The organism is Nocardia sp. NPDC056564 (genome assembly GCF_042793755.1).
Classification (GTDB): domain Bacteria; phylum Actinomycetota; class Actinomycetes; order Mycobacteriales; family Mycobacteriaceae; genus Nocardia.
In genome coordinates this window covers 113735-171405 of the sequence record NZ_JBHTUR010000017.1, presented here as the reverse complement: position 1 = coordinate 171405, position 57671 = coordinate 113735, and the positions used below count along the sequence as shown (strand labels likewise).

General features: G+C 69.3%; 29 protein-coding genes (1 of these 29 cut by a window edge). 16 read left to right on the top strand and 13 right to left on the bottom strand.

The window, feature by feature from the left end:
• From ACFQ9K_RS33375 to ACFQ9K_RS33360, 4 genes are all read left to right on the top strand, one after another.
• Positions 1 to 4512, top strand: partial view of a non-ribosomal peptide synthase/polyketide synthase gene (locus ACFQ9K_RS33375; RefSeq protein ID WP_378713679.1) — the 3' portion only. 13194 nt of this gene lie to the left of the window's left edge; 4512 of the gene's 17706 nt are visible here — the last part of the coding sequence; its start codon lies beyond the left edge, outside the window; its stop codon occupies positions 4510 to 4512.
• The gene (locus tag ACFQ9K_RS33370; RefSeq protein ID WP_378713678.1) at positions 4512 to 29765 is read left to right on the top strand and encodes a non-ribosomal peptide synthase/polyketide synthase; all 25254 of its coding nucleotides are present in this window, start codon (positions 4512 to 4514) and stop codon (positions 29763 to 29765) included. Before ACFQ9K_RS33375 ends, ACFQ9K_RS33370 begins: the two co-directional genes overlap by 1 nt.
• A gap of 41 nt (positions 29766 to 29806) precedes the next feature.
• Complete coding sequence (locus ACFQ9K_RS33365) at positions 29807 to 30025, top strand: MbtH family protein (RefSeq protein WP_150408068.1); 219 nt, start codon at positions 29807 to 29809, stop codon at positions 30023 to 30025.
• Between the two features lie 123 nt (positions 30026 to 30148).
• Positions 30149 to 30310: a hypothetical protein gene (locus ACFQ9K_RS33360; protein ID WP_378713676.1), complete on the top strand. Its 162-nt coding sequence runs from the start codon at positions 30149 to 30151 to the stop codon at positions 30308 to 30310.
• 16 nt (positions 30311 to 30326) lie between these two features.
• Here the strand turns inward: ACFQ9K_RS33360 and ACFQ9K_RS33355 are convergent, their stop codons facing one another.
• The 4 genes from ACFQ9K_RS33355 to ACFQ9K_RS33340 all read right to left on the bottom strand — a co-directional run bounded on the left by ACFQ9K_RS33355 (position 30327) and on the right by ACFQ9K_RS33340 (position 34664).
• Positions 30327 to 31673, bottom strand: a complete 1347-nt coding sequence (locus ACFQ9K_RS33355; protein WP_378713674.1) for a helix-turn-helix domain-containing protein — start codon at positions 31671 to 31673, stop codon at positions 30327 to 30329.
• Between the two features lie 494 nt (positions 31674 to 32167).
• Entirely contained in the window at positions 32168 to 33040 is an 873-nt protein-coding gene (locus ACFQ9K_RS33350) for an aldo/keto reductase (RefSeq protein WP_378713672.1), read from the bottom strand.
• A gap of 55 nt (positions 33041 to 33095) precedes the next feature.
• Positions 33096 to 33791 carry a type 1 glutamine amidotransferase domain-containing protein gene (locus ACFQ9K_RS33345; RefSeq protein ID WP_378713670.1) on the bottom strand — a complete coding sequence of 232 codons (696 nt, stop codon included), beginning with the start codon at positions 33789 to 33791 and terminating at the stop codon, positions 33096 to 33098.
• A gap of 51 nt (positions 33792 to 33842) precedes the next feature.
• Entirely contained in the window at positions 33843 to 34664 is an 822-nt protein-coding gene (locus tag ACFQ9K_RS33340; RefSeq protein ID WP_378713669.1) for a carboxymuconolactone decarboxylase family protein, read from the bottom strand.
• 138 nt (positions 34665 to 34802) lie between these two features.
• Between ACFQ9K_RS33340 and ACFQ9K_RS33335 the strand changes: the two genes are divergently transcribed.
• Entirely contained in the window at positions 34803 to 35930 is a 1128-nt protein-coding gene (locus ACFQ9K_RS33335) for a serine hydrolase domain-containing protein (protein ID WP_378713668.1), read from the top strand.
• Positions 35931 to 35993: 63 nt separating this feature from the next.
• Here the strand turns inward: ACFQ9K_RS33335 and ACFQ9K_RS33330 are convergent, their stop codons facing one another.
• Complete coding sequence (locus tag ACFQ9K_RS33330; protein ID WP_378713667.1) at positions 35994 to 36896, bottom strand: oxygenase MpaB family protein; 903 nt, start codon at positions 36894 to 36896, stop codon at positions 35994 to 35996.
• Positions 36897 to 37188: 292 nt separating this feature from the next.
• Between ACFQ9K_RS33330 and ACFQ9K_RS33325 the strand changes: the two genes are divergently transcribed.
• The 11 genes from ACFQ9K_RS33325 to ACFQ9K_RS33275 are packed head-to-tail and all read left to right on the top strand — an operon-like array spanning position 37189 to position 46765.
• Complete coding sequence (locus ACFQ9K_RS33325; RefSeq protein ID WP_378713665.1) at positions 37189 to 37413, top strand: hypothetical protein; 225 nt, start codon at positions 37189 to 37191, stop codon at positions 37411 to 37413.
• Positions 37413 to 37601, top strand: a complete 189-nt coding sequence (locus tag ACFQ9K_RS33320; RefSeq protein ID WP_378713664.1) for a hypothetical protein — start codon at positions 37413 to 37415, stop codon at positions 37599 to 37601. Before ACFQ9K_RS33325 ends, ACFQ9K_RS33320 begins: the two co-directional genes overlap by 1 nt.
• A gap of 20 nt (positions 37602 to 37621) precedes the next feature.
• Positions 37622 to 38476, top strand: a complete 855-nt coding sequence (locus tag ACFQ9K_RS33315) for an MlaE family ABC transporter permease (protein ID WP_378713662.1) — start codon at positions 37622 to 37624, stop codon at positions 38474 to 38476.
• 1 nt (position 38477) lies between these two features.
• Positions 38478 to 39341: an ABC transporter permease gene (locus tag ACFQ9K_RS33310; protein WP_378713660.1), complete on the top strand. Its 864-nt coding sequence runs from the start codon at positions 38478 to 38480 to the stop codon at positions 39339 to 39341.
• Between the two features lie 7 nt (positions 39342 to 39348).
• Positions 39349 to 40713: an MCE family protein gene (locus ACFQ9K_RS33305; RefSeq protein WP_378713658.1), complete on the top strand. Its 1365-nt coding sequence runs from the start codon at positions 39349 to 39351 to the stop codon at positions 40711 to 40713.
• Positions 40714 to 41736, top strand: coding sequence for an MlaD family protein (locus tag ACFQ9K_RS33300; protein ID WP_378713656.1), 1023 nt, complete (start codon positions 40714 to 40716; stop codon positions 41734 to 41736).
• A complete protein-coding gene (locus tag ACFQ9K_RS33295) occupies positions 41736 to 42758 on the top strand; it encodes an MCE family protein (protein ID WP_378713654.1) in 1023 nt (340 codons plus the stop codon). Before ACFQ9K_RS33300 ends, ACFQ9K_RS33295 begins: the two co-directional genes overlap by 1 nt.
• Positions 42758 to 43858: an MCE family protein gene (locus ACFQ9K_RS33290; RefSeq protein WP_378713653.1), complete on the top strand. Its 1101-nt coding sequence runs from the start codon at positions 42758 to 42760 to the stop codon at positions 43856 to 43858. Before ACFQ9K_RS33295 ends, ACFQ9K_RS33290 begins: the two co-directional genes overlap by 1 nt.
• 5 nt (positions 43859 to 43863) lie before the next feature.
• Positions 43864 to 44934 carry an MCE family protein gene (locus ACFQ9K_RS33285; protein WP_378713651.1) on the top strand — a complete coding sequence of 357 codons (1071 nt, stop codon included), beginning with the start codon at positions 43864 to 43866 and terminating at the stop codon, positions 44932 to 44934.
• A complete protein-coding gene (locus tag ACFQ9K_RS33280) occupies positions 44931 to 46109 on the top strand; it encodes an MCE family protein (RefSeq protein ID WP_378713649.1) in 1179 nt (392 codons plus the stop codon). The genes ACFQ9K_RS33285 and ACFQ9K_RS33280 overlap by 4 nt, the downstream gene beginning before the upstream one ends.
• An 11-nt stretch (positions 46110 to 46120) precedes the next feature.
• Entirely contained in the window at positions 46121 to 46765 is a 645-nt protein-coding gene (locus ACFQ9K_RS33275; protein WP_378713647.1) for a hypothetical protein, read from the top strand.
• Here the strand turns inward: ACFQ9K_RS33275 and ACFQ9K_RS33270 are convergent, their stop codons facing one another.
• The 8 genes from ACFQ9K_RS33270 to ACFQ9K_RS33235 form a co-directional block, all read right to left on the bottom strand.
• Positions 46766 to 48010, bottom strand: a complete 1245-nt coding sequence (locus tag ACFQ9K_RS33270) for a TetR/AcrR family transcriptional regulator (RefSeq protein WP_378713645.1) — start codon at positions 48008 to 48010, stop codon at positions 46766 to 46768. It abuts the gene before it with no gap.
• A 189-nt stretch (positions 48011 to 48199) separates the two neighbouring features.
• Positions 48200 to 49444 carry a TetR/AcrR family transcriptional regulator gene (locus tag ACFQ9K_RS33265; RefSeq protein WP_378713643.1) on the bottom strand — a complete coding sequence of 415 codons (1245 nt, stop codon included), beginning with the start codon at positions 49442 to 49444 and terminating at the stop codon, positions 48200 to 48202.
• Between the two features lie 205 nt (positions 49445 to 49649).
• Positions 49650 to 50990: a cytochrome P450 gene (locus ACFQ9K_RS33260; RefSeq protein ID WP_378713641.1), complete on the bottom strand. Its 1341-nt coding sequence runs from the start codon at positions 50988 to 50990 to the stop codon at positions 49650 to 49652.
• 150 nt (positions 50991 to 51140) lie between these two features.
• A complete protein-coding gene (locus tag ACFQ9K_RS33255) occupies positions 51141 to 53093 on the bottom strand; it encodes an acetoacetate--CoA ligase (protein ID WP_378713639.1) in 1953 nt (650 codons plus the stop codon).
• Positions 53094 to 53123: 30 nt separating this feature from the next.
• Complete coding sequence (locus tag ACFQ9K_RS33250; protein WP_378713637.1) at positions 53124 to 53936, bottom strand: HpcH/HpaI aldolase/citrate lyase family protein; 813 nt, start codon at positions 53934 to 53936, stop codon at positions 53124 to 53126.
• On the bottom strand, positions 53933 to 54433 hold the full coding sequence (locus tag ACFQ9K_RS33245) for a MaoC family dehydratase (RefSeq protein ID WP_378713635.1): 501 nt from the start codon (positions 54431 to 54433) through the stop codon (positions 53933 to 53935). Before ACFQ9K_RS33245 ends, ACFQ9K_RS33250 begins: the two co-directional genes overlap by 4 nt.
• Positions 54430 to 55590, bottom strand: a complete 1161-nt coding sequence (locus ACFQ9K_RS33240; protein WP_378713633.1) for an acyl-CoA dehydrogenase family protein — start codon at positions 55588 to 55590, stop codon at positions 54430 to 54432. Before ACFQ9K_RS33240 ends, ACFQ9K_RS33245 begins: the two co-directional genes overlap by 4 nt.
• Complete coding sequence (locus ACFQ9K_RS33235; protein WP_378713632.1) at positions 55587 to 57620, bottom strand: acetyl/propionyl/methylcrotonyl-CoA carboxylase subunit alpha; 2034 nt, start codon at positions 57618 to 57620, stop codon at positions 55587 to 55589. The genes ACFQ9K_RS33240 and ACFQ9K_RS33235 overlap by 4 nt, the downstream gene beginning before the upstream one ends.
• Positions 57621 to 57671 lie beyond the last annotated feature (51 nt).

The following is a 57671-nucleotide window of genomic DNA, read 5'->3' as shown; positions in this document are numbered from 1 at the left end:
AACGGGACGAGCAGCGGCGAGTTCGTCCTGGCCGCTGTCCTGCACCACATCGCCGCGGACGGATCATCGGTCGTGCCATTGGTGCGCGATCTGCTGGTCGCGTACACCGCACGATTGGACGGGCGTGCGCCCGGCTGGCCACCGATCGCCGTGCAGTACGCGGACTACGCGCTCTGGCAGCACGCCCTGCTCGGTGCCGAGGACGAGGTCGAATCGGTGGGTGCGCAGCAGCTCCGGTACTGGTCGGACACCCTGTCCGGCCTGCCCGACCAGCTGACGCTGCCGACGGACCATCCGCGCCCGGCCCGGCAGAGCCTGCGCGGCAGGCAGATCCGGTTCGCGGTGGACGCGCGGCTGCACACCGATCTCGTCGCACTCGGCCGCAAGCAGGGCGCCACGCTGTTCATGGTGGTGCACGCGGCCTTCGCGGCCCTGCTCGCGCGGTTGTCCGGCACCGAGGATATCGCCGTCGGCACACCGATCGCGGGGCGCGGCGTGGCCGAACTCGACGACGTCATCGGAATGTTCGTCAACACGCTGGTCTTGCGCGCCCGGGTCGCGACCAGTGCGCCGTTCGATGCGTTGCTGCGGCACGTGCGCGCCGTGGACGTCGCGGCGTTCGCGCACGCGGACGTGCCGTTCGAGCGACTGGTCGAGGTACTCAACCCCACCCGATCGACGGCGCGGCATCCGCTGTTCCAGGTCGGCCTTTCGTTCCAGAATCATGCGCGCGGCACCGTCGAGCTGCCGGGCCTGGAGGTGCGGGAGCTCGAATTCGACAGCGAGGTAGCGCAATTCGACCTGCACCTGTTCGCCGTCGATCACTACGGCGCGGCCGGGACGCCCGCGGGTATCGATCTGGCCCTCGGCTACGCGACCGACCTGTTCGACGCCGAGACTGCCGAGCGGATCGTCGCGCAGCTGCGTCGCCTGCTCGAATCCGTGGTGGCGCACCCCGAAGTCGTCGTCGGCGATATCGATGTGCTCGGCGTCGAGCGGAATCGGGTGCTGCACCACTGGAACGACACCGCGTATCCGGTCGAGGCGGTGACGTTGGCGGACCTGATCGATGCGCAGGTCGGGCGATCACCACAGGCACCGGCTTTGATCGATGCGGTGACCGGAGCCGAACTCACCTACGCGGAGTTCGACGCGCGGGTGAATCGTCTGGCGCGCCGCTTGATCGCGATCGGCGTCGGTCCGGAGACGACGACGGTGCTCGCGATGCGGCGTTCGGTCGATCTGGTCGTCGCCATGTATGCCGTGATCCGGGCGGGCGGCGCGTACGTTCCGATCGACCCCGACCACCCGGCGGAGCGCATTGTCTACAGCGTAGATACCGCGGCCCCGGTGGCGATCCTGACCACCGCGCGCGACGGCCTGCCGATCGAAACCTCCATCCCCACTTGGGCGGTGGACCGTCTCGATCTCAGCGGCACGGCAGCTACCGCGATCGTTGACGCGGACCGCATCCGCCCGCTGCGTCCCGGCCATCCGGCCTACGTGATCTTCACCTCCGGCTCGACCGGTCGGCCGAAGGGCGTGGCAATCCCGCACGCGGCGATCGTGAACCAACTGGGCTGGCTGAGCGCCACCTTCGCGCAGGGTCCGGCGGACCGGGTGCTGCTGAAGACCCCCGCCACCTTCGACCTGTCGGTCTGGGAGTTCTGGTCCCCCTTGGTGACCGGCGGCCGCCTGATCATCACCGAGCCGGGCACGGAACGAGATCCGGATCGACTACGCGACCTCATCGAACGGCACGGCGTCACGATCCTGCACGCGGTTCCCTCGCTGATCGGGATGCTGCTGGCGGCCGCTCCCGCACTGCCTGCCGCCCTGCGGCAGGTGCTCGCCATCGGCGAGGCCTTGCCGCAGGCGACCGCGATCGAGTTCCGGCAGCGCACGTCGGCGCGGCTGGTCAATCTCTACGGTCCCACCGAGGCCGCGGTGTCGATCACGGCCTATGCGGTGGATACCGACCCGGTGCACACGGTGCCGATCGGTTCTCCCGCCTGGAACAGCCGGACCTACGTGCTCGACGCGCGACTGCGGCCGGTCCCGGTGGGCGTCGCGGGTGAGCTGTATTTGGCCGGAACGCAATTGGCCCGGGGTTACCAGCACCGTCCCGGCCTGACCGCGGACCGGTTCGTGGCCGATCCCTACGCCGCTGGGCGGATGTACCGGACCGGCGACATCGTGCGCTGGCGTGCCGACGGGACGCTCGAATACCTGGAGCGCGCGGACTTCCAGGTGCAGATCGGCGGATTCCGGATCGAGCTCGGCGAGGTGGAGACCGTGCTGCGCAGGCAGCCAGGGGTGCGGGCCGCCGTCGCGGTGGCCACGGAGGACGAGCGCGCGGGTACTCGGCTCATCGGGTATGTCGCCGTGGCAGAGCATGATTCGGTCCGTCGTGCGAATCTGGCGTCCGGCCTGCGCGCCGCGCTCGCGGGTGAGCTGCCTGCCTACATGGTTCCCGCCGCGGTCGTGGTGCTGGCGGCGCTGCCGCTCAACGCGAATGGGAAGGTCGACCGGAACCGGCTGCCGGAACCGGTGTTCGCCGAGGCGGTTTTCCGTGCTCCGGCCACCGCGCTGGAAAAGCTGGTCGCGGCCACCTTCGGGGAGGTGATCGGCACCGGCACCGTGGGACTCGACGACCACTTCTTCGGCATGGGCGGCAACTCGCTGATGGCCACGCGCCTGGCCGCTCGACTGAGCGCCGCGCTGAGCGTGCACGTGCCGGTCGCCGCGGTATTCGAGGAACCGATGGTCGGTGGGCTCGCCGCGCACCTCACGACGCTGGATGGCGCCGACGCACGACCGGCGCTGGTGCGCCGGACCGATCCGGCCCCCGCGGCATTGTCGCCCGCACAGCAACGGATGTGGGCGGTCAACCGGCTGGCCCCGGATTCCGCGGCCTACAACATCCCGTTGGCACTGCGCCTCACCGGCGCGTTGAACCTGGCCGCGCTGAGCGCGGCGATCGAGGACGTCCGCAACCGGCACGACGCCCTGCGCACCCGGTATCCGGACACGGCTGCCGGACCGGTGCAGGAGGTACTACCGGTCAGCGCCCTGTCCTTCGACCTCGCTCCGATATCGGTGGCGCAGGCGGACCTGGCGGGACGCATCGCCGAATTCGTCGCTGTCGCTTTCGACATCACGGCGACGCCCCCGGTTCGTGCGGCACTGTTCGCGGTGGCCCCCGCGGAACACGTGCTCGTCGTGGTGCTGCACCACATCAGCGCCGACGGATACTCCGTGGCACCGATGACCCGAGATCTGGTGCGCGCCTATGTCGCCCGATCGGCCGGTCGAGCACCCGACTTGACACCCCTGGAGATCCAGTACGCGGACTACAGCAGCTGGCAGCACGAGCTCCTCGGCTCCGAGCGGGATCCGGACAGCCTCGCCGCGCGCCAACTCGCTTACTGGAAGCGCGAATTGGGCGGCGCACCCGAGCTGCTGGCCCTGCCGACCGACCGGCCGCGATCCGCCCGCCGCGATCCGCACGGCGGGACCGTCGAATTCGACATCGCCACCGACCTCACCCGCCGCCTGGACGAACTCGCCCGTGACCACGACACGACGCTGTTCACCGTGCTGCACGCGGCCTTCGCGGTACTGCTCGCCAAACTCGCCGGAGCGAGCGACATCACCATCGGCGCCCCGGTCGCCGGGCGCGGCGCCCGCGAACTGGACGACCTGATCGGGATGTTCGTCAACACCGTGGTGCTGCGCACCGAGGTCGACCCGCGCACCGGCTTCCGCGACCTGCTACGCCGGGCACACGAGCGCGACCGGGCGGCCCTGTCCCATGCGGACGTCCCGTTCGAGCAGGTGGTCGAGGCGATCGGCCGCCCGCGGTCCGGCGCCTACCCGCCGCTGTTCCAGGTCCTGTTCACCTTCCAGAACCTGCCTGCCGGCCCCGTTGCCCTCCCGGGCCTGGAGGTCGAGGCCCTCGACCTCGGCCTCGGCGAGGCGAAGTTCGACCTTCAGCTCACCGTGGTCGAGGCGTTCGCCGCCGATGGCGCCCGTACCGGCCTGAACATGCGGTTCGGTTACGCGACAGACATTTTCGAGGCCGCGACCGTTCGCTCCTTCGCCGCGCGGTTGACCCGGGTATTGACCGCGGTCGCCGCCGACCCCGCGATCGCGATCCGCGCGATCGACATCCGCTCCGCGGCGGAACGACAACCCCGGCCGGCCCCGGCGGATCTGCCCGCGCTCATCTCCGCCGCCGCGCACGTGGCCCCGGACGCCATCGCCGTCACCCACGGTGATCGGGCGATCTCCTATCGCGAACTCGACGCGAAGCTGGCGGCCGTCGCGCGGGCCATGGGCGCCGCGGCCGAACCCGAAGTCCTGCTCAATATCTCCCTCGCCGGGTTGGTCCCCGGCATGCTCGCCGCGCTCGGCGGCGGTCTCGCGACCTTGCTGCGGACCCTGCCTGCCGCGGCGCGTGCGGTGCTCGCCGGCTCGGCGTCGGTAGTCGATTCGGAAGGAAACAGCTGATGTCCCACACAGATTCGGTGACACCCGATGGACTCGGCACCAGATCGGCGCTCGGTGGCGATACCGCGCTGCGCCGTGCTTACGGAGTCGACGATCTGCCGATGCTGATCGAGACCGTCGCCGGACTCGACCCGGAGCGCATCGCGGTGCGCCACGACGGAACGACCGTCACCTACGAGGTGCTCGCCAACGAGTTGGCGTTGCTGGCCGAAGCCACGGGCGGCGGACTGGGCGCCGAGGCACTGGTGCCGGTGGTGGTGTCGAATCAGCTGCCCGCGCTGCTCGACTCGGCCGACGGGGCGCTGGGCACGGCGTTGACGGAGTTGCTGGACGACGCGCTGGCCGCGGCCAGGAGCGTGCTGTCCGTCGAGCAGCCGCCGGTCGAGACGCTGGTCAGCGAATTCGAGCGGCAGGTGCGCGGCACTCCGGACGCAATCGCCCTCGAATACGCAGGCGCGACCATGACCTATGCCGAGTTCGACGGCAGGGTGAATGCGCTGGCCCGCCACCTGATCTCGCTGGGCGTCGGCCCGGAAGCACTGGTGGGATTGGCCGTTCGCCGCTCGTTCGACCTGCTGATCGGCATGTACGCGATCCTGAAGGCGGGCGGTGCCTATGTGCCGATCGATCCCGGTCACCCCGCCGAGCGGATCGCCTATGTGCTCGAGGTCGCGCGCCCGGTGCTGGTGCTCACCACGACCCGCGACCTACCGGAGTCAGGTGCGGTCGCAACCCTGCACATCGACGAATTCACCGGTACCTCCGGCGAATCACCGGCCGCGTCCGCCGCGCGGCTGAGCGCGGACAACACCGCGTACGTCATCTTCACCTCCGGATCGACCGGCCGTCCGAAGGGCGTCGCCGTCTCGCATCGGTCGATCCTGGCGAACCTGCGCTGGCGGCAGCGCCGGTACCGGCTGCGGGCCGACGATGTCGTCCTGCAGAAGACGCCGTTCACCTTCGATGTGTCGGTGTGGGAGTTCTTCTGGCCGTTGCACATCGGCGCCCGGCTGGTCATCGCCGCACCGGACGCGCACCGCAGCGCCGCGGACCTCGCTCGGCTCATCGCCGAAAGCCGGGTCACCGTAGCGCATTTCGTGCCCTCGATGCTGGCGGTGTTCGCCGGTGAGCCTGCGGTGGACGCGGCGGTGGATTCACTGCGTTTGGTCTTCGCCTCCGGTGAGACCCTTCCGGCGGCGACCGCGGCCGCGTTCCGCGCGGTCAGCGGCGCGACGCTGCACAACCTGTACGGCCCCACCGAGGCCGCGGTCGACGTGACCGCCCACGAGGTCACCGGTGCCGACGTGACCAGCGTGCCGATCGGGACACCCGCGGACGACACCGATCTGCTCGTGCTCGACGACAATCTGCGCCCGGTGCCCACCGGCGTGGTGGGCGAGCTCTACCTCGCCGGTGTGCAGCTGGCCCGCGGCTACCTCGCGCGGCCGGGTCTGACGGCCGAGCGATTCGTCGCGAGTCCGGACGGACCCGTGGGGGAGCGGATCTACCGGACCGGCGACCTGGTGCGCTGGGTGGCCGGTCGCGACGGTGGACCGGATGAACTGGAATATCTGGGCCGCAGCGACTTCCAGGTGAAGCTGCGTGGCCTGCGGATCGAACTGGGCGAGGTCGAGGCGGCGCTGCTGCGGCACCCGGCGGTGACGCAGGCGGCGGTCGTCCTGCACCGGCATCGGGGCGGCGAGCAGCTGGTCGGTTACGTGGTGGGCAGCGGTGCCATCGATGCGGTGGCCGTGCTCACCACGGTGCGGCGGGAGCTGCCGGAATACATGGTGCCGTCACTGATCACGGTGCTGGACGCGATGCCGTTGAACGCCAACGGCAAACTGGATCGTCGTGCGCTGCCGGAACCTGAATTCGGCGCTGCCGCAGCCGTCTATCGTGCCCCGGAGACAACCGCCGAGGTGGCGGTGGCCGAGATCTTCGCCGGCCTGCTCGGCCTCGACCGGGTCGGCGTCGATGACGATTTCTTTGCCCTGGGCGGCAATTCGCTCATCGCCGCTCGCGCCATCGCTCGCATCTCGACCGCGCTCGGCGTGAGCATCGATGTCCGAGACTTCTTCGATCGGCCGACGGCGGGCGCGATCGCCGCGTCGGCGCCGCATGGCACCGATCGCCCGCCGCTGGTGGCAGGGCCACGGCCGGAGCATATTCCGCTGTCGCCGCCGCAACGGCGCATGTGGTTCCTGAACCGATTCGGCACCGACGCGGAATCGGCCCGCGCGTTCGACACCACCGCGGTGGACAACATTCCGGTGGCTCTGCGGCTGCGCGGTGAGCTGGACGTGGCCGCACTCTCCGCGGCGATCACCGATCTCGTTGCGCGACACGAAGTCCTGCGCACCGTCTATCCGCACACGGTGGCCGGTCCCGCACAGTTGATCCGCCGGGTGCACGCGGTGTTCGATCTGACACCGTCCGACCTTCCGGAGCCTGAGCTGGCGGCCGCGGTTCGGCTGGCCGCGGTGCAGGGGTTCGATGTCGCCGAGGAGATCCCGGTCCGCGTGCGCCTCTTGCGCTGCGGGCCGGCGGATCACACGCTGGTGCTGGTCGTGCATCACATCGCCGCCGACGGCGTCTCGCTGGGCCCGCTGGTGCGTGACCTCGGCACCGCGTATGCCGCGCGCCGCGCCGGACGCGCGCCTGGCTGGACCCCGCTGGCGGTGCAGTACGCCGACTACGCGCTCTGGCAGCGGCACGTGCTCGGCGACGAGGCCGATCCGGATTCGGCGGCGGCCCGCCAGCTGGCGTTCTGGCGTACCGAATTGGCCGATCTCCCCGCACAGTTGGATCTGCCCGCCGACCGGCCGCGTCCCGCGCGGGCGTCCTATCGGGGTGCGACCCATGAGTTCCGGCTCGACGCCGAGCTGCGCGCGGCGATCGACGAGGTCGCGGCCCGCGGTCACGCGACCCCGTTCATGGTTCTGCACGCCGCGCTGGCCGCACTGCTGGCCCGGCTCTCGGGGACGACCGACATCGCGATCGGCACGCCGGTGGCCGGCCGCGGCGACGCCGCGCTGGACGACCTGGTCGGCATGTTCGTCAACACCCTGGTGCTGCGCACCGAGATCGACGGCGCGGCCACGTTCGCCGAGCTGGTCGCGCAGGCCCGCGAACGCGACCTGCGCGCGTTCGCGCACGCCGACCTGCCGTTCGAGCGCCTGGTCGAGGTGCTGAATCCGGCCCGGTCCCAGGCCAGGCACCCGCTGTTCCAGGTGGCGTTGTTCATGCAGAACCTGGGCCGGGTCACACCGGATCTGCCCGACCTGACCGCCGATCCGGTCGACTTCGATCCGGGCTTCGCCAAATTCGATCTGCAACTGACGATCTCGGCGGACGACCTCGCTTACCGCGCCGAATTCACCTACGCGACGGACCTGTTCGACGCGTCGACGGTACGGGAGTTCGCGGCCAAACTGGTGCGGTTGTTACGCGCGGCGGTGGCGCGACCGCAGCAGCCCATCGGCGACATCGCCCTGCTCGACGCGGGCGAACTCGACTATGTCACCGCGAGCTGGAATGCGAGCGGTCACAAGGTCCCCGACCGCTTCCTGCACGAGGGATTCGACAATCAGGTCCGGCGGACACCGAATGCCGTAGCCGTGCAGACGGATTCGACGCAGCTGACCTATGCCGAGCTGTCCGATCGAGCCAACCGGCTGGCCAGGCTGCTCATCGATGCCGGCGTGGGCCCGGAATCGCTGGTGCTGCTGGCCATGCCGCGCTCGATCGAGCTGGTCGTCGCCATGTACGCGGTCGCGCGGGCCGGCGGCGCATATGTCCCGGTGGATCCCGCGCATCCGGCCGAGCGGATCGGGCACATTGTCGATACCGCCCGGCCGCACTCCGTCCTGACCACGCGGGCCGCCGGATTCATCCTTCCCGCAACGGTTCCCGCCACGGTGGCCGTGCACCACGTCGATGAGCTGGAGTTGTCGGCATACTCCGCCGCCAAGATCAGCGAGCGCGAGCGGCTTGCCCCGTTGCACCCGGAGCACCCCGCGTACGTCCTCTTCACCTCCGGCTCGACCGGCACGCCGAAGGGTGTGTCGGTCAGTCATCGGGCCATTGCCAATCAACTGTCCTGGATGCACGCCGAATATCGCCCACGCACCGGCGATATCTACCTGCAGAAGACGGCGACCACCTTCGACGTGTCGCTCTGGGGATACTTCCTCCCGCTGCGCGCGGGCGCGACACTGCTGCTCGCCGCACCGGACGGGCACCGCGATCCGCGCTATCTCGCGGAAACCATTGCGCAGCAAGGCGTCACACTCACCGACTTCGTGCCCGCCATGCTCTCCGTCTTCGCCGCCCAGGCCCGGCCCGGCGAACTCGACTCCCTCCGAGACGTTTTCGTCATCGGCGAGGCGCTCGCCCCGGAGACGGCAGCCGCGTTCCAGGCGGTGAGCGACGCCGGACTGCACAATCTCTACGGTCCCACCGAGGCCGCGGTCTCGATCACCTACCGCGAGGTGACCACCGACGACACCGCCGTCGTGCCGATCGGCGAGCCGGAGTGGAACTCTCAGGTGTTCGTGCTGGACGCGCGCCTGCGCCCGGTGGCCATCGGCGTGCCGGGAGAGCTCTACCTGGCCGGCAACCAGCTGGCGCGCGGCTATCACGGGCGGGTCGACCTGACCGCGGATCGCTTCGTCGCGAATCCGTTCGGGATTGGCGGCGAACGCATGTACCGCACCGGCGATCTGGTGCGCTGGAGCCGGGACGGCGAGCTGGTCTACCTGGGCCGCACGGACTTCCAGGTGAAGTTCCGCGGACAGCGCATCGAGCTCGCCGAGATCGAGACGGCGCTGCTGGCGTCGCCCGAGGTGAGCCAGGCCGCGGCACGACTCGTCACCGGTACCTCCGGCGACTTCTTGGCGGGCTATGTGGTCCGCACGGCAGGAGCGGAACTCGATCGGGCCGCGCTCAAAGCCGCCGTGGCGCAGCGTCTCCCGGCCTATATGGTGCCGACCGCGCTGGTCGAGCTGACCGAATTCCCGCTGGGAAGCAGCGGCAAGCTGAACCGGGCGGCGTTGCCCGTTCCGGCGCCCGCGGCCGAGCGATTCCGCGCTCCGGTCGACGCGGCGCAGCGGTTGGTCGCCGCGGTTTTCACCGAAGTGCTGCGCGTCGACCGGGTCGGTCTGGACGACGACTTCTTCGCGCTCGGTGGCAGTTCGCTGGACGCGACCCAGGTGACCGCCCGGGTGGGCGAGGCCATCGGCGTTCGAGTTCCCCTGCGCGCCTTGTTCGAAGCGGCCACGGTCGAGCGCTTCTCGGCGGCCGTCGATGACCTGAGCACCGCCGGGGTGCTCCGGCCTGCGTTGACTCGACGAAATCGACCGGAGCGCATTCCGCTGTCGCCCGCGCAGCAACGGTTGTGGTTCCTCAATCGTCTGGAGACCCAGGATGGTTCGTCCGGCGTCTACAACCTGCCGGTAGTTCTCCGGCTCACCGGCCGGCTCGATGTCGCCGCGCTGGAGCGTGCGGTGGTCGACGTGCTGATCCGGCACGAGTCGCTGCGCACTCTCTACCCGGAAACCGAAACCGGCCCATACCAACTGATTCTGGACGGCGCGGATATCGGCCTCGTGCTCAAACCGGTTTCCGTCGAACGGTCTCTAGTCGGGTCGGCGGTCGCCGCGATCGCCCGAGCCGGATTCGACGTCACCGCCGAACTGCCCGCCCGGGTAGCGCTGCTACTGGTCGACCGAGTCGACGACGCGCGCGGCGTCATCGGCGACGAGTACGTGCTCGTGTTCGTGGTCCACCACATCGCCGCCGACGCGCTCTCGATGCCGCCGCTGGTCACCGATCTGGTCCGCGCGTACCTCGCCCGATTGATCGGCCACGCACCGGACTGGGCGGAGCTTCCGGTGCAGTACGCGGATTACAGCCTGTGGCAACGGGAATTGCTCGGCGAGCCGGACGTCCCCGGTGATCTGGCCTATCAGCAGTTGCGCTTCTGGCGGGACGTGCTCGACGGCGCACCGGCACAGACCGGCTTGCCGGCCGATCGCCCGCGACCGGCGACGCCCTCGAATCGTGGTTCCGCAGTGGACTTCACGGTCGAGCCGGCGGTGGTCTCCGGCCTGCGCGAGGTCGCGCGGCGCTGCGGCGCCACCTTGTTCATGGTGCTGCACGCCGCGTTCGCGGCGACGCTCGCCCGGTTGAGCGGTAGCGACGACATCGTGCTCGGTTCGCCCCTCGGCGGACGCGGCGAACGCGAACTCGACGCGCTCATCGGCATGTTCGTCAACACGTTGGCCCTGCGCACGCCCGTGGCCGCGGATTCCTCGTTCCGCGAGCTGGTCCGGCACACACGCGACGTCGATCTGGCCGCGTTCGCCAACGCCGACCTGCCCTTCGAGCGGTTGGTCGACGCCATGGCGGTCGACCGCGGCACCGGCGCGCATCCACTGTTCCAGGTGCTGCTCAGCTTCGGCGCGGCGCAACGGGTGCTCGGCCCCGGCGCGCTCGAGGTGCCGTGGCTCGCGATCGAGCCGGTCGAGGTCGAGGACAGTGGCGCGAAATTCGATCTGCACCTGGTGGTCAACGAGCAGCAGGACGGCTCGGCGCTCACCAGCAGCCTGCGCTACGCCACCGATCTGTACGACCCGGCGACCATCGAATCGTTCGTTGCCCGCTTTCTGCGGATGCTCGGCGCCGCGGCGGCGGACCCGGAGCAGAAGATCGGCGATGTCGAACTGCTCACGGACGCCGAACGGGAACTCGTGCTGCGCCGGTGGAACGACACCGCCCAGCCGATCGGCGAGACGTGCACGCTCGCTGCGCTGTTCGCCCGGCAGGCAGCCCGCACGCCGACGGCGGTAGCGCTCACCTCCGAGGGCACGAGTCTGTCCTACGCCGAGCTCGCGGGCCGGGTGAATCGGCTGGCGCGTTGGCTCGTGAGACAGGGTGTCGGCCCGGATTCGCTGGTCGCGCTGGGGATGCGGCGCTCGGTCGATCTGGTGGTCGGCATGTACGCGGTCGTCACCGCCGGCGGCGGTTATCTGCCGCTCGATCCGGATCACCCGGCTGAGCGCACCGGCTACATCCTCGACACCGCCGCCCCGCTCTGCGTGCTCACCGCGGGCGCGGAGCTGAATCTCGAGGTAGCGCAGCAGCGTATCGATCGACTCGACCTGTCCGGCTACTCGGACGCACCGCTGACCGACGCGGACCGGCAGGCGCCGCTGCGTCCCGCGAATATCGCGTACGTCCTGTTCACGTCCGGCTCGACCGGACGGCCGAAGGGGGTGGCGATGAGCCACGCGGGCATCGTGAACCGGCTTCGGTGGATGCAGTCCGCCTACGTCGCGCTGGATGCCGGCGACGTGCTGGTGCAGAAGACCCCGGCCACCTTCGATGTGTCGGTGCCGGAGTTCTTCTGGCCGTTGCAGGTCGGCGCGCGGCTGGTGCTCGCGAAGCCGGACGGTCATCAGGACCCCGCGTATCTCGGTGAGCTGATGCGGCGCGAGGGCGTGACCGCCGCGCACTTCGTGCCGTCGATGCTGGCGGTGTTCGTCGCGGACGGGATCGAGGTACCCACGCTGCGGGAGGTGTTCTGTTCCGGCGAGGCACTGCCGGCGGGCACGGCCCAGCGGGCGCGCGAGCTGACCGGCGCCCGGGTGCACAACGGATACGGGCCCACCGAGGCCGCGGTCGAGGTGACATTCCATGAGGTCACCGACGCTGACACGCAGACGGTGCCGATGGGCGCGCCGATCTGGAACACCCGCACGTATGTGCTCGACGCACGGCTGCGTCCCGTGCCGGTGGGGGTGCCGGGCGAGCTGTATCTGGCGGGGGCGCAGTTGGCTCGCGGCTATTGGGGCCGGGCGGATCTGACGGCCGACCGGTTCGTGGCCGACCTGTTCGATCCGGCCGGCGGTCGCATGTATCGCACCGGCGACCTCGTGGCCTGGACACCGACCGGCGAATTGGATTTCCTGGGCCGCAGCGACTTCCAGGTGAAGATCCGCGGCCTGCGGATCGAGCTGGGCGAGATCGAATCGGCGCTGCTGTCCCTGCCCGACGTCGCCCAAGCCGTCGTGCTGGTTCGAGACGACCACGCGAACGGTGATCAACTGGTGGCCTACCTGGTGGCGGGCGGCTCGGTCGACAGCGATCGGTTACGTACCGAATTGGCGAAGCGGCTGCCGGGGTATCTGGTGCCGCACGCTTTCGTGCTACTGGACCGGCTGCCGGTCAATGCCTCCGGCAAGCTCGATCGAAAGGCGTTGCCCGCGCCGGTCTTCGCGCCCGCTGTGTTCGAGGAGCCGATCGGGGACGCGGAATCGCTGGTGGCCGAGACGTTTACCGCACTGCTCGGCGCCGAGCGCGTCGGTGCCGGGGATGACTTCTTCGCCCTTGGCGGAAACTCGCTGATCGCCACCCAACTCGCTGCCCGCCTCGGGAAGGCGACGGGCACCGCGGTTCCGGTGCGCACGATCTTCGACGCACCCACCGTGCGTGAATTGGCGCGCAGGCTCGCCGTCGGCCGACCGGACGCCGAACCTGCTGTCCTGCCGCCGGTGACGGCACAGGTTCGCCCCGACCCGATCCCGCTGTCGATCGCCCAGCAGCGCATGTGGTTCCTCAATCGATTCGACACCACGGGCAGCGGCTACAACATTCCCTTCGCGTTGCGGCTCACCGGCGCCCTGAACGTGCCCGCCCTGGAGGCGGCGATTGCCGACGTGATCGCCCGGCACGAGACGCTGCGCACGATCTACCCCGAACAAGACGGTGCCGCTACCCAGGTCGTGCTGCCTGCGGAGACGAAGCTGGTCGACCTGGTGGCCCGTTCCGTCCACCCCGCCGAACTGCCCGCCCTGATCGCCGCCGCGGCATCGAGCGGCTTCGACGTCACCGCCGAGGTACCGCTGCGAGTTCGCCTGTTGCGCTTGGACGATGGCGAATCGGCCGTCCTGCCGGGTGGCCGGGTACACGTCTTGCTGTTCGTCGTCCATCACATCGCCGCCGACGGCTGGTCCTTCGCGCCGTTGACCCGCGATCTGGCCGCGGCGTACGTCGCGCGCTGCGCGGATACGGCGCCGGCGTGGAGCCCGCTTCCGGTGCAGTACGCCGACTTCGCGGTCTGGCAGCGGGCGACGCTCGGCTCGATCGAGGACCGGCGCTCCGTGCTGTCGCGCAGGCTGGGGTACTGGACGGGGCGGCTCGCGGGCATCCCCGAGGTGCTCACCCTGCCGTCGGACCGGCCGCGGCCCGCGGTCGCCACCAACCGCGGCGCAGCCGTCCTCGGTCGGCTGGATCCCGTTCTGCACCAAGAGATTCAAGACCTGGCGGGCGCGCACCGGGTGACGCCGTTCATGGTGTTGCACGCCGCGCTGGCGGTGGTGCTGAGCCGCTACGCGGGCACCACCGACATCGTGATCGGGGCGCCCGTCGCGGGACGCGGTGACGCCGCCCTCGACGAACTCGTCGGCATGTTCGTCAATACCCTGGTGCTGCGCACCGAGATTCGACCGGACGCGACCCTGGCCGAGCTGCTGGCCACCGTGCGCACCGCCGATCTCGCCGCCTTCGACCACGCCATGGTGCCGTTCGAGCAACTCGTCGACGCGTTGAATCCCGTCCGCTCGCAAGCGCACTCACCGCTGTACCAGGTCGCGCTCACCCTGCAGAACCAGGCCGACCCCGACTTCCGGCTGCACCGGCTGAACATCGCCGCACTCGAGGTCGGCCCGGCGCCGATCCAACTCGACCTGGACTGGACGCTGACCGACCGCTACGACGCGAACGGCACACCCGCGGGCATCGACGTTCACCTGCACTACGCGCTCGACCTGTTCGACGAGCAGACCGTGCGCGACTACCTGGCTGCCTTCGAACGCGTGCTGCGCGCACTGGTGCGCGACCCGCGCACGCTGGTCGCGAACGTCGACCTGATGTCGAGCGCCGAACGCGGCCTGCTGCTGTGCGATCGCAACGCCACCGCCCGGGCGCTGCCGCCGGAGACGCTCGACGATCTGCTCACCACCCGGGTCCGGGCGAGCGGCGGCGAGATCGGTGTGTACTACGAGGGCACCGCGGTGACCTATGCGGAACTCGGGTCCCGGGTGAATCGCCTGGCCCGCTGGCTCATTTCGGCGGGCGTCGGCCCGGAGTCGATCGTCGGCCTCGCGGCCCTGCGTTCCGTCGACATGCTCGTGACGATGTGCGCGATCGTGCGCGCGGGCGGCGCGTACCTGCCCATCGATCCCGCCCATCCCGCCGACCGGATCGCGCAGGTCATCGCGAGCGCCGCACCGGCATTGGTGCTGACCGCGGGCGGTGCCGAACTGCCGGAGCTGGACGGCGTGCGTGTCGTCGACCTCGCCGAGCTTCCGGTGGCCGAGTTCTCGGCCGCTCCGGTGACCGATGCCGGGCGCAGAGCCCCGCTACGCCAAGACAATACGGCCTACGTGCTGTTCACCTCCGGTTCCACCGGCCGCCCCAAGGGCGTCGCCGTCACCCACTGCGCCATCATGAATCAGCTGCGCTGGCTGGAGTTCCGCTACGAGGTGAGTGCCGCCGACCGAATCCTGCAACGCGCCCCGCTGACCTTCGACGTGTCGGTCTGGGAGTGCTTCCTGCCGATCGCGGTGGGGGCTCCACTGGTGATCGCCCGGCCCGGTGGGCATCTCGACCTGGCCTACCTCGCGGACCTGCTCCGCACCTACGGCATCACCATCGCCGAATACGTGCCGTCGGTGCTCGCCGCGCTGATCGGCGAGGGCATGGGCGACGCGTTGCGCTCGCTCCGGCACCTGCACTGCGGTGGCGAGGCGCTCACGCCGGATCTGCTCGCGGCGCTCCGCTCCACCCTCGACGGTGCGGTGCACAACGCGTACGGGCCGACGGAGGCGGCGATCTCGGCGGTCTTCCACGAATTCACCACCGCCGATGTGGAATCCGGCCTGGACGTGGCCATCGGCAGGCCGTGCTGGAACACCCGCACGTACGTGCTGGACGCACGGCTGCGGCCGGTGCCGATCGGGGTCACCGGTGAGCTGTACCTCGCGGGTGACCAACTGGCGCGCGGCTATCAGGGTCGCCCCGGATTGACCGCGGAACGGTTCACCGCGGACCCGTTCGGCGTGCCGGGGCGGCTGATGTACCGCACCGGTGACCTGGTGCGCTGGAACCGGAACGGCGACCTGGTGTATCTGGGCCGCAACGACTTCCAGATCAAGCTGCGTGGCCAGCGGATCGAGCTCGGCGAGATCGAGGCCGCCTTGGCCGGGACGGCGGGCGTCACGAACGCCGCCGTGCTGCTCGCTAGGGACACGGCCGGATATGCAGGCATGGTCGGTTATGTGACCGGCGCGCAGCCGAATCCCGAAGCGGTGCTGGACGACCTGCGGGAGCGCTTGCCCGCGTACATGGTTCCCGCACATCTGGTCGTGCTCGACGAGATGCCGCTGACCACCGTCGGCAAGCTCGACCGGGCCGCGCTGCCCGCCGTCGAATTCACCGGCAGGGCGGTGGGATTCCGCGCTCCCCGGGAGGGCGCCGAATCGGTGCTCGCCGCGCTGATCGCGGACCTGGTCGGCGGGAGCGGCGGCCGGATCGGTGCGGACGACGACTTCTTCGCCCGCGGCGGCAACTCACTGCTCGCTATGCGGCTGGTCGCCAGGGCCAATGCGGCATTCGGGTGTGCGCTGACGGTGCGCGCGGTATTCGAAGCACCGACGGTGGCCGAACTCGCCGCGCGGGTAATGGCTTCCGCGCTGCCGTCCGGTGTGCCCGCACGGCCGGAACTGTCGATCCGAGCGCGTCCGGCCCGTATTCCTCTGTCGCTCGCGCAGACTCGGATGTGGCTGCTGAATCGCCTCGATCCGGAATCCGCCGTCTATCACATCCCGATCACCATCCGGCTGGCCGGCGCGCTGGATGCGGACGCGTTGCGGATAGCCCTGCGTGATGTCATCGATCGGCACGAATCGCTGCGCACGGTATTCCCGGCGGACCGGCTCGGGCCGACCCAGGTGGTGCTGTCCGGCGACGAGGTGCCCGCGCTCGACCTGTCGCCCATCGACGTGGCCGAACCAGACCTCGCCTCGGCCGTACTGGCGGTGACCGCCGCCGGGTTCGACCTGCGCAGCGCAATGCCGTTGCGGGCGAGGCTGTTCCGCGTCGCGCCGGACGACCACGTGCTCGTCGTCGTGGTGCACCACATCGCCGCGGACGGCGTCTCGACCGCGCCGCTCGCGCGGGATCTGATGGTTGCCTACACCGCACGGAACACGGGCGTCGCGCCGCAGTGGCGACCGCTCCCGGTTCAGTACGTCGACTTCACGCTGTGGCAGCACGAGGTGCTCGGGGCGGCCGACGACCCCCGATCGCCGCTGGCCGCGCAGATCGCGCACTGGCGCACGGAACTCGCCGGGCTCGCCCCGGTGCTCGAACTGCCCGCCGACCGCCCCCGACCGCCGGTCGCCTCCGGGCGCGGCGCCGCCATCGACTTCGCCGTGTCCGCCGAACTGACCGGATCGATCGCGGATCTCGCGCGCAGGCATGGGGTTTCGTCGTTCATGGTGATCCACGCCGCCTTCGCCACGGTGCTGGCCAGGCTCGCCCGGGTGGACGACGTCGCCATCGGCACCCCCATCGCGGGGCGCTCCGAAGCGGCACTGGACGACCTGGTCGGGATGTTCGTGAACACCCTCGTCCTGCGCTCCCGCGTAGCATCGGACATGTCCTTCGCGGAACTGCTGAGCCAGGTGCGCGACACCGATGTGCGCGCGTTCGCCCACGCCGACCTGCCCTTCGAGCGGCTCGTCGAGGAGCTGAATCCGGAACGCGCACAGTCGCATTCCCCGATCGTGCAAACGTTGCTGACCTTCGAGCACCGCGACGACACCGTGCTGCGGCTCCCCGGACTGGAGGTGTCGGCGTACCCGATCGACAGCCGGGTCGCGCAATTCGATCTCAGTCTCGAACTCGCCGAGCACGTCGCCGAGGCGGGCACCGCGGTGCGCGGCGTGCTGCGCTATGCGACGGACCTGTTCGACCGCCGCACCGCGGAGTCGTTCGTGGCCCGGTTCGTACGTGTCCTCGACGCTGTGACCGTGAACCCGTCCGTCGTGCTCGGCGATATCGAGCTCCTGGATGCCGCGGAGCGCGCGCTCGTGCTGAACCGGTGGAACGACACCACGCACCCGATGGCGCCCGGGCAGACGCTGGTCTCCCTGTTCGAGGCGCAGGTGGCCAGAACGCCGGAAGCGACGGCGCTCACCTTCGACGGCACGAGTCTGTCGTACGCGGGCTTCGCCGCGAAGGTGCACCGCCTGGCCCGGTGGCTCGTGGATCAGGGTGTCGGCCCGGACTCGCTGGTCGCGCTCGGCATGCGGCGCTCGATCGATCTGCTCACCGGCATGTACGCGGTCACCGTGGCCGGCGGCGCCTACGTACCGCTCGATCCCGACCATCCCGCCGAGCGCGTCGGCCACGTGCTCGGGACCGCCAGGCCGGTCTGCGTGCTCACCTCCGGCATGGACCTGGACGGTGTCGCGGCCCGCCAGATCCGCATCGACCGACTGGATCTGACCGGCTACCCGCCGACCCCGCTGACCGACCTGGACCGGGTCGGCGTGCTCACCGCGGCGCACACCGCCTACGTCCTGTTCACCTCCGGCTCGACCGGCAGGCCCAAGGGGGTCGCCGTGCCGCACACCGCCGTCGTGAACCGGCTGCACTGGATGCAGCAGACCTATCCCCTCACCGCCGAGGACGCGGTATTGCAGAAGACCCCGGCCACTTTCGACGTCTCGGTGTGGGAGTTCTTCTGGCCGTTGCAGGTCGGTGCGCGCCTGGTCGTCGCCCGCCCGGCCGGCCATCGCGACCCCGCTTATCTAGCCCGCTTGATCATCGAAGAGCGGGTGACCACGGCCCATTTCGTGCCCGCCATGCTGTCGATGTTCATTGCCGAGCGAAGGGCAAACGAGTGCATTACGCTCCGCAACGTATTCGCCTCCGGTGAGGCATTGCCCGCGCTGGCCGCGCAGCGGGCGCGTGAGGTGATCGGAGCGCGGGTGCACAACCTGTACGGACCGACGGAGGCCACCGTCGACGTCACCTTCCACGAGGTGACCGCGGCCGATGTGGTCTGCGTCCCGATCGGCAGGCCGGTGTTCAATACCCGGCTGCTGGTGCTGGATTCGCGGCTGCGACCGGTCCCGGTCGGGGTACCGGGGGAGCTGTACCTGTCGGGAGCGCAACTGGCGCTCGGCTACCTGGCCCGGCCGGATCTGACCGCGGACCGGTTCGTCGCGAATCCGTTCGCCGGTGGTGAGCGGATGTATCGCACCGGCGATCTGGTGAAGTGGAACGGCGATGGCGAAGTGGAGTACCTGGGCCGCACCGATTTCCAGGTGAAGCTGCGCGGAGTGCGGATCGAACTCGGCGAGATCGAGACCGCGCTGACCACGGTGGATTCGATCGCCCAGGCGGTCGTGGTGGTGCACTCCGAGGAACGGCTCGGTGACCGGCTGGTGGCGTACGTTATTGCTGCCAAGGGGCATTCGCTGGACATCGACGCGCTCCGGTCCGCGCTGAGCGCGGAATTGCCCGCGCACCTGGTTCCTTCGGCGATCGTGCCGCTGGATGCGTTGCCGCTCAACACCTCCGGCAAGATCGACCGCACAGCGCTGCCCACACCGGTCTTCGAGGCGGCCGCCTATCGCGCACCGGCCACCGACACCGAACGCGCGGTCGCGGGCATCATGGGCGAACTCCTCGGCCTGGACCGGGTCGGCGCCGACGACGACTTCTTCGCCCTCGGCGGCAATTCGCTGATCGCGACGCAGGTCGCCGCCCGGCTCGGCACCGCGTTCGACGCCGAAGTCCCGGTGCGGATGCTGTTCGAGGCGCCGACCGTCGCCGGATTGGCGGCGCGGGCGCAGCGGCAGATCGGTACCGGCAGCAGGCCGCCGCTCACCGCACGCCCGCGTCCCGAGCTGGTGCCGCTGTCGCCGGCCCAGCAGCGCATGTGGTTCCTCAACCGTTTCGACCCCGACGCCACCGTGCACAATATTCCGGTCGTGGTCCGGCTCACCGGGTACCTGGACCCGAATACGCTGGCCGCCGCCGTCGCCGACGTGGTCGGCAGGCACGAGACGCTGCGTACGGTCTACCCGGACCACGACGGCACCGGTTACCAGCGGATTCTCGAACCCGGTCAGGCGCCGTCGCTGCGACCGCTCGATTCGCCTGCCGCGCTGCCGGGATTCGTTGCCACGCCGTTCGACGTGACGAGCGAGGTGCCGGTGCGCATCGGGCTGATCCGGTTGTCGGATCGTGCCCACCTGCTCGCCCTCGTCGTGCATCACATCGCGGCCGACGGCTTCTCGATGGCGCCGCTGGCCCGCGATATCGCCACCGCCTACGCCGCACGCGCCACCCGAACCGCGCCCGCCTGGACCGAATTGAGCGTGCAGTACGCCGATTACGCGCTGTGGCAGCGCGAAGTGCTCGGCGCCGAATCGGATGCGGAATCGGTGGCCGCGCGCCAACTGCGCTACTGGCGGGAGGCGCTGCGGGCATTGCCCGTGCAGCTCGATCTACCTACCGATCGACCGCGCCCTGCCATCGCCTCACACGCCGCGTCCAGCACGTCGGTCGAGCTGGATCGTGCTGTCCGGGCGGGTATTACCGCGATAGCGGCGCGCTACGACGCGACCCCGTTCATGGTCGTGCACGCCGCGCTCGCCACTGTGCTGGCCCGCCTGTCCGGCACCGGCGACATCGCCATCGGCGCACCGATCGCGGGTCGCGGCGACGCCGCGCTGGACGAGCTGGTCGGGATGTTCGTCAACACTCTCGTGCTGCGCGCCGAGGTCGCCGGAGCCGACACGTTCGCCGAGATTCTGCGCCGAGTGCGCGACACCGATCTGGACGCCTTCGCCCATGCCGAGGTGCCGTTCGAGCGGCTGGTCGAGGTCCTCGATCCGCCTCGATCCGAGGCGCGGCATCCGCTGTTCCAGATCGCGTTGTTCTTCCAGAACCTCGCCCACGTCGAACTCGATATGGCGGGCGTCACCGTCACCGAATACGAGTTGGACCACCGGACAACGCCATTCGATCTGCAGCTGACCGTGACCGACAGCGCGATCCAGTTCACTTATGCCACAGACCTTTTCGACGAGGACACGGTAGCGAACTTCGGATCCCGGTTCCTCCGGCTGCTCGACGCCGTGACCACCGACCCGGAGCAGGCGGTCGGCGACATCGACCTGTTCGGCGCCGGTGAGCTGCATCGAGTGGTGGCCGAGTGGAACGACTCCGCGCATACCGCCTGCCTGGCGGAGATGCTGCTCGACGAATTCGAGGCGCAGGCCGCGGCGACACCGGACGATCCGGCACTGATCGTCGTCCCGGACGACGGCGCCGCCGTCACGACGATGACCTACGGCGAGCTGGACCGCCGGACCAACCAGCTGGCCCGGCACCTGATCGCGGCCGACATCGGTCCGGAATCGCTGGTGGCGCTGGCGATCCGGCGTTCGGCGGACCTGGTGGTCGCCATGTACGCGGTGCTCAAGGCGGGCGGCGCCTACGTGCCGATCGATCCGGATCATCCGGCGCGCCGGAACGCGCACATCCTCGACACCGCGCGACCCGCGGCACTGCTCACCACCGCGGCCGATCGGGTCGGCCTCGACTATGCCGGGCCGATCATGCGTATCGATGAACTCGCGCTCGACGGCTATCCGGATGACCCGATCGCGGTGCCCGAGCGGCGCTCGCCGATTCACCCGCAGCACCCGGCCTACGTGCTCTTCACCTCTGGTTCCACCGGAAAACCGAAGGGCGTCAGCGTTTCCCACGCCGCGATCGTCAACCAGATGACCTGGATGCAGGCGGAGTATCGGCTCACCGCCGACGACGTGTATCTCCAGAAAACGGCGACCACCTTCGACGTATCGCTCTGGGGATACTTCCTGCCCCTGCGCATCGGCGCATCCCTGGTGCTCGCCGCGCCGGACGGCCATCGCGATCCCGGCTACCTGACCGAGGTCATCGAGGCCAACGGCGTCACCCTCACCGACTTCGTGCCCTCGATGCTCAGCGTGTTCGCCGGACATGTCGAAACTGCCGGGCGGCGGGCGGCGCTCGCCTCGCTGCGCGCCGTCTTCGTGATCGGCGAGGCACTGCCCGCCGAGACGGTGCGGGCCTTCGGCGCCGTCAGCCGGGCTCGCCTGCACAACCTGTACGGCCCGACCGAGGCGACGGTGAGCATCACCTACCGCGACGTCACCGGCGAGCGCGGCGGCGCGGTGCTGCCGATCGGCAACCCAGAGTGGAACAGCCGGGTCTATGTGCTGGATTCGCGGCTGCGCCCGACCCTGCCCGGTGTCGCCGGCGAGTTGTACCTCGCCGGTACCCAGCTGGCCCGCGGTTACCACGGCCGACCCGACCTGACGGCGGATCGCTTCGTGGCCAACCCCTTCGGCGCACCGGGTGAGCGGATGTACCGTACCGGCGACCTGGTGCGCTGGGATGCCGACGGCGATACCGCGGAGCTGATGTACCTGGGCCGCACGGACTTCCAGGTGAAGTTCCGTGGGCAACGGCTGGAGCTGGGCGAGATCGAGGCGGTCCTGGCCGCCGTGCCCGGCGTGACCCAGGCAGCCGCGGCCGTGGTCGCCACTCGCGCCGGTGACCACCTGGTCGGCTACGTCACCGCACGCGCCGCGGTCGACGAAGCCGAGATGTTGCGTGCGGCCGGCGAGAACCTGCCGTCCTACTCGGTTCCGTCGGCCGTCGTGGTGCTGGATGCGTTCCCGCTCAACGCCTCCGGAAAGCTGGATCGAACGGCACTGCCGGAACCCGTGTTCGGTCGTGTCGCCTTCCGTGCCCCGGTCACACCGGCCGAACGCCTGGTCGCCGAAGCCTTCGGCGCGGTGCTCGCGCACGGGCCGATCGGCGCCGATGACAGTTTCTTCGATCTCGGCGGCAACTCCCTGATCGCCACCCGGGTGATCGCCCGGCTCGGCGCCCGGCTCGGCCGTCGCGTTCCGGTCCGGCTGCTCTTCGAGGCGCCGACCGTGCGCGCCCTGGCCGCGTCGATCACCGATGAGGCTGCCGCGCTGGAACAGTCGGTGCCGTTGCTCGCGGGTCCGCGTCCGGAGGTCATTCCGCTGGCACCGGTACAGCGCGGCATGTGGTTCCTCAACCGGCTGGACCCCGGCTCGGCCACCCACAACATTCCCGTGGCGATGCGCATCGAAGGCGAACTCGATGCGCTCGCCCTACGTGCCGCGTTCGCGGATGTCGTTGCCCGGCACGAGGTATTGCGCACCGTCTATCCCGTCGACGCGGGCGGTAGCGGCCACCAGGTGATCCTGCCCGCCGAGCCGGCACCGATACAGCTCGCGATCGGGGACCCCGACGGCCGTCCGGTGTCCGAGCGGATCGCCGAATTCCTGGTCGCCGGTTTCGATGTCACGACCGAGGTGCCGGTGCGCGCGGTGCTGCTGCGGGTGCATGACGCCGAGCAGGTGCTGGTCGTGGTGCTGCACCATATCGCCGCCGACGGCTATTCGATCGGCCCGCTGCTGCGAGACCTGCTGTCCGCCTATCTCTCTCGCGTACTGGGTACAGCACCGAACTGGCCGGACCTGACCGCTCAGTACGCCGACTACGCGCTGTGGCAGGCCGGCGCGCTGGATTCCACCGCGCCGGAGCAACTCTCGTATTGGGCGCAGACGCTGCGCGACCTCCCGGCGGAACTGACGCTCCCGACGGACCGCCCACGGCCCGCGGTCGCGACCGAGCGCGGCGCGAGCGTGCGTGCCCGGATCGGTGCTGGCGTCGCCGCCCGAATCGCCCGGCTCGCTGTGCAGCACAACGCGACTCCGTTCATGGTGGTGCACGCCGCGTTGGCCGTGCTGCTGGCCCGGCTGTCCGATACGACCGACATCGCCGTCGGCACCCCGGTGGCCGGCCGTGGCGAAGCGGCCCTCGACGACCTGGTCGGCATGTTCGTCAATACCGTCGTCCTGCGCACCCGGCCGGACCTCGACCGTTCGTTCACCGACCTGATCGCCCAGACCCGGACCGCCGACCTGGCCGCATTCGGCAACGCGACCGTGCCGTTCGACCGGGTGGTCGACGAGCTCGGCATCGAACGCTCCCCGGCCCGGCATCCGCTCTTCACCGTCGCGCTGAGCTATCTCGATACCGGCGCCGACACCTTCGCGGTCCCCGGGTTGACGCTCACCGCCGCCGAATTCGCCGAGCCGGTGGCCCGTTTCGACCTCCAGTTCACCGTCGGCGCCGAGCCCGATGCCGACGGTCACCTAGCCGTCGAACTCGACTACGCCACCGACCTGTTCGACGCGGCCACCGCCGCGGGCTTGCTCCGCCGATTCGGCCGCGTCCTCGGCACACTCACCGCCGACCCGGACCGCCCGATCGGTGCCGTGGATCTGCTCGCCCCGGCCGAACGCGGCGAACTGCTCGCCCGCCGCGGCGCCGACCCCGTCGAACCGGCCACCCTGGCCGAGTTGATGACCGCCGCCGTGGCCATGAATCCCGCTGCCACCGCGCTGATCTCGGCCGAACGCAGCCTCACCTACCGCGCACTGGACGAACAATCGGCCCGCCTGGCCAGAATGCTGATCGGCCACGGCATCGGCGCCGAGGACGTGGTCGCCATCGCCATCGAGCGCTCGGTCGAATCGGTGCTCGCGGTCTGGGCGGTCGCCAAGACCGGTGCCGCCTTCGTCCCCGTCGATCCGACCTACCCGGCCGAACGCATCACCCACATGCTGTCGGATTCCGCGGCCGCCCTCGGACTGACCACGAGCCGCTCCCACCGGATGCTGCCGGGCGACGTCGAATGGCTGGTCCTCGACGCGCCATCGACCGCGGTGCGGATGCGGCACACCAGCGCGATCCCGATCGCCGCGGACGAGCTGATCCGCCCGGTCCGCGTGGGCAATCCGGCCTGGATGATCTACACCTCCGGCTCGACCGGAACCCCCAAGGGCGTGCTCGCGACCCACGCGGGCCTCGCCGGCGTGGCCCGCGCCCAGCGTGATCGGTACGAGATCACCGCGGCCGCCCGCATCCTGCACGTCGCCTCGCCGAGCTTCGACGCGTCCATGCTCGAACTGCTGCTCGCCCTGTCGGCGGGCGCGGCGCTGGTGATCGCGCAGGCCGGCGTCTACGGCGGCGCCGAACTGACCACCCTGCTGCGCGAGCAGCGAGTGTCGCACGCCTTCCTCACCCCGGCGGTGGTGCGCACCCTGGACCCGGCCGCGCTGCCCGACCTGCGGCACCTGACCGTCGGCGGCGAGTCCTACGGCCCGGATATGGTGCGGCGCTGGGGAAGTGACCGCGCCTTCTACAACACCTACGGCCCGACCGAGACGACGATCATCGCCACGATCAGCGATCGCCTGCGTCCGGACGGTCCGTTCGACATGGGCACCCCGATCCACGGCATGTCGGCGGTGGTCCTCGATGGCTGGCTGCAGCCGGTGCCGGTCGGCGTCACCGGCGAGCTGTACCTGCGCGGACCCGGCCTGGCCAGGGGTTATCATTCACGGCCTGGTCTTTCGGCCGAGCGGTTCATCGCCGACCCCTATGGTCCGGCAGGCGGGCGGCTCTATCGCGCCGGCGATCTGGTGCGGTGGACCGCGACCGGCGCGGTCCACTACGTTGGACGCTCGGATCAGCAAGTGAAGGTACGTGGGTTGCGCATCGAACTCGGCGAGATCGATGCCGTTCTCGCGACTCATGCCTCGGTCGAGGCGGCGGTGACCCTGGGGCACACGGAGGCCTCGGGCGTGACATCGCTGGTTTCGTATGTGGTCGGTCGCGGGATCGATGCCGAAGAGCTGCGCGCCCATGCCGGTCGCTCGCTGGCGGCCTACATGGTGCCCGCCGCGGTCATGGTGCTCGACGAGTTGCCGTTGACCCCGGTCGGCAAGCTCGACCGGCAGGCCCTGCCCGCACCGGAATTCCGGGTGGCCGAGTTCCGCGCGCCGCGGACCGCCGCCGAGCGGGCGGTCGCCGAGGTCGTCGCCGACGTGCTCGGCCTCGCGACGCGGATCGGCCTCGACGACGACTTCTTCGCCCTGGGCGGCAACTCGCTGACCGCGACGCAGGTCGCGGCCCGGCTCGGCAACCGGCTCGCGGTCGGGGTCGGCGTGCGGCTGGTGTTCGAGCACCCGACCGTCGGCGCGCTCGCCGCGGCGGTTTCCGGCGCGGCACCGTCCGGTCCGGTGCTCGCGCGCCGCACCGAAACCGGCCCGGTGCCACTGTCGCTGGCACAGCAGCGCATGTGGTTCCTCAATCGCCTCGATCGGCAATCGACGGCCTACAACATCCCGCTCGCCGTCCGCCTGACCGGTGAACTCGATGTCGACGCGCTGAACGCCGCGATCGCGGACGTGGTCGGCAGGCACGAGGTGCTGCGCACCGTCTACCCGCAGCACGAGTCGGGCCCGGTGCAGCTGGTGCGCCCGGCGGGGGAGCCGGGCACGCCGGTGCTCGCGCCCATCGCCGTTCCCGCCGACGATCTCGCCGCCGCGGTCGCGGACTTCGTCGGCGGCGGATTCGATGTCGCCGAAGCGGTTCCCGTGCGCGCCCGGCTGTTCGTGCCGGTCGCGGTGGACGCGGTGGCGCGCGAACACGTGCTGGTGGTCGTCGTGCACCACATCGCCGCGGACGGGTCGTCGCTGGCGCCGCTGGCCAGGGATGTGATGGTCGCCTACGCCGCGCGCAGGCGAGGTCATGCGCCGGACTGGGCCCCGCTGCCGGTTCAGTACGCCGACTACAGCCGGTGGCAACGCGAGTTGCTCGGCGCCGAGGACGACCCGGATTCGCTGGTCTCGCGCCAGCTCCGGTTCTGGACCGCCGCCCTGGCCGGGCTGCCCGCGCAGCTGACCCTGCCCACCGACCGCCCGCGGCCCGCCGTCGTGGCCACCCGCGGCGGCCACGTCGACTTCGCCATCGACGCCGGGGCGCATGCCGGTCTGGTCGCCCTCGGCCGAGAGTCCGGGGCCACGCTGTTCATGGTGCTGCACGCCGCGTTCGCGGTGCTGCTGGCCCGGCTGTCCGGCAGCACGGACATCGCGGTCGGCACGCCGGTCGCCGGGCGCGGTGCCGCCGAACTCGACGACGTGGTCGGCATGTTCGTGAACACGCTGGTGCTGCGGTCACGGGTCGACGCCGGTGCCGGGTTCGTCGACCTGCTCGATCAGGTGCGGGCCGCGGATGTCGCCGCGTTCGCCCACGCCGACGTCCCGTTCGAGCGGTTGGTGGAGGTGCTGAACCCGGAGCGGTCGACGGCCAGGCATCCGCTGTTCCAGGTCGGCTTCTCCTTCCACAATCAGGTGGGCGCCGACTTCGCGTTGGACGGCTTGACCGCCAGCGCGGTGGATTTCGATGCCGAGGTGGCGCAGTTCGATCTGCATCTGGTGGTCACCGACCGGTACGACAGCGACGGTGTGCCGGCCGGGATGGCGGCTTCGATCAGCTACGCGACCGCGCTGTTCGACGAGAGCACCGTCGCCGGATTCGCGGGCAGGCTGCAACGGGTGCTCGACGCGGTCTGTGCCGATCCCCGGGTGCCGGTCGGCGATCTGGCTCTGCTCGACCGGGCGGAGTCCGCGCGCATGCTGGTCGCATGGAATCGCCCTGATCGCGAATTCGATACGGCCACACTGATTTCCGGTTTCGAGGCGCAGGTGGCCCGGACGCCGGACGCGGTGGCGATCGTCGATGGCGCGGTAAACCTCACCTACGGCGAATTCGCTGCGCGGGTCAACCGGTTGGCGCGCGTGCTGATCGACCGCGGTGTCGGGCCGGAATCGGTTGTCGCCCTGGCCATCCCGCGTAGCGTCGAGCTGCTCGTCGGGATGTACGCGGTGGTCACGGCGGGCGGCGCGTACCTGCCGCTCGACCCGGCCCACCCGCTGGATCGCACCGTGCGCATCCTCGCCGCCGCGAGCCCGGAGCTGGTGCTCACCGCGGCGGCGCATCCGATGCTGCCGGTGACCGTGTCGAATCACGCTGTGGTGCTCGATATCTCGACGATCGACCCATCCATCGACGCACGGCCGGTGCGCGACGACGAGCGGTCGGCGCCGCTGTCACCGTCGAATACCGCGTACCTGATCTTCACCTCCGGCTCCACCGGCACCCCGAAGGGCGTGGCCGTGCCGCACGCCGCCGTCGCCCATCAGCTGGCGTGGATGCAGTCGGAGTACGCGCTCGGCGCCGACGACGCCACCGTGCTGCTGACCTCGGCCGCCTTCGACCTGTCGATCTGGGAATTGTGGTGGGCGCCACGGACCGGCGCCAGAATCGTGCTGGCCCCCGCCGCCGCGCACCGCGACCCGGATCAGGTCCTCGACCTGATCCGGCGTGCCTCGGTGACCACCGCGACCCTGGTGCCGTCGCTGCTGGCCATGCTGAGCGAGGCCGCGGGCGATCGACTACCGCGCTCGCTGCGCCGGTTGCTCGTCATCGGGGAACCACTTCCGGCGACCACGGTCCACCGGGTGCGCGGCCAGACCGACGCCCGGATCGACAACCTGTACGGGCCGACCGAGGCCGCGGTCTCGGTCACGCGGTACCGGACCGTCCCCGGGACGCGGCACACGGTGGTGCCCATCGGCACACCGGAATCCGGCAGCCGCGTTTACGTGCTCGACGACCGGCTGCACCCGGTCCCGGCCGGCGTCACCGGCGAGCTGTACCTCGGCGGCGCGCAATTGGCCCGCGGCTACCACGGCAGACCCGAATTGACCGCCGAGCGCTTCGTGGCGGACCCGTTCGGCGCGCGGGGTACCCGGTTGTACCGCACCGGTGATCTGGTGCGCTGGGGCGCCGACGGGAACCTCGAATACGTCGAGCGCCGGGACTTCCAGGTGAAGGTCCGCGGTTACCGCATCGAGCTCGCCGAGATCGAGCACGCGCTGCGCTCGCGGCCCCCGGTATCCGAGGCGATCGTGGTCGCGCAGCAGGCCGGCGACGAGAACGCGATGCTGGCCGGGTATTTCACTGCCACCGAGCCGGTCGATACGGACCTGCTGCGCGCCGCGGTGGCGGATCTGCTACCCAGCTACATGGTGCCCGCGGTGCTGCGGCAGTTGGACACGCTGCCGCGCAACGCGAACGGCAAGGTCGATCGGGCGGCGTTGCCCGCGCTCGACCGGCGCACCCACGAGTTCCGCGCCCCCGCGACGGAACTGGAGCGGCAGTTCTGCGCCTGCTTCGCGGAGGTGCTCGGCGCCGAGCGGATCGGCATGGACGACAACTTCTTCGAACACGGCGGCAACTCCCTGCTCGCCACCCGCCTGGCCGCCCGGCTGAGCGCGGCCCTCGCCGAGCCCATTCCGGTCGTGTGGCTGTTCTCCGCGCCGACACCGGGCGCGCTGGTGGCCCAGTTGGCCCAGCACCGGTCCGGCCGTGGACGAGTCGACGCGGCGGCCGCGTTCGACGTGCTGCTGCCCCTGCGCGCCGGCGGCCGCCGGGAGCCGCTGTTCTGCGTGCATCCGGCGGGCGGCGTCGCGTGGTCGTTCGCCGGCCTCGCCGCCCACATCGACCCGGAGCGCGGCGTGTACGGCATCCAGTCGCCCGCGCTCAGTTCCGCGGCGCCGCTGCCGGAGTCGATCGAGGACTGGGCCGCGCGGTACGTGCGGGAGATCCGGGCGGTGCAGCCGGAGGGCCCGTACCACCTGCTCGGCTGGTCGCTCGGCGGCGTGCTGGCGCACGCGGTCGCGGTCCAATTGCAGGACGCGGGCCAGCATGTCGCGCTGCTGGCCATGCTGGACAGCTCGCGGCAGGTCACGGTGGACGAGTCCGCGACCGTCCCGGTGGCCGATCTGCTCGGCGGCCTGCTCGGCGACCACGCCGCCGAAACCGACCTGGATCCGCGCCGATTGGCACGCAGGCTGGCCGAGCTGCCCGAGCCGTTCGCCTCGTTCGGCGCCGACCGGCTGGACCGGGTGCTGGATGCCGGCGCCCGCGCGGTGGGCCTGATCACGCGTTACCGACCCCGCCCCTACAAGGGCAACCTCCTGTATTTCACCGCGGCCCTGGACGATCCCACCGGTGCCACCGGGGCCGCAACCTGGGCGGATGCCGTCGACGGCACCGTGCACAACCACGCCGTGCATACCTCGCACTGGCGGATGACCACCGAGTCGGCGCTGGCCAGGATCGGCCACGTCCTCACCGCCCTCCTGGAGCGTGCCGACCGCACCTGAGCCCCTCAGACCTGACCCAACCAGGAAGAAGGAATCCCCCGATGAACAACCCTTTCGACGATGACGGCGCACAGTTCTACGTCCTGATCAACGACGAGGGCGAGCATTCGCTCTGGCCGATCTTCGCCGCCGTACCCGGCGGCTGGACCATCGCCTACGGCGCCGCGGCGCGTAAGGCCTGTCTGCACTACGTCGAAACGCATTGGCTCGATATGCGACCCAAGTCACTCATCGAGGCCATGTCCAACGAAAGTCCCTGAGGTTCCGGACAACCGCCCAAATCCACCTGTATGCGCGGGGCGCGTCGGTCCACATCCCCCCTGCTGACCGCCGCGCCCCGCCCCCTACTCGTACTTCGCTGCGCCCCAGTGCATCATGGACCTATGACGAATCAACGGATCACCCCCACGCTGCCGGAGACGTTGATCGAAGCGGCCCGTCGCTGGGCGGGTGGACGGCCGACACCCGCACAGACGCAACAGATCAGCGGCTGGCTGAATCGAGTGATGCAGCGTCAGCACCCGCAGGGCACCGCGCAGGCCTAGCGGCACGGCGGGTCGGCTACGCCTTGGTTCGCGCCGACTCGATGACCGCTCGGGCATGCTGGCGCCACTCGGTGACCGCGCGACCGCGAAACCCGGTGAGCGCCGCGTCGAACTTGCTCGCCCGCTTGGTGACGGTCAGCCCGATATAGGTGTGATTGCTGGTGATCGCTTGTGTCGCAACGGAACACGCCTCGTCGATCTCGCCGGCACTCAGCAACGCGGTGGCATGCTCGAACCGGACGAGCGCGGGCTCCATTGTTTCCTGCGGGTCGTACAGGCTGAGCGCGCGCGCCGCGGCCTTGGCGGTTTCCGCCGCCCGGCCGAGATGGGAGTTGCCTATCGCCTGATAAAAAGCAAGCTTTTCCGGCCTATAGGAAAAGATCCCAATCGTAAGCTCTTCCGGCCCAACATTTTCCAATGCGCGTCCGGATTTCTCGATACACCGGGCAAACTGGACAGCATTTCCCAGACTGGCATGCGCCCGCGCGGCCATTCCCCACAGCCAGGCGGCGGCGGGTCCGTGTGCCGGATTTTCTGCGAGCCGTCCGTCGAGCAGGCTCAAGACCTCCGCCGGTTTGTCGCTATATGTCGGAAGATATGCGAGACCGGCCAGCGCGATATCCTCGGAATAGCGATCGCCTATGTCTTGCGCGGCGTGGATCGCGGTGGCGTACCACATCCTGGCCTGGCCCAAATGTCCTTCGTTGAACAGGATTTCGCCGACCACGTTGGCCAGCCTGCCCGCCGTGCGGACCAGCCGGACCTGATGGTGGGTGGCCTGCCGCTGCGCGAGAGTGCCACGGACGGTGCGGAATTGCTCGAGTGTGGTGTGCAGCAGTTCGTGCGGCGGCACCTGCACCACCCGCTTGCCGAGCGCCTCGGCCGACTGCTCCAGCAGCCCCAGCCTGCGCTCGCTGATGGACCCGGCATCCAGGGTGGCCAGCATCTTCTCCGGCTCGCCCGCGACCAGGTCGGCGGCCGTGCCGGTCAGACCTACCCCGATGCAGGCCAATAACTCTCGCCTTCTCACGTCGTCATCCTCGACTTCCTTGTCGAGCCCGATGTCCCTACCGAGCTGGGTTTCCGTATCGGGCGCCGAGTCGGTGGCTTCGAGGTCGAAGCCCGTGTCCCGGCCCGCGGCGACGGCCCGCTCGAATCGTGCGACGACGACCGGATCGGCTTCTGACACGACCTGGTCGAGCAGACGTTGGCTTGCGGCATGCATCCGGGTTGTCCGGCCGTTTTCCCACAAGACCACGGTGCGCGGGGTGACGCCCACCAGACGTGCGAATTCGTACCGACTTCGCCGCATCGCGGCGCGAAGCGCACGGACATCCTCGCCCGTCCAGTCGATCTCAACCATAGGTCCTGCTTCCTCGCACCAGGCTGATACAAACGGAAACTACCCGCAATTACCGCATTCGGGTCTGTTATCCACCGAATCGCAACATGCACGCTGAATCAGCACCCGGCGCCGGGGTTCTGCCCAAACCCTTACCGGGGCGCCGGCATTCCGGAATCCGACGCACGGTCCCGACACGGCCCGATCCATCCGTGTCGAGCGGTGATTCCGTGGGGCGCTCAGGCGCCGGGTGCACTGACTTTACTCGGAGGTGAACAATGGACGTATTGCACTCGGATGTTCGGGAATTGTGGCTGGTACAGAGCCGCGACTGCACGCAGGATCGGTGGGTCTCAGCTACGACCGAGCGCGGTTCATCCTCACCGTGCACGGCGGTCACGGCGCCCGTTGTCACCAGTACCTCGGCGCCTCGGCCTACTGTTGTCGCCGGGCCGCCGAGAAGTGAACAGGGCGGGCTCGACCGCAGCCGAGCCCGCCTTGTTCGAATGGCCGATTCAGGCGGCCGCGGACAGCGCCTCGAACTCCCTGTCGGTCAGCGTGATCCGCGCGCCCTCGGTGTTCTCCTCGAGATGGGCGACGCTGGAGGTGCCCGGAATGGGCAGCATCACCGGCGAACGACGCAGCAGCCAGGCGAGGGCGAGCTGGGCCGGGGTCGCGCCGTGTTCCTTCGCGATCGCGTCGAGCGGTCCACCCGGCTTGGCAAGTTGGCCGGTGGCGATGGGGTACCACGGGATGAACGCGATGTTCTCCCGCTCGGCGTAGTCGAGCACGTCCTCGTCGGTCCGGTTGGTCAGGTTGTAGAGGTTCTGCACCGAGACGATGGTGGCGATCTCGCGCGCCTGTCGCAGCTGTTCCACGCTCACCTGGGACACGCCGATGTGGCGGATCTTGCCCTCCTGCTGCAGCAGGACGAGCTCGCCGAGCTGGTCGGCCAGCGGCACCTGCGGATCGATGCGGTGCAACTGGTAGAGGTCGATCTGCTCGACGCCGAGGTGGCGCAGGCTGAGTTCGGTTTGCTGGCGCAGGTATTCGGGCCTGCCGACGGCGCGCCAGTCGCCGGGGCCGCTGCGGGTGAACCCGCCCTTGGTCGCGATCACCAGGTCATCGGGGTAGGGGTGCAACGCCTTCCGGATGAGCAGTTCGCTGACGAACGGACCGTAGGAGTCGGCGGTATCGATGAAGTTGATGCCGAGTTCGACGGCGCGCCGCAGCACCCGGACCGCCTCGTCGGGATCCTTCGGATCACCCCAGACGCCGGGGCCGGTGAGCTGCATCGCTCCGTAACCGAGCCGGTGGACGGGTAGGTCCCCGCCGAGCGCGAAGGTGCCGGACGCTTCGGCAGGCCGTGCGTGGAGGTTGGTGCTCATGGGTTCGGTTCCTTCCGGAGTGGAGTGACGCGAAGACGGACGAGCTGGTGAAAGTTCAGCCGATCGCGCGCAGCAGTTCCTCGGCCACCGGCGCCGACGAGGCCGGATTCTGCCCGGTGATCAGGTTGCGGTCGACGACCACCTTCGGCGCCCACGGCTCGCCCTCCTGGAAGTCGGCGCCGAGTTCGACGAGCCGATCCTGCAGCAGCCACTTGGCCCGGTCGGCCAGTCCGGCCTGCCGCTCCTCCGCGTTGGTGAATCCGGTGAGGGTGTAGCCCGCGAAGGCATTGGTGCCGTCGGGACCGACCGCGGCCAGCAGTGCGGCGGGGCCGTGGCAGACGATCGCCAGCGGCTTGCCGGATCGCAGTGCGGCGGTGAGGAGTTCGCCGGACTCGGCGTTCACCGCGAGATCCTCCATCGGGCCGTGGCCGCCGGGGTAGAACACCGCGGCGTAGTCGTCGAGGTCGACCTCGGACAGTTTGATCGGGTGCCGCAATTCCGTGCTGGCGGCCAGGACCGCTGCCCGCTGGTCCGCGGCCTCCTGGCCGCCGTTGACGTCGGGCGCCAGGCTGCCCTGGTCGACCGGCGGGACGACGCCGCCGGGGGTGGCCACCACGATCTCGTGGCCGGCGGCCTTCGCCGCCTCGTAGGGCACGGCGAACTCCTCGGCCCAGAAGCCGGTCGGATGCGGGGTGCCGTCGGCCAGGGTCCAGGTGTCGGCGCCGGTCAGTACAAAAAGTAGTTTCGCCATGTCATCGACAGTAGGACCGTCTCCGTAGCGTGGCCAATGGGATCGCCGATATCAGACATCGGAATTCTGATGGCTTTCGCGCTCGGCGAAGACCGTGCGCGCCACCGAGATTCCGTTGAGCGCGGCGGGGAATCCGGCGTATCCGGCCATCTGGATCAGCACCTCGACGACCTCGGTCTCGGTGCCGCCGACATTGAGCAGACCGTGGATGTGCACACCGAGCTGGGGCGCGACGCCGAGCGCGGTGCACATGGCCACGGTCACGATCTCCCTGGTCTTCAGGTCCAGGCCGGGCCGGGAGTAGATGTCGCCGAAGGAGAACTCGATCAGGATGCGGGCGAAGTCCGGCGCGATGTCCTGCAACGCGGCGACCACCTGTTCGCCGGCCTGCCCGTCGACCTCGGCCAGCTTGGCCGACCCGCGCTCGAACCGGTCACCGTCCGGCGGGCCCGCCGCGGCCGGTTCGGCGGGCAGGTCCGTCCGTCCGGCGAACACCTCCTTGGCGGCGGTCAGGCCGTTGAGCGCGGCCGGGAAACCCGCGTAGACGCTCGCGTGCACCATGACCTCGACGATCTCGGTGCGCGTCGCGCCCACGTTGAGCGCGCCGTCGATGTGGAACCGCAGCTGCGGCGCGGCATTGCCGAGCGCGGCCAACGCACCCACGGTGGCGAGCTGGCGCTGCCGCAGGGTCAGGCCGGGACGCGAGAGGATGTCGCCGTAGCCGAACTCGACGGTGAGGCGGCCCAGGTCCGGGGCGATATCGGCCAGGCTGTCCAGCACGGCCGGACGCTCCTGTCCGCCGATCTGCCGGAGCAGCGCGAGCCCGCGCTCGTAACGATCGTTCTGGCTGGTGGCGTCCTGTGTGCTGGTCATGGCACGACTGTAGAAGTTGGAGTGCGCTCCAGCGCAAGTGCCGAGCAGGCCTCATCCTTGACGGGGAGGTGGGATCAGGGGAAATCTCGGGGTGCGTCCCCGATGTGGCCCGGCGACCCGGTCCATAGCGTTTCGGGTATGCGATTCGTGCCGATCATCGTCGCCGTCTCCGCGGTCGCCCTGCTCGCGGGGTGCACGTCCAGCCGGGAGCCGAACACCCCTTCCGGAGTGCCGGACAACAGGATTCGTGCCGTGCAGGCCGATATCGACGCCGTGGTGGCGACCGGGGCCACCGGGGCGATCGCCACCGTCACCGACAACGGCAAGACCGTCGTGCTCACCAGTGGTGTCGCCGACGTCGCCACGGGCGCGCGGATTCCCGTCGATCCGCCGCAGCGCGTCCGGGTCGGCAGCATCTCGAAGACCTTCACCGGCGCGATCGTCTTGCAGCTGGTCGCGGAGGGCAAGGTGCGGCTGGACGAGCCGGTCGAGACCTACCTGCCCGGCCTGCTGCGGGGCGACGGGATCGACGGGCGGGCGATCACCGTGCGGCAGGTGCTGCGGCATCAGAGCGGATTGCCGGAGATCACCAAGGATCCGCGGGTGGACGAGTACCAGGCGGCACTGGAGAACCGGACCATGACGCCGGCCGAGGTCATGGGCATCGGCCTGCTCCAGCCCGCCGACTTCGCCCCGGGCGCCCGCTTCGAATACCGCAACACCAACTATTACGTCGCCGCGATGCTGGTCGAAAAGGTCACCGGCGCAAGATATGTCGACGAGTTGAACCGGCGCATTCTGCAACCGCAGGGGCTGGCCGACACGTACCTGCCCGCGCCGGGCGATCGGGATATCCGCGGACCGCATCCCAAAGGCTATGCGATGGTGAATGGTTCGCTCACCGACGTGACGCGGATCGAGCCGTCGGTGCCGTGGGCGGCCGGTGCGCTGGTCACGACCGGCTCGGACCTGAACCGCTTCTACTCGGCATTGCTCGCCGGTCGGGTGGTCCCGGACGCCCAGCTGCGCGAGATGCGCGACGGCGTACTGATGGACGAGGACATGAAGATGTACTACGGCCTCGGCCTCGGCCACACCACCTTGCCCTGCGGCGCAGAATATCTCGGACATTCCGGCGGCATCTACGGCTACGACTCGATCGCCGGCGCGACGCCGGAGGGTCGCGCGGTCACCTTCACGTTCACCACATCGGTGGATACGATGCCCGACCTGATCGGCATGCTCGGCCACGCACTGTGCCCGTAGGGCCTTGCTCGAGGGGTCTCCGCCGTCCGGGCGCCCGGCGTCCGGACGGCGGTGTCATGCCGTTCAGATGAGGTTCTGCTGCTTGCGAATTCGGCGACGCACATCCGCCATCAGGCTGTGGGTTCCGCCGTGCCGCAGAAAGCGCGGAATGAACCGGTTCACGAAGGCGACGAACACGAACAGATGCTCGAAGCGCCGCTGATCGGCGGCGGTCCATTCGACCAGGAGCTGCTCGCGGAAGACCGGCGCGAGAAACCCGATGGTCAGGAACTTCAACAGGTTCCGGAACGGCAGCCGCAGATACCAGCGGATCATCCGCAGGTTCAGCAGATCGTCGAGGTAGCCGCGGACGAACTCGTCGATCGAGACCTGCGCGCAGGCCTCGTTCCAATACCGATCGAATTCCGCCCTGGTGGCCGGCCACATCTGCTCGGTCACCTGCAATGTGGTGCCCAGTGTCGAGGACGACACGTAGAACGCCTCGGCCTGCTCGTCGCTCATCCGGCCGTGCAGCAACTGGTAGGTGTCCTCGAAGCCGATGTACAGGCAAGCGGCGACCCATAATTGGAGATCCCGGTCGAACGCGTTGTACTTCACCGGTGCGCCAGGCGCCGAATGTACTTGCCGGTGCGCGACATTCACCGCCTCGCGATAGGCGAGGCGCTCCGCGTCGGTACCGAGAATGGCGACCGCCAGGTACTGCGTCGTGGTGCGGGCGCGCTTCCACGGATGCCGCATCAAGGATCCGGACTCGACCGTGCTCTCCGCGACGCCGTACCCGACGCCGGGCCGGGCCATCTGCATCGCGACATTGGCCGCCGCGCCCGCGAAGGACCAGAAGTCCAGCGCGTCGGTCAGCGCGAGGGGGCGTTTGGTGATCGGGCGGTGCGCGGTGCCGATGTGGATCCGGGTCTGGTCCTTCGACAACGGGATGGCCGGTTGCGCGGGGTGGGCGGCGGCGGTCATGGCGGGAGTCCTTTCGGGTCCGGAATCGACTCCGCAGGGCGTGAACAGACTGTGAACTATTGATAACTTAAATCGATCGGGACTCTGCCGTCAACGGGTCCTACTGCATGGGGATATTCCTGACTGTCTGGTTGTGAATGTACGTGAAAGGGTTCCGCAATGGACGGAATCATGCGTAACATAACCGCCCATGCCGGACCGTGAGGTGTCCGGGAAGGATCCAACGGCGGATCCCGGTTCGGGGCCTGCCGTGGGCGTCCGGTCGTATCGACCGGCACGCGAAAGGACGCGCATGCTCAAGCGGCTGGATCGGATATTCAGCTACGAGATGAAGGTCTCGGAGTTCCTCGGGACGCTGATCATTCTCGGCATCCCGTACGGGTTGATCGGTGTCATCTGGACACTCACGCACACCAGCCAGCTACGCGGCATGCACGGCATCGACGTGGTCGTCTCGTTCCTGGGGGCGATCGTCTGCTGGCCGGTGCTCACCTTCTCGAATGTGTGCATGACCTGATGATGATCTTGGTCTGGCTCATCGACATCGTGGTGATCGGCGTGCGGGTGCTCGGCGGCCGCACGCGGGTCAATCCGGTGCTGCGATTCGGCCTGTGGCTGGCCGTGCTGAGCACCGTCGTGGCGGGCGCCGCGGCCGTCGGCCTTCTCCTCGTGCTGCTCGAGCGGCGATTGAGCGGCGCCGCGTGACCCCGGAGAGGCAGTGACGAGTGACCACCACCGAACGACCGCCGCAGCGCACCGACCTGGAGCGAGCCATCGATGACCTCAGGGGCCTGTGGCAGCGGCACCCGCAGCGATCGCTGGAGACACTGGGCAGGCAGGTGAAGCTGGGCCGCGACGCCGTGCTGGAGACGCTGCGCGCGATCCTGACCCGCCGGTTCCCGTTCCAGGAATTCGTCAAGCAGTGCGCGTTCATGGCCGGCGTCTCCGCCGCGCCGACGGTGTTCGTCGCCATCCCGGTGGCGGTGGTGGTCTCGATTCAGTTGGGCGCGTTGGTGAGTCAGGTCGGCGCGACCACCTTCATCGGCGCGGTCAGCGGTCTCGGCATCATTCGCCAGGGCGCGCCGCTGGTCACCTCGCTGATGATCGCCGGCGCGGTCGGCTCGGCCATCTGCGCCGACCTCGGCTCGCGCACGATCAGGGAGGAGATCGACGCCATGATGGTGATGGGCGTCGACCCGATCCGCAGGCTGGTCGCGCCGCGGCTCGCGGCCGCGGTGCTGGTGAGCATGCTGCTGTGCGGTTTCGTGGTGTTCGTCGGCTTCGCCACCGGCTATCTGTTCAATGTCTACGCGCAGGGCGGCACCTCGGGCACGTTCATCAGCACGTTCGCCTCGTTCGCCGTCGCGAACGACCTGATCGTCGCGTTGGTGAAGGCCGCGATCTTCGGTGCGCTCACCGCGATCATCGCCTGCGACATCGGCCTGCACACCAGGGGCGGGCCCGGCGGCGTGGCGAATTCGGTGAACGCGGCGGTGGTCAATTCGGCGCTGATGTTGTTCGCCACCAACATCATCATCACGCAGGTGTACAACACCCTGTTCCCGGCGAAGGTGCTCTGACATGGGCACGCGCTATACGCCACCGGTGTTGCAGCCGGTCAAAGCCGTCGGCGGCGCGATCCGCGGGCCGATCCGGGCCAACCAGCGGCTCGGTCATCAGGCCATCACCTTCGTCGCCGCGATCGTGGCGATACCGTTCGCGCTAAGGCACTATCGCAAAGAAGTGCTGCGGCTCACCGCCGATGTCGGATGGGGCAACGGGTCGCTGATCGTCGGCGGCGGCACCGTCGGCGTGGTCATCATCCTGTGCGGGTTCGGCGGGATCACCGTCGGCATGGAGTCCTACACCGCGCTGAATCTGCTGACGATGAACCCGCTGACCGGCGCGATCTCCGGATTCGCCACCACGCGCGAAATCGGCCCGATCCTGGCGACGTTGGCATTCGCGATCCAGGCGGGCTGCCGATTCACCGCGCAACTCGGCGCGATGCGGATCTCCGAGGAGATCGACGCGCTGGAATCCCTTGCCATCCGGCCGCTTCCGTACCTGATCAGCACCCGGATGATCGCCGCGACACTGACCATCGTCCCGCTCTACAGCGTCGGCCTCGCCGTCGCGTATCTGATGACCAAGCTGTCGGTGCTGTTCCTCGGCGGCACCTCCGCGGGCACCTACGACCACTACTTCTTCCAATTCCTCAACGGCACGGACGTTTTCTACTCCGTGCTCAAAGTCGCGGTGTTCGTGCTGATTTCGACGTTCCTCCAGTGCTACTACGGATACGTCGCCACCGGCGGCCCGGAAGGGGTCGGGCAGGCGGCGGGGCGCGCGATCAAGATGGTGATCGTCGTCATGGTGTTCGCGAATCTGTTTCTCACGCTGGCGATCTGGGGCATCGATCCCGGCTTCCGGATCTCGGGATAGAGGCCGCATGATCATCGATCCCAGTGGTCGCGGCCCGAGTGGCCGCCAGCTCTCGCTGGCCGGCATCGCGCTCACCACGGTGCTGTCGCTGCTGCTGGTGCTGCTCGGGCTGCGCTACACCGGTCGTTTCGAGGACAAGGTGGGCGTGGTCGCCCTGCTCACCAGTACCGGTGACGGGCTGCCCGCACATGCCGACGTGAAGTTCCGCGGCATGATCGTCGGTTCGGTGGCCGACGTGCAGGTGGTCGCCAAGGGCGAGCGCCAGCGCGCCGAGATCGACCTGAAACCGGCTGTCGCAGCGATGATTCCGGCGGCGGTCACGGCCAGGGTCATCCCGAACAACATCTTCGGCGTGACCGCGATCGAGCTCGTCGACAACGGGGAGGGCACCCAGACGCTGCGCGCGGGCGCGGAAATCCCCGAGGACACCAGCGAGGGCACCGTCCAGTTGCAGACCACGCTCAGTGTATTGCGCGACGTGCTCGACCACATTCAGCCGGAAAAGCTCGGCCGGGTGCTCGCGACGCTGGCCGACGCGCTCGATCCGGCCGCGCGCGTGCCCGGGTCCACCATCGAACGCTTGGATCTCTGGCTCACCCAGATGCATGCCATTCCGGGGATCGGCGACCTGCTCGGCGATCTCGGCCGGGCCGCAACGGCATTGAGCGCGTCCGCGCCCGATCTGGTCGGGGTGCTGTCGGAGTCGGTGACCACCGCCCGCACGCTCACCGAACGCCGGGACCGGCTGGTCGCGCTGCTGACCAACGCGAGTGGTGCGGTCGACTCGGTCAATTCGCTGTTCGCCCGCAATCCCGACGCGGGCAAGGACGTGGTCTCCGGCCTCGACGAACTCTTCGGCAGCCTGGCCGAGGACCCGCGGGCATTGCCGCAGACGGCGGCCAACCTGAATATCGCGCTGCGGAAATTGCGCTCGGTCTTCGGCTTCGGGCCGAGCCGCCAGATGGTCTGGAAGATGGACGTGTCCTTCACCCCGTTCCAGCAGTACACGGCCGCGGACTGCCCGCATTACGGCAGCCTGGCCGGCCCGCGCTGTGGCGGCTCCTCGGTTCCGGAAACCGCACCACCGCAGGAGTTTCCGGCGCAACTCGCGCCGAAGTGGCTGGCATCGGCGGGGCCGGCACCGGTAGTGCCCACCCTGCCCGCTATTCCGGGGATTCCGCTGATCCCCGGCCTCACCGCACCGGCCGCGGCAACGGATCCGAGACCGAACGCGTTGGCGCCCAGCGGTTTACGTGGCCCGGATGCGGTAGCGGCGATCGTCGGGGGCAAACCGACCGCCGCGCAGTATCTGCTGTTGTCGCCGCTGCTGGCCGGCGGTTCGGTCACTCCGGTGGACGAAGGCGGTCGCTGAATGAAATCGAGAAGGGCACTGATCGGGTTCAGCCTGTTCGCGATCGTCGCGCTCGTGCTGACCTACACGATCTGGTCCACCCTGCAGCGTTCGGTCAGCGGCGAGACCGACTCGTACTCCGCCACCTTCTCCGACGTGCTCGGCCTGCGCGTCGGCGACGACATCCGGATGGCGGGCGTGCGGGTCGGGCGGGTGGACGCGATCGACTTCGACGGTGACTATCGCGCGCGCGTCGAGTTCCGCATCCAGCGCAGGCAGCACCTCACCACCACCACGAAGGCGCTGGTGCGCTACCAGAACCTGATCGGGCAGCGCTATGTCGCGCTGGTGCCCGGTGCGGGCGGCGGGCAGGTGGTGGCGGCCGGTTCGGCGATACCACTCGAGCGCACCGAACCCTCCTTCGACGTGTCCGCGCTGCTGTCCGGGTTCGAGCCGCTGTTCAGCGTGCTGCAACCGGATCAGATCAACTCGCTGTCGGAGACGCTGATCCAGGCGCTACAGGGCAGCAATGTCTCGCTCAGCGCGTTGATCACCCAGGCCGCTGAGCTCGCGGGCACCTTCGGCCGGCGCGACCAGATCCTCGGCGATGTGATCAGCAATCTGAGCAGTGTCATCGCCGGACTGGCGCACCGCAGCGGCGACCTGGAAACGCTGATCACCCAGGCACGTTCGCTGGTCGAGTCGCTTTACGCACAGGGCGAATCGCTGAAGGGATCGGTCGATCAGGTCGCCACCTCGACCGACTCGCTCGCGCGTTTGATCGGCCAGGTGAAGCCGAATATCGCACGCGCGCAAACCGATGCGACGAGCGGGGTGGCGCTGTTGCTGCTCAACGGCGCGTCGCTGGACCAGGCGGCGGTCGAACTGCCGAGCCTGCTCAACGGCATCGCCCGGTTCACCAGCTATGGCGCCTACGGCAACGCCTACATCTGCCGCCTGGATGTCTCGCTGTGGGGTGTGCTGCTGCCACCGGGGCTGTTCTCGCAGGTCGGCGGCAATTCACAATCGGAGGTGTGCCGGTGATGACACGAGCGCGGTCCCTGTTCGGCCGGGTGCGAGTACCGCGGAACCGGCTGCTGTGGCTGGGTCTGCTCGCGGCCGGCTCGGTGGTGGCGCTGCTGGTCGGGTCCAGCGCGCTGTCGCAGGCTCGGCTGGGGGACAAGACGATTCAGGCGGAGTTCGCCCAGGCGGCCGGGCTGCGCGCGGGTGCCTCGGTGGACGTGTCCGGCATCGAGGTCGGCACGGTGCGGGCGGTGCGCCTGGACGGCGCGAAGGTTGTTGTCGACCTGCGGGTTCGCCGCGATCTGCGCCTCGGCCCGGACGCGCGCGCGGCGATCAAGATGACCACCATTCTGGGCAAGCTGCATGTCGAGTTGCTGCCCGGCAATGGAAAAGGGTTGCCGGACAACCGGATCGCGCTGGCGAATACCTCGGTGCCGTACAACCTCGGCAAGGTGATCCAGGACCCGGTGTACAAGTCGTCGTTCGAGCGCATCGAGCGCATCGATCCGGCCAAGCTGCGTCAGTCGCTGGATCTGCTCAGCCGGCAGATGGGTGACTCGCCGCAGCTCACCGTCGAGGCGCTGAACAGCGTCGGCGCGCTCGCCAAGGTGATCAACGACCGGCGCGACGAGGTCGACCTGCTGTTGAAGAGCATGGATCAGGTGTCGCAATTGGTGTCGGACAATCGCAACAGCGTATTGCTGCTGCTGACCCGCGGTGAGGCGATCGGCAGCGCGGTCGCGCAGCGGCAGACCATGCTGAAGTCGTTGCTGGACAACGTCGCCGAGCTGTCCCGGCTGCTGCAGCAGATGGGCCTGGAGAACAACGATCAGCTCGGGCCGATGATCCAGAGCCTGAACACCATGTCCGAGGGTCTGGAGAAGAACAAGGACAATCTCGACTCGCTCTACGAAATCATGCCGGTGGCCCTGCGGCAGTTCAACAACGCGCTCGGCAACGGGCCCTACGGCGACGTGTGGGCGCCGTGGATCTTCCCGGACAACTGGCTGTGTTTCGCCGGTGCGGTACAGGGGTGCAACTGATGAAAATAGGTACTTTCTGGAAGACCGCCGTGCTGTGCTGGGTCGCGGCGGTGGCCTCCGGATGCTCCCTGCTGCCGGACAGCCTGAGCATGCTGCCGGAGGAATACCTCGGCGAACACCTGCGGATCAGCGCCGATTTCGAGAACGTGGCCGGCCTGTACGCGGGCAACGACGTCGCGATCCTCGGCGTCCCGGTGGGCAAGGTCGACACGGTGACCGCCAGGGGCAGCTATGTCGAGGTGACCATGTCCATCGACAAGGACGTCAAGGTGCCCGCCGGCGCGATCGCCGCACTGGTGTCGCCGCAGCTGATCACCAACCGGCACGTCGAACTCGCGCCCGCCTACGCGGGCGACGGACCGGTGCTGGCCGACGGTGCGCACATCCCGCTCGAACACACCCGCACCCCGGTCGAACTCGACCGCATCCTGGACAATTTCGACCAGCTCGGCCGGGCGTTGAAGGGCGACAACGAGACCGGGCCGATGGCAAGTCGCGTGCTGTTCCCGCTGCTCGACGGCAACGGCGACAAGCTGCGGGCGACGCTCGACGCGATGTCCTCGGCGTTCGAGGTGAGCCTGGCCAACGGCGACCAGATCTCCAACACCATCGTGAAACTCAACGAGATCACCCAGATCGTCGCCGAAAACGACCAGACCGTACGCGATTTCAGCGGCCGGCTCACCGAAATGGTGCAGCTGATGGGGGATCAGGCGCCCGGGTTGCAGGCTGTGCTGACGCAGCTCAACGACTTCGTCACGAACACCTCCACGGTGGTCGGCACCAATCGTGAGCAGTTGCTCGGTGCGCTGACCAGGTTCACCGCGCTCACCGCTCAGATGCGGGCCAATGCGCGGTCCGTCACCGAAATCGCCGACGTCACACCGCTGTTCTTCCAGAACCTCGCCAACGCGACCAGCCGCGAACACCAAGCGCTGCGCCTGCACGGCCTGCTGGACAAGTCGGTCCTCGACGGTGAGGCGCTGTCGGTGTTCTGCGAACGGGTGCAGATGCGCCTGGACGGCTGCCGGACCGGCAAGATCCAGGACTTCGGCCCGGACTTCGGCCTGACCGCCGCGCTGCTCGGACTGATTAAATGAGGACGATGCTGTTCCGCCTGGCGGTGGCGGCGGCCATCGGCGCGACGTCCGGCTGCGCCGTGACGGTGGACAACGTCCCGCTGCCCAAGCCCGGTATCGGCGGACCCGGCTACACCCTGCACGCCGTGTTCGCGGACGCGCTCAATCTGCCGGCCAACGCGCACGTCAAGATCGGCGGCACCGACATCGGCACCGTCTCGGGGATCAGCACCACCGATTTCCTCGCCGACGTGGAAATGCGGATCCGCCAGGACATTCAGCTGCCCCGCGGCACCACCGCGGAACTGCGCCAGGCCACCCCGCTCGGCGACATGTTCGTCGCGATGACCCTGCCCGCCAAACGGGACGGCGCCGAGTTGCTGCGCCCGGGCGACACCATCGCGCCCGACCACACCGCGACCGGCGCGTCGGTGGAGCAGCTGATGATGTCGGTGTCGTTGCTGCTCAACGGCGGCGGCCTCAACCAGGCGGCGCGGATCACCGCCGAGATGAACTCGATGTTCGCCGGGCGCGCGCCGGAACTGTCGCACCTGATCACCGAGATGACCGATGTGCTCGCGGCGCTCAACAGACGCACGGCCGACGTGGACGGCGTACTGTCCGGGCTGAACACGCTCACCGGCGAATTGGCCAGGCGGAAAGCCGAATTGGGCGCGGCAGCGGACACCTTCCCGCCGCTGATCGGCCTCGTGGCCGAAAACAACAAGGCCATCGCCGATCTCATCGCCAAGGTCTCGGTGACGATGGCCGCGCTCGGCGACTTCACCGACACCACCGGCCCGGACTTCCTGAGTCTGTTCGACAGCATCCAGCGGTTGATGTCCGGATTCGCCCAGATGGGTGACGATCTCGCGGGCGCCTTGGACGGACTGCACGCTATCTACCCATCGATCTCGGCCAGTCTCGATGGCCCGGTGCTCGCGGTCGCGGCCACCGTGTCCTACCTGAGCGTCGGCGCGCTGACCGACCCGAAGGGCAGCAGGCCGCCCGAAATCGGTGACGTGCCCGCCTTTGTCGGCAGTCTCGCGCAGGTCATCGAGAAGGTCATCGGCCGGCTGCAAGGCGGCGGGCGATGAATCCTCCGCTGTGGCAATGGCTGGTGCGACATCGGATCGCGGTGGCCAATATCGGCCTGATCGTGGTGCTCGTGCTCGGGGCGTCCTATCTCGGCGCCACTGTGCTGCGGATCGATCTACTGCCGAATACGTACACGGTGCGGGTCGAGCTGGCGAATTCCGGTGGCCTGGCGGCGAACAACGACGTCACGTTCCGCGGCACCAGGGTCGGCCGGGTGCGCGATGTGCGGATATCCGGCGACGGCGTCGCGGCGATCGCCGAGATCGACAGGGCGGCGAAGATTCCGGTAGGCGGCACGGTCGCCGTCGGCCGGCTGTCCGCGGCGGGGGAGCAGTATCTCGACTTCCGGCCGGACGTGGACAGCGGGCCGTTTCTCGGCGACGGCGCGGTGATCGAGCGGGCTCGGACGACGGCACCGGTGACGGTGCAGTCGGTGCTCGGCAGCATGAGCGGCTTGATCGGCGGCATGAATCCGGCGCGTCTCAATGTGATCGTCGACGAACTCGACAAGGCCCTCGCGGGTGGGCCGGATCGGTTGCGCAACATGATCTCCGGCATCAGCCGGGCCATGGCCGGGCTGACCGACCTGCTGCCGCAGACCAGGCAGCTCATCGAGAACCTTCAGGTGATCGCCGATACGACATCGCACGCGCAGCCGGACCTGAGCACCCTGACCACCGGTTCCAGCGCCCTGTTCCAGCAGCTGACCGCCGCGGACCAGGAGGTGCGCAAGTTCCTCGACCTCGGTCCGGGTCAGCTCGCCACGCTCGGCGGCATCGTGCGCGACACCGAGGATCCGATGACCAACCTGGTCACCAACTTCGTCGCGATCACCAAGGCCGCCAAGCTGCGGGCGCCGGCCATCGCGGCGCTGTTCCCCGCGTTGCGCACGGGTTCGGAGGCGATCGGCGTGCCGGCGCACGACAACGCCTATCACACCCTGGTCGACCCGTGGCCGCGCCCGAGCTGCGACTACGACACCGTGCCCGTGGTGCCGACCACGAAGACCGTCGACACCAGGGTGCGGCTCTACAACTACTGCGTCACCAGCAATCCGGCGCTACAGGTTCGCGGTTCGGCGAACGCGCCCCGGCCGAACGTGCCGGACAACGGATCCGGCCCGCCGCCCGGCGTCACCGGCAACGAGCTGTCCCGACCCGCGCCTGGCAGATAGGAGCACATCTGATGAACGACAACAAAGGCGAGAACGCCGCGCCGCCGGAGGATCCGACCATGGCCGCGTCCAGTGATGTTGCGGCTGAGCAACTTTCGATAGAGACGGACCCGGCTCCCGCCCCCCGTAAACGACTCCGGTTGGTTCCGGGCCGGACGGGACGACTCGTCCTGCGGGCGGCGACGGCCGTACTCCTCTGTGCCGCACTGGCTTCGACCGTCTTCTTCTACCTACAGAACAAGGGCAACAAGGCCACGATCGACGCCAACGCGGACGCGCGCGCCGCCGCCTGCAAGTACGCGCCGATCCTGGCCGACTACGACGCGAAGAAGCTGGACGACTACTTCGCGGCCGTGCTCGACGGCGCGACCGGCGACTGGAAGAAGCAATTCGACAGCACCAGCAGGGAATTGCGCGAGGTGCTCACCCAGGGTGAGGTGGTGTCGAAGGTCAACGACGTGCAGTGCGCGATCAAGACCGGGGACGAGAGCTCGGCCGAGGTCATCGTGGTGATCGGCCAGACCATCACCAGCATGGGCACCCAGGGCAAGCCCGCGCCCGGCCAGCTGTCCATGGTGATGCGCCTGGCGAAGGTCGGCGACCGCTGGCTGGTGAACCAGGTGAATTCGCCGCTGGCCCCGCCGCCGCGGCCGTAGCTACCCGCCGTCGGGACCGAACAGCACGACCCGCATCAGGTGAACCACCCGCTGCCGCGAGCACACCGGGTCGTCGGAGCCGAAGCGCTGCCCCAGATCGACGACCAGGGCCAGCGCCGCGTGCACCAGCAGCCTGGCGTCGGCGGCGGACAGCTCGGGGCGGACGCCCACCAGCAGCTTCGCCCACTCTTCTACGTTGAGCCGCTGGATGTTTCGCAGCACCGTCCGGTCGTCGGCGGGCACGTTGCTGATCTCGGCGTAGTAGACGAAGGTCAGCTCCCGCTCGGCGAAGGACCCGGCCACGTACAGCTCGATCAACGTCGTCAGCGCCTGCTCCGGCCCGTCCGCCGCCGCGACCGCAGGACCGATCGCGGCCGAAACCCGTTCCGCGGCACGGCGGAACGCGGCCGCGAGGATATCGCCCTTGCCGCGGTAGAAGCGGTACACCGCCGACGAGGCGGGCAGGCCGGCCGCGGTGGCGATGTCCTCGACGCTCACATTCGGATAGCCGCGCTCATGGAACAGCTCGATCGCCCGCGCCAGCAGCAGCTCGTGCTTGAAGGTCAACGGAATCTCCGTTGCCACAAGGGGTTCGGTATGTGCGGCCGAAGGCGGCAGGGTGCAGCCGGCGACCGTGCGGCAGGCGGTGCCGAGCAGCGTGGTCAACGCACGCACCGGGACCGACACGTGGTGATCGCCGATGCTGCTGAGCACGCTGAGCAGCGCGGCCGACAGCACCGCCCGGTCCGCCCTGTCCAGCTCCGGCCTGGTCTCGGCGAGCAGCGTCATGAGTACCGAAGTCACCTGTGCCAGTTGACCATCCAGGATCGCGGCGTCGGCGTCCGCGAGATAGCGGCGCTGCCAGCGCAGCAGCGCGGCACTGCGCCGATTGGCGATCGAGGACGCGATCAGCGCGTCGATCACCTGACCGAGCCGCGCCTCGGCCGGCAACTCGCGCGCCGAATCCGGCAGGCGCACCGCCGCTTCGCTGAGCCCGCCGAGCCGCAGGGCCTCCTCGCGGAACAGCGCGTACTTGCTCGGATAGTGGCGGTAGAGCGCGGCCGAGCTGATGTCGAGCCGGGAGGCGATGTCCTCCATGCTCACGCCGTGGTAGCCGAGCGACCCGAACGCCTCCGCGGACGCGGCCGCGATCTGCGCTCGTCGATCGCGCGGCCGTCGCCGGACCACACGCGCGGCGGATTCGTCGGACGCCTTGTCCGCGGCGCGGCCTTCCTGGGCACCCATGCCGCGATGGTAGCCGAACCCGGCGCTCGGCAACGGAGTCTTGATCGCTTGGAACCAAACTGAATGGAAGGTCACAATAGTGGGGAGGATTTAGGTCGCTACCTCATACTCTTGTGATCCACAACAATGGAATAGTACGTAACATAAGCAACCGGTCGGTACCCCGGTCGCGCCCGTCGGCCCGGGCGCTCACGCCGCGGCGGGGCGGCCGAAAAGGACGACCTGCATCAACAGGCGCACCCGCTCCTGCGCCGCCATCGGGTGGTTGTCGAACGCGCGGCCCAGATCCACCACCAGGGCGAACGCGGCGTGGATGAGGAAGCGCGCCTCGGCGGGCGAGAGCTCCGGCCGCACCTCGCGCAGCAGCCGCGCCCACTCTTCGACGCTGAGCCGCTGGATGTTTCGCAGCACCGTGCGCTCCTCCGCCGGAACATGCTGGAACTCGGTGAAATACACGTAGGTCAGCGCGCGCTCGGCGAACGACCCCGCGACGTACTGCTCGATCAGCGTGGTCAGGGCGCCCTCCGGGCTGGCCGCGGTCGCGACCGCCGGACCGACCGCACCCGAAACCCGTTCCGCCGCACGGCGAAACGCCGCGGCCAGCAGATCGCTCTTACCGCGATAGAACCGGTACACCGCCGAGGCCGCGGAAAGTCCAGCGGCGGTGGCGATGTCCTCCACGCTCACATTGGGGTACCCGCGCTCATGGAACAACTCCACCGCCTTGCGCAGCAGCAGTTCGTGTTTGAACGAATCCGGGATCTCCACCACCCGGAGCGGCTCGGCGGGGCGCTCGGCGGGCAGTTCCGTGCCGATGATCGGCTGGCAGGCCGAACCCAACAGCCGGGCAAGGGATTTCGCAGGCAGCGTGGCGTGGTGGTCGGCGATGCTGGTGATCGTGCTCAGCAATGCCATGCGCAGCACCCGGATATCGTCCTCGGTCAATTCCGGCCGCAGCACGGCGAGCTGGTCGCCGAGCGCGCCGAGCACGGCGAACTGCTGGTCGTTGAGCGTTGCCAGATCCTCGGATTCGAGGTATCGGCCCTCCCAGCGCACCAGCGTGACGGTCGGCCGGTTCTCGATGGTGACCGCGATGAGCGCGTCGAGTACATGGTGCAGCCGCGCTTCGGGCGACCACGCGGCCGCCGCCGCGGGCAGCTCGACCGCCTCGGTCATGGCCCGGCCTACCCGCAGCAATTCCTCCCGGAACAGCGCGTACTTGCTCGGATAGTGGCGATACAGCGCGGCCGAACTGATGCCGAGCCCGGTGGCGATGTCCTCCATGCTGACGCCGTGATAGCCGAGCGCGCCGAACGCGGCGGCCGACGCGGCGGCGATCTGCGCCCGCCGATTCTTCGGCCTGCGCCGGATCTCCCGGGGTGCCGAGTCGCCGGTGCTCGCCTTCCGCGCCGTACGGCGATTGTCGACACTCATGCGGACATCGTACTTATCCGAGCAGGTGGGACGGGCTACGGCTCGGTACGGGGCGACCGGGGGACCGGCCGGGTGCCCCAGGTCACCCGGAATCGGGGGTGGTACCTGCCGGAAGGCGGCGGCCCCCGGCCCGACCCGTAGGCGTGGGTCCGCGCCGGTGAGGGCCGCCACAGCCGGTCGGCCGGGCGCGGACCCGGTTGCGCGATCAGTCGTGCGGCGTGACGACCACTCGGGCCTTGCGCTCGGGGACCGTGGTGATGTTGCGGGTCTTCCCGCGTTCCGGCTCCGCGCCCTCGGGTCGCGAAAGGGAATGGCGCACAAGGATTTCCCGCAGCACCGTGGTGCCCTCCATGAGCGAGAAGCCCGCGCCGATGCAGCGCCGGACCCCACCGCCGAAGGGCAGCCAGGTATTCGGGGCCACCTCGCCGGCGAGGAAGCGGTCCGGCCGGAAGACCGCGACGTCGGGATAGTTGTCGGGACTGCGGTGCGCGAGCAGGATCGAGGTGTTCACCACCGTGCCCGCGGGCAGGCGGCGGCCGCCGACGGTCAGGTCCCTGGTCAGCTTTCGGTTGGTGCCGTTGATGATGACGTGCAGCCGCATCGCCTCCTTCATCACGGCCTCGAGGTATTTGTCGTCGCCGGTGCGCGCGGCGGTGACAGCGGCCGCCTGGATGTCGGGATGGGTCGCGATTTCGTACAGCGCCCAGGACAGCGCGGACGCGGTCGTCTCGTGGCCGGCGAGCAGCAGTGTGATGAGCTGATCGCGCAGCTCGGCGTCGGTGAGCGGCGGGTCGTGGTCGTCGCCGGTGCCCGCGTGCAGCAGGCGAGACAGCACGTCGGTGCGTTCGGCCAGGTCCGGCGCGCGCCGGCGCGCGGCGATCTCGGCGTAGAGCAGGGCGTCGACCGCGCGCATGTTCTCCGCGAACCGCTTCCACGGTCCGACGCGGCTGAGCATGGATGACTTGATCCCGACGAAGATCAGCGGGTTGAGGTGGACGATCCGGCGCAGCCGCGGCGCGAGCTCGGCGCGGGTCTGTTCGTCGGAGACCCCGAACACCACCTGGATGATCACCTCGAGCGTGAGCGCGTTCATCCGGTCGAGCGTGATCAGCGTGGCACCCGGTGTCCAGCGGTCGATTTCGGCGACGGCGATCTCGGCGACCAGGTCGCGATAGTCGCGCAGCGCGGAGCCGTTGAAGGCGGGCATCAGCAATCGCCGGGCGCGCGCGTGCTCGTCCTCGTCGGTGAGCAGCAGCGAGTGCGGGCCCATGACGACGCCGAGGATCTGGTTGCCCTCGCCCGCGTGCAGGTCGCGCGGGTTGCCCGCGAAGATCTCCTTGATGTGCTCCGGGCGGGAGAACACCACGGCACGGTCGGCGACCGGGGGGATGCGCAGCGTGAAGACCTCGCCGTACCGGCGCGCGACGGCGGGCACGAAGCGCTGGCGATCCAGCTGGAACAGGATGCTCTGCACGAAGGCGGGCAGCCGCGACCCCGGCGGATAAGCGGCGGTCTCGTCACGCTCCCGGACATCATGTGCGGCCACGGTGCCACCTTCGTTGAGTATGAGACGAACCTGTTTCATACCACGCTAGGAGATCTATGCCACGCGGTCCACAACGCGGCAGATATCAACCGTACTGGACGAGACCGCGCGGAACGGCCAACCCGAGGCGGTCGGCCGAGGCGCGCTGACCTACGCGGCGCCGCCGTTGGGGCGTTGCGCGGCATACCAGTCGAGCAGGTCCGGCTGGTCGACCGCGCTGCGTTCGACCACCCGGGCGGCGTCGGCACCCTGGAACAGTTTCTTGATCGGCACCTCGAGCTTCTTGCCGGTGCGGGTGTGCGGGATGCCGGGGGCGAGCAGGATCTCGTCCGGGACGTGGCGCGGGGAGACCTCGGTGCGGATGGTGCTGTTGATCCGGGTCTTCAGGTCGTCGGTGAGTTCGGCGCCGGGTGCGAGCACGACGAACAGCGGCATCCAGTACCCGCCGTCCGGCTGTTCGGCGCCGATCACCAGGGCCTCGGCGACCTCGGGGAGACGCTCCACGGACTGGTAGATGTCGGCGCTGCCCATCCGGATGCCGTGCCGGTTGAGCGTCGAGTCCGAGCGGCCGTGCACGACGATGGAATTGCGGTCGGTGATGGTGATCCAGTCGCCGTGCCGCCACACACCGGGGTACATGTCGAAATACGCGTCGTGATAGCGCTTTCCGTCCGGGTCGTGCCAGAACCGCACCGGCATGGACGGCATCGGCTTGGTGAGCACCAGCTCGCCGACCTCACCCCGGACCGGGTGTCCGGCGCTGTCGAAGGACTCCAGCGCGGCGCCGAGGAAGCGGACCGACAGCTCGCCCGGCCAGGCCGGGACGGTACGCGCGCCGCCCATGAAGGCCGACACCACGTCGGTGCCGCCGCTGAGCGAGTTGACCTGGACCCGGTCACCGGTGTTCGCGCCCAGCCAGAGGGCCGACGAGGTGGGCAGCGACGCGCCGGTGATGCCGACCGTGCGCAGCGCGGACAGGTCGTGCTCGGTGCGCGGCACCGCGCCGGCCTTCATGCAGGCGAGCACGTAGCCGGGGCTGGTGCCGAGCACGGTGGTCCCGGTCTCGGCGGCGATGCGCCACAGCGCATCCGGCGCCGGATAGGTGGGACTGCCGTCGTAACAGACGATGGTCGCGCCGGTCAGCAGGCCGGAGACCTGGAAGTTCCACATCATCCAGCTCGGGCTGGTGTACCAGAAGAAGGTGTCGGCGGGTCCGATATCGGATTGCAGCGCAACGGCTTTCAGGTGCTCCAGCAGCACGCCGCCGTGGCCGTGCACGATGCCCTTCGGCAGGCCGGTGGTGCCGGAGGAGAACACGATCCACAGCGGATGATCGAAATCGACCGGCTCCGTGGTGATCACAGCGGGTGCGGCCGCGTCGTGGGCGATCGCGTCGGTCCACGCGGTCGCGTCGGCGACCTCGAGGCCGAGCTGGGAGACGGCGATCGTGGCGCGCAGCGTGCCGAGACCGGCTTGTAGCGCGGCGATGTCTGCGCGCTTGTCGTGCGCCTTGCCGCCGAAGCGATAACCGTCCACGGTGATCAGCACGGTGGGCTCGAGCTGACCCAGCCGGTCCAGCGCGGCCTTGGCCGAGTAGTCCTGGCCGCAGGCGCTCCAGACCGCGCCGATACTGGCGGTGGCGAGCAACGCGACGACGGTCTCCGGGATATTGGGCAGATAACCCGCGACCCGATCGCCCGCCCGCACGCCCAGATCGCGCAGGGTGCGGGCCAATGCCGCGGTGTGGTCGATCACTTCGGCCCAGGACACCTCGCGCGGCGGTGCGTCCTCGGTGACTCCGATGATCGCGGGCCGGTCACTGCGGAACTGGCGGATGAGCTGATCGACATAGTTCAGCCGCGTGCCCGGAAACCATTGCGCGCCCGGCATTTCGGCGCTGGCCAGCACCTCGCCGGCGACCTCGCCGAGCTCGAAGTAGTCCCACACCGCGTGCCAGAACTCGGCGAGCTCATCGACGGACCACTGCCACAGCGTGTGGTAGTCGGGCGCGACGACACCGGTGCGGGCCTCGACGAACTTCGCGAAGTCGGTGATCCTGGCGTCGGCGATATCCTGCTCGGTCGGCACCCACTGTGGTTGCACCGCGTTCCTCCTGGCTGTTCGAACTGGTGGTCAGGCGCGCTCGGCGCGCCGCACGATCTGCTCGGCATGTCGCAGGACGGGGGCGTCGACCATGCGGCCCTCGAAGGCGAACACGCCACGATGCTTGGGTACCTCGTCGAGTACCCTTCGGGCCCAGTCTATTTCGGTCTCCGACGGTGCGTAGGCCGCACGGATGACCGGTACCTGACCGGGATGGATTGCCACCTTGCCGTCGAACCCGACGGCGACCGCGTCCAGCGACTCGGCCCGGAGGCCGTCGAGATCGCGGATATCGAGGTACACCGAGTCGAGCGCGAACTTCCCGGAGGCCTTGGCCGCGAGCAGCGAGGTGGACCGAACATGCCGCGCCACATCGCGATAGCTGCCGTCGGCGTGCCTGCTCGACTGGCCGCCGAGCCCGGCCACCAGGTCCTCGGCGCCCCACATCACGCCGATCGCGTTGTCCGCGGTCATCGAGTCGCCGACCGTGAGCGCGCCGCGCGGGGATTCGATCAGCGCGAGCACCTCGTACCCGGCCAGCGTCGTGATCTGTTCGGCCGTTTCGCATTTCGGCAGCATGAGGCGCCGATAGCGAGTGTCGGCCAGCGCGGCCAGATCGAGCGTGTGCTCCTCGGTTCCGGCCGCGTTGACCCGGACGAACGTGGTCTCCGGATCCAGCGGCGTCGTGACGAGCGCCTTACGCGCGGCGGCCTTGTCTCCCGCGGCGACGCCGTCCTCGAGGTCGAGGATCACCACATCCGCTGCGGCGGCCGCCTTTTCGTAACGTTCCGGGCGATCCGCCGGGCAGAACAGCCAGGCCGGACCCGGCATCGTCCAGGTCATGACCGGCCGGATTCGGGCCGCAGGCGGATCATCGCGTTGCGCACCGCGACCGCGACGACGGCGCCGTGCTGGTTGCGTGCGGTGTGCCGGAAGGTGACGATGCCCTCGCCCGGCCTGCTCTTGGACACCCGCTTGTCCAGCACCTCGGTTTCCGCGTAGACGGTGTCCCCGTGGAACAGCGGCGCCGGGAACTTCACCTCGGAGAAGCCGAGATTGGCCACCGTGGTGCCCTGGGTCAGGTGTGCCACCGCGAGGCCGACCATGGTGCCGAGGGTGAACAGCGAGTTGACCAGGCGCTGGTGGAACGGCTCCTGAGCCTCGCTGTAGGCCGCATCGATGTGCAGCCCCTGCGGATTCATGGTCAGCGTGCTGAACAGCACGTTGTCGGTCTCGGTCATGGTGCGGCCCGGCCGGTGCTCGTACAGCACACCGGTCTCGAGTTCCTCGAACCACATGCCGGTCTGCACGACCCGGCGCAGGCTGCTGGTTTCGGTCATAGCCCGAGCTCCCGTCCGATCAGCATCAGCTGCACCTCCGTTGTGCCCTCGCCGATTTCGAGGATCTTGCTGTCCCGGTAGTGCCGAGCCACCGGGTATTCGTTCATGAACCCGTAGCCGCCGAAGATCTGGGTGGCGTCGCGGGAGTTGTCCATGGCCGCCTCGCTGGCCACCAGCTTGGCGATGGACGCCTGCTTCTTGAACGGCTTGCCGGCCAGCATCAGCGCTGCGGCGTCATAGTAGGCGGTGCGGGCCGTATGCGCGCGCGCCTCCATCCGGCCGATCTTGAACGCGATGGCCTGATTGCGGCCGATGACCTGACCGAACGCCTCGCGCTCCTTGGCGTAGCGCACGCTCTCGTCGACACAGCCCTGCGCCGCGCCGACCGCGAGCGCCGCGATGGCGATCCGGCCCTCGTCCAGGATGCGCAGGAAGTTGGCGTAGCCGCGGCCGCGCTCGCCGAGCAGGTTCTCCTCCGGCACCCGGACGTCGGTGAAGCTGAGCGGATGGGTGTCCGAGGCGTTCCAGCCGACCTTGTTGTAGGCGGGTTCGGCGACGAAGCCGGGGGTGTCGGTGGGCACCAGGATGGTGGAGATCTCCTTCTTGCCGCCCGCCTGTCCGGTCACCGCGGTCACCGTCACCAGCGTGGTGATGTCGGTGCCGGAGTTGGTGATGAACTGCTTGCTGCCGTTGATCACCCAGTCGCCGCTGTCGGCGATCGCGGTGGTCTTGGTCCCGCCCGCGTCGCTGCCCGCGCCGGGCTCGGTGAGCCCGAACGCGGCGAGCGAACGCCCGCTGGTCAACTGCGGCAACCATTCCTGCTTCTGCTTGTCGTTGCCGTAGCGGTAGATCGGCATCGCACCGAGCGAGACGCCGGCCTCCAGGGTGATGGCCACGCTCTGGTCGATCTTGCCGAGCTCCTCCAGGGCCAGGCACAGCGCGAAGTAGTCGCCGCCCATGCCGCCGTACTCCTCGGGGAACGGCAGGCCGAACAGGCCCATGTCGGCCATGCCGGAGACCACCTCGTACGGGAAGGTGTGCTTCGCGTCGTGTTCGGCGGCGACCGGCGCGACCACCGTGCGCGCGAAATCGCGCACGGTCAAGGCGAGGTCGCGGTATTCCTGCGGCAGGGCGCCGGTGGACAGGAAGTCGGTCATGCTGGGTTTCCTTCTCGCTCGGCGGTATTCGAGTCTTCGGGTGCCGCGACGATGCGGGCCAGTACTTGATCGAGGCGCACCTGGGTGCCGGGCGTCACGAGTATCTCCACGGTTCCGGCGATGGGCGCGGTGAGCGAGTGCTCCATCTTCATTGCCTCCACGATGACGACCGGGGCGCCCGCGGCGACCTGCGTGCCGGTGTCGGCCTGCACCGCGATCACCGAACCCGGCATGGGGCTGGTTATTTCGGCGTCGCCGACGTGTTCGGCGGTGCCGCGCACGCTCGCCTCGGCGACCTCGCGCAGCATCGCGACGCCGGTGGGTCCGGCGAGCCAGAGCTGGCCGTCGTATTCGGCGATCCGGTACTCGCGCCGGATGCCGTCGAGGGTCAAGGTCAGCAGGTGGTCGGCGAAAGTGGCGGACAGCGTGGTGGGTTCGCCCTCGGCGAGGCGTGCGGTCGCGTCGGCGGGACTGCCGGTGAGGTACACGTGCTCGGTCCGGTCGCCGCCGGTCAGCCGGATCGCGGTGGGCGCGGCGTCGCCGATGCGCCAGCCGGACGGGACCCGCCAGGGATCGCTCGGCGTCGTCGGCCAGCGCCGCAGCCAGCGATAGGCGGCGGCGGCCAGGAACAGCTCGTCGTGCACGGGGGCGGGATGGAAATCGGCGACCCGGCGGTCGAGCAGCCCGGTATCCAGGTGTCCCGCCGCGACATCCGGGTCGGCGAGCAGGAAGCGCAGGAACTCGATATTGCTGGTCACCCCGAGCAGCACGGTATCGCCCAGCGCCCGATCGAGTTTCGCGATCGCGGCGGTCCGGTCCGCGCCGTGGGTGATGACCTTGGACAGCATCGGGTCGTAGTCGCTGCCGACCACCGTGCCTGCGCGCAGCCCCGAATCCACCCGGATGCCAACGCCTTCGGGCTCCACGAGATCGAGCACCGTGCCGCCGGTGGGCAGGAACCCGCGGCCGGGATCCTCGGCATAGACCCTGGCCTCGATGGCGTGCCCGATCATCCGGATCTCGTCCTGCTCCACCGCGAGCTTCTGCCCGGCCGCGACCCGGACCTGGCATTCCACCAGGTCGACGCCGGTGACCAGCTCGGTGACCGGGTGCTCGACCTGTAGCCGGGTGTTCATCTCCATGAAGAAGAACTCGTCCGGCCGGTCGGCGGAGACGATGAACTCGACCGTGCCCGCGCCGACGTAGTCGACGCTGCGCGCGGTGTTGCAGGCGGCGGCGCCGATCCGGGCCCGCGTCGCGGCGTCGAGCAGCGGGGACGGCGCCTCCTCGATCACCTTCTGATGCCTGCGCTGCAGGCTGCATTCGCGTTCGCCGAGGTGCAGCACGTTGCCGAACTGGTCGGCGAGCACCTGCACCTCGATGTGCCGCGGGCGGGTGACGAAGCGTTCCAGGAACAGGGTGTCGTCGCCGAACGCGGACGCGGCCTCGCGGCGCGCGCTGAGCAGGGCCTCCGGCAGCCGCGCCGGGTCCTCGACCAGGCGCATGCCCTTACCGCCGCCGCCGGCGGAGGGCTTGACCAGCACCGGGTAGCCGACCTCGCGCGCCGCCTCGATCAGGTCGGCGTCGGTCAGGCCGGGCCGGGCGATGCCCGGCACGACGGGGACGTTGAAGGCGGCGACGGTGTTCTTCGCCGCGATCTTGTCGCCCATGACCTCGATCGCCCGGGCAGGCGGGCCGAGGAAGACGATGTTCGCCTCCGCCAGCGCCGCGGCGAAAGCGGCGTTCTCGGAGAGGAATCCGTATCCGGGGTGCACCGCTTGGGCGCCGGTGCGCACCGCGGCGTCCACCACTTTGCCGATGGCGAGGTAACTTTCGCGCGCCGAGGCCGGACCCAGCCGCACGGCCGTGTCGGCCTCGTGCACATGCCTGGCGTCGGCGTCGGCGTCGCTGTAGACGGCGACCGAGCGAATGCCCATGGCGCGCAACGTGCGAATGACCCGCACCGCGATCTCGCCGCGATTGGCCACGAGCACGGTGTCGAACCCGACGGGATGAGACTTGTTCAGCATCGCACACTCTCCTCGCCTCGCTGGCGCTCGGCTCCGTCGTGTGCGATTGGC

Bases quoted from the DNA above. Each gene is read 5' to 3' on its own strand.
- ACFQ9K_RS33370 (WP_378713678.1), top strand. From the start codon at position 4,512: ATGTCCCACACAGATTCGGTGACACCCGATGGACTCGGCACCAGATCG.
- ACFQ9K_RS33365 (WP_150408068.1), top strand. From the start codon at position 29,807: ATGAACAACCCTTTCGACGATGACGGCGCACAGTTCTACGTCCTGATC.
- ACFQ9K_RS33360 (WP_378713676.1), top strand. From the start codon at position 30,149: ATGACGAATCAACGGATCACCCCCACGCTGCCGGAGACGTTGATCGAA.
- ACFQ9K_RS33355 (WP_378713674.1), bottom strand. From the start codon at position 31,673: ATGGTTGAGATCGACTGGACGGGCGAGGATGTCCGTGCGCTTCGCGCC.
- ACFQ9K_RS33350 (WP_378713672.1), bottom strand. From the start codon at position 33,040: ATGAGCACCAACCTCCACGCACGGCCTGCCGAAGCGTCCGGCACCTTC.
- ACFQ9K_RS33345 (WP_378713670.1), bottom strand. From the start codon at position 33,791: ATGGCGAAACTACTTTTTGTACTGACCGGCGCCGACACCTGGACCCTG.
- ACFQ9K_RS33340 (WP_378713669.1), bottom strand. From the start codon at position 34,664: ATGACCAGCACACAGGACGCCACCAGCCAGAACGATCGTTACGAGCGC.
- ACFQ9K_RS33335 (WP_378713668.1), top strand. From the start codon at position 34,803: ATGCGATTCGTGCCGATCATCGTCGCCGTCTCCGCGGTCGCCCTGCTC.
- ACFQ9K_RS33330 (WP_378713667.1), bottom strand. From the start codon at position 36,896: ATGACCGCCGCCGCCCACCCCGCGCAACCGGCCATCCCGTTGTCGAAG.
- ACFQ9K_RS33325 (WP_378713665.1), top strand. From the start codon at position 37,189: ATGCTCAAGCGGCTGGATCGGATATTCAGCTACGAGATGAAGGTCTCG.
- ACFQ9K_RS33320 (WP_378713664.1), top strand. From the start codon at position 37,413: ATGATGATCTTGGTCTGGCTCATCGACATCGTGGTGATCGGCGTGCGG.
- ACFQ9K_RS33310 (WP_378713660.1), top strand. From the start codon at position 38,478: ATGGGCACGCGCTATACGCCACCGGTGTTGCAGCCGGTCAAAGCCGTC.
- ACFQ9K_RS33305 (WP_378713658.1), top strand. From the start codon at position 39,349: ATGATCATCGATCCCAGTGGTCGCGGCCCGAGTGGCCGCCAGCTCTCG.
- ACFQ9K_RS33300 (WP_378713656.1), top strand. From the start codon at position 40,714: ATGAAATCGAGAAGGGCACTGATCGGGTTCAGCCTGTTCGCGATCGTC.
- ACFQ9K_RS33295 (WP_378713654.1), top strand. From the start codon at position 41,736: ATGACACGAGCGCGGTCCCTGTTCGGCCGGGTGCGAGTACCGCGGAAC.
- ACFQ9K_RS33290 (WP_378713653.1), top strand. From the start codon at position 42,758: ATGAAAATAGGTACTTTCTGGAAGACCGCCGTGCTGTGCTGGGTCGCG.
- ACFQ9K_RS33285 (WP_378713651.1), top strand. From the start codon at position 43,864: ATGCTGTTCCGCCTGGCGGTGGCGGCGGCCATCGGCGCGACGTCCGGC.
- ACFQ9K_RS33280 (WP_378713649.1), top strand. From the start codon at position 44,931: ATGAATCCTCCGCTGTGGCAATGGCTGGTGCGACATCGGATCGCGGTG.
- ACFQ9K_RS33275 (WP_378713647.1), top strand. From the start codon at position 46,121: ATGAACGACAACAAAGGCGAGAACGCCGCGCCGCCGGAGGATCCGACC.
- ACFQ9K_RS33270 (WP_378713645.1), bottom strand. From the start codon at position 48,010: ATGGGTGCCCAGGAAGGCCGCGCCGCGGACAAGGCGTCCGACGAATCC.
- ACFQ9K_RS33265 (WP_378713643.1), bottom strand. From the start codon at position 49,444: ATGAGTGTCGACAATCGCCGTACGGCGCGGAAGGCGAGCACCGGCGAC.
- ACFQ9K_RS33250 (WP_378713637.1), bottom strand. From the start codon at position 53,936: ATGACCTGGACGATGCCGGGTCCGGCCTGGCTGTTCTGCCCGGCGGAT.
- ACFQ9K_RS33245 (WP_378713635.1), bottom strand. From the start codon at position 54,433: ATGACCGAAACCAGCAGCCTGCGCCGGGTCGTGCAGACCGGCATGTGG.
- ACFQ9K_RS33240 (WP_378713633.1), bottom strand. From the start codon at position 55,590: ATGACCGACTTCCTGTCCACCGGCGCCCTGCCGCAGGAATACCGCGAC.
- ACFQ9K_RS33235 (WP_378713632.1), bottom strand. From the start codon at position 57,620: ATGCTGAACAAGTCTCATCCCGTCGGGTTCGACACCGTGCTCGTGGCC.